Annotated in this window: 46 protein-coding genes and 1 pseudogene (1 of these 47 running past the window's edge); 37 read left to right on the forward strand and 10 right to left on the reverse strand. The window is 38.4% G+C overall.

What is annotated here, in order from left to right; translation table 11 throughout:
• Positions 1-142: 142 nt before the first annotated feature.
• On the forward strand, positions 143-607 hold the full coding sequence (gene tnpA, locus VRHSUH10_RS07400; RefSeq protein WP_105090337.1) for an IS200/IS605 family transposase: 465 nt from the start codon (positions 143-145) through the stop codon (positions 605-607).
• 155 nt (positions 608-762) lie between these two features.
• On the opposite strand, the gene VRHSUH10_RS07405 is transcribed toward tnpA, so the two are convergent.
• A complete protein-coding gene (locus tag VRHSUH10_RS07405; RefSeq protein ID WP_105090042.1) occupies positions 763-3,132 on the reverse strand; it encodes a tetratricopeptide repeat protein in 2,370 nt (789 codons plus the stop codon).
• A 182-nt stretch (positions 3,133-3,314) separates the two neighbouring features.
• Entirely contained in the window at positions 3,315-4,097 is a 783-nt protein-coding gene (locus VRHSUH10_RS07410; protein ID WP_105090043.1) for a basic amino acid ABC transporter substrate-binding protein, read from the reverse strand.
• 250 nt (positions 4,098-4,347) lie between these two features.
• On the opposite strand from VRHSUH10_RS07410, the gene VRHSUH10_RS07415 reads away from it, so the two are divergent.
• Positions 4,348-5,529 carry an amidohydrolase gene (locus tag VRHSUH10_RS07415; protein WP_105090044.1) on the forward strand — a complete coding sequence of 394 codons (1,182 nt, stop codon included), beginning with the start codon at positions 4,348-4,350 and terminating at the stop codon, positions 5,527-5,529.
• On the opposite strand, the gene VRHSUH10_RS07420 is transcribed toward VRHSUH10_RS07415, so the two are convergent.
• Positions 5,522-5,848: a hypothetical protein gene (locus VRHSUH10_RS07420; RefSeq protein WP_105090045.1), complete on the reverse strand. Its 327-nt coding sequence runs from the start codon at positions 5,846-5,848 to the stop codon at positions 5,522-5,524. The genes VRHSUH10_RS07415 and VRHSUH10_RS07420 overlap by 8 nt on opposite strands.
• Before the next feature lie 236 nt (positions 5,849-6,084).
• Between VRHSUH10_RS07420 and VRHSUH10_RS07425 the strand changes: the two genes are divergently transcribed.
• From VRHSUH10_RS07425 to VRHSUH10_RS09620, 7 genes and pseudogenes are all read left to right on the forward strand, one after another.
• On the forward strand, positions 6,085-7,254 hold the full coding sequence (locus VRHSUH10_RS07425; protein ID WP_105090046.1) for an HAD family hydrolase: 1,170 nt from the start codon (positions 6,085-6,087) through the stop codon (positions 7,252-7,254).
• 384 nt (positions 7,255-7,638) lie between these two features.
• Positions 7,639-7,836 carry a 4Fe-4S dicluster domain-containing protein gene (locus VRHSUH10_RS07430; protein ID WP_105090047.1) on the forward strand — a complete coding sequence of 66 codons (198 nt, stop codon included), beginning with the start codon at positions 7,639-7,641 and terminating at the stop codon, positions 7,834-7,836.
• Between the two features lie 257 nt (positions 7,837-8,093).
• The gene (guaA, locus tag VRHSUH10_RS07435; protein ID WP_105090048.1) at positions 8,094-9,629 is read left to right on the forward strand and encodes a glutamine-hydrolyzing GMP synthase; all 1,536 of its coding nucleotides are present in this window, start codon (positions 8,094-8,096) and stop codon (positions 9,627-9,629) included.
• 241 nt (positions 9,630-9,870) lie between these two features.
• Positions 9,871-11,841, forward strand: a complete 1,971-nt coding sequence (locus VRHSUH10_RS07440; protein WP_105090049.1) for a class I SAM-dependent DNA methyltransferase — start codon at positions 9,871-9,873, stop codon at positions 11,839-11,841.
• Between the two features lie 7 nt (positions 11,842-11,848).
• Positions 11,849-12,886 carry a restriction endonuclease subunit S gene (locus VRHSUH10_RS07445; RefSeq protein WP_158251053.1) on the forward strand — a complete coding sequence of 346 codons (1,038 nt, stop codon included), beginning with the start codon at positions 11,849-11,851 and terminating at the stop codon, positions 12,884-12,886.
• Positions 12,887-14,050: 1,164 nt separating this feature from the next.
• Positions 14,051-14,236, forward strand: a complete 186-nt coding sequence (locus tag VRHSUH10_RS09615; RefSeq protein WP_105090051.1) for a DDE-type integrase/transposase/recombinase — start codon at positions 14,051-14,053, stop codon at positions 14,234-14,236.
• A pseudogene (locus VRHSUH10_RS09620) lies at positions 14,230-14,394 on the forward strand (IS3 family transposase); the annotation flags it as partial. The gene VRHSUH10_RS09615 and the pseudogene VRHSUH10_RS09620, both read left to right, overlap by 7 nt.
• Positions 14,395-14,466: 72 nt before the next feature.
• On the opposite strand, the gene VRHSUH10_RS07465 reads toward VRHSUH10_RS09620, so the two are convergent.
• Positions 14,467-15,651 carry a HEPN/Toprim-associated domain-containing protein gene (locus VRHSUH10_RS07465; RefSeq protein ID WP_105090053.1) on the reverse strand — a complete coding sequence of 395 codons (1,185 nt, stop codon included), beginning with the start codon at positions 15,649-15,651 and terminating at the stop codon, positions 14,467-14,469.
• A gap of 337 nt (positions 15,652-15,988) precedes the next feature.
• Here VRHSUH10_RS07465 and VRHSUH10_RS07470 point away from each other — a divergent pair, with 337 nt between their 5' ends.
• The 5 genes from VRHSUH10_RS07470 (at position 15,989) to VRHSUH10_RS07490 (ending at position 19,776) form a co-directional block, all read left to right on the forward strand.
• Positions 15,989-17,689: a hypothetical protein gene (locus VRHSUH10_RS07470; protein WP_105090054.1), complete on the forward strand. Its 1,701-nt coding sequence runs from the start codon at positions 15,989-15,991 to the stop codon at positions 17,687-17,689.
• Between the two features lie 209 nt (positions 17,690-17,898).
• A complete protein-coding gene (locus VRHSUH10_RS07475) occupies positions 17,899-18,150 on the forward strand; it encodes a hypothetical protein (RefSeq protein WP_233187100.1) in 252 nt (83 codons plus the stop codon).
• A 30-nt stretch (positions 18,151-18,180) separates the two neighbouring features.
• A complete protein-coding gene (locus VRHSUH10_RS07480; protein ID WP_199176273.1) occupies positions 18,181-18,645 on the forward strand; it encodes a GNAT family N-acetyltransferase in 465 nt (154 codons plus the stop codon).
• Positions 18,646-18,732: 87 nt separating this feature from the next.
• Positions 18,733-19,152, forward strand: coding sequence for a GNAT family N-acetyltransferase (locus VRHSUH10_RS07485; protein WP_105090056.1), 420 nt, complete (start codon positions 18,733-18,735; stop codon positions 19,150-19,152).
• A 135-nt stretch (positions 19,153-19,287) separates the two neighbouring features.
• Positions 19,288-19,776: a GNAT family N-acetyltransferase gene (locus VRHSUH10_RS07490; RefSeq protein WP_105090057.1), complete on the forward strand. Its 489-nt coding sequence runs from the start codon at positions 19,288-19,290 to the stop codon at positions 19,774-19,776.
• Between the two features lie 92 nt (positions 19,777-19,868).
• Here VRHSUH10_RS07490 and VRHSUH10_RS07495 read toward each other — a convergent pair whose 3' ends face one another.
• Genes VRHSUH10_RS07495 through VRHSUH10_RS07510 form a run of 4 tightly spaced genes read right to left on the reverse strand, consistent with a single transcriptional unit; the run spans position 19,869 to position 23,612 of the window.
• Positions 19,869-20,969 (reverse strand): metal ABC transporter permease, encoded by a 1,101-nt coding sequence (locus tag VRHSUH10_RS07495; protein ID WP_105090058.1) that lies wholly within the window; start codon positions 20,967-20,969, stop codon positions 19,869-19,871.
• On the reverse strand, positions 20,966-21,931 hold the full coding sequence (locus VRHSUH10_RS07500; protein ID WP_105090059.1) for a metal ABC transporter permease: 966 nt from the start codon (positions 21,929-21,931) through the stop codon (positions 20,966-20,968). Before VRHSUH10_RS07500 ends, VRHSUH10_RS07495 begins: the two co-directional genes overlap by 4 nt.
• On the reverse strand, positions 21,928-22,659 hold the full coding sequence (locus VRHSUH10_RS07505) for a metal ABC transporter ATP-binding protein (protein WP_105090060.1): 732 nt from the start codon (positions 22,657-22,659) through the stop codon (positions 21,928-21,930). Before VRHSUH10_RS07505 ends, VRHSUH10_RS07500 begins: the two co-directional genes overlap by 4 nt.
• 11 nt (positions 22,660-22,670) lie before the next feature.
• Complete coding sequence (locus tag VRHSUH10_RS07510) at positions 22,671-23,612, reverse strand: metal ABC transporter solute-binding protein, Zn/Mn family (RefSeq protein ID WP_105090061.1); 942 nt, start codon at positions 23,610-23,612, stop codon at positions 22,671-22,673.
• A 377-nt stretch (positions 23,613-23,989) separates the two neighbouring features.
• Between VRHSUH10_RS07510 and VRHSUH10_RS07515 the strand changes: the two genes are divergently transcribed.
• From VRHSUH10_RS07515 to VRHSUH10_RS07545, 7 genes are all read left to right on the forward strand, one after another.
• Positions 23,990-24,367: an energy transducer TonB gene (locus VRHSUH10_RS07515; protein WP_105090062.1), complete on the forward strand. Its 378-nt coding sequence runs from the start codon at positions 23,990-23,992 to the stop codon at positions 24,365-24,367.
• Positions 24,368-24,377: 10 nt separating this feature from the next.
• On the forward strand, positions 24,378-24,725 hold the full coding sequence (locus tag VRHSUH10_RS07520) for an energy transducer TonB (RefSeq protein ID WP_105090063.1): 348 nt from the start codon (positions 24,378-24,380) through the stop codon (positions 24,723-24,725).
• Between the two features lie 174 nt (positions 24,726-24,899).
• Positions 24,900-26,540 carry a PAS domain-containing protein gene (locus VRHSUH10_RS07525; RefSeq protein WP_105090064.1) on the forward strand — a complete coding sequence of 547 codons (1,641 nt, stop codon included), beginning with the start codon at positions 24,900-24,902 and terminating at the stop codon, positions 26,538-26,540.
• 343 nt (positions 26,541-26,883) lie between these two features.
• Positions 26,884-28,512 (forward strand): phosphoenolpyruvate carboxykinase (ATP), encoded by a 1,629-nt coding sequence (locus tag VRHSUH10_RS07530; protein ID WP_105090065.1) that lies wholly within the window; start codon positions 26,884-26,886, stop codon positions 28,510-28,512.
• A gap of 190 nt (positions 28,513-28,702) precedes the next feature.
• A complete protein-coding gene (locus VRHSUH10_RS07535; RefSeq protein WP_105090066.1) occupies positions 28,703-29,608 on the forward strand; it encodes a LysR family transcriptional regulator in 906 nt (301 codons plus the stop codon).
• A gap of 357 nt (positions 29,609-29,965) precedes the next feature.
• Positions 29,966-32,128 (forward strand): anaerobic carbon-monoxide dehydrogenase catalytic subunit, encoded by a 2,163-nt coding sequence (gene cooS / locus VRHSUH10_RS07540; RefSeq protein WP_105090067.1) that lies wholly within the window; start codon positions 29,966-29,968, stop codon positions 32,126-32,128.
• Positions 32,129-32,762: 634 nt separating this feature from the next.
• On the forward strand, positions 32,763-33,125 hold the full coding sequence (locus VRHSUH10_RS07545) for a hypothetical protein (protein WP_105090068.1): 363 nt from the start codon (positions 32,763-32,765) through the stop codon (positions 33,123-33,125).
• Positions 33,126-33,243: 118 nt separating this feature from the next.
• Here VRHSUH10_RS07545 and bioB read toward each other — a convergent pair whose 3' ends face one another.
• The gene (gene bioB / locus VRHSUH10_RS07550; protein ID WP_105090069.1) at positions 33,244-34,272 is read right to left on the reverse strand and encodes a biotin synthase BioB; all 1,029 of its coding nucleotides are present in this window, start codon (positions 34,270-34,272) and stop codon (positions 33,244-33,246) included.
• A 329-nt stretch (positions 34,273-34,601) separates the two neighbouring features.
• Here bioB and VRHSUH10_RS07555 point away from each other — a divergent pair, with 329 nt between their 5' ends.
• The 6 genes from VRHSUH10_RS07555 to hemQ all read left to right on the forward strand — a co-directional run bounded on the left by VRHSUH10_RS07555 (position 34,602) and on the right by hemQ (position 43,329).
• Positions 34,602-35,873, forward strand: coding sequence for a DNA repair exonuclease (locus tag VRHSUH10_RS07555; RefSeq protein WP_105090070.1), 1,272 nt, complete (start codon positions 34,602-34,604; stop codon positions 35,871-35,873).
• Positions 35,863-38,745, forward strand: a complete 2,883-nt coding sequence (locus tag VRHSUH10_RS07560) for an AAA family ATPase (protein ID WP_105090071.1) — start codon at positions 35,863-35,865, stop codon at positions 38,743-38,745. The genes VRHSUH10_RS07555 and VRHSUH10_RS07560 overlap by 11 nt, the downstream gene beginning before the upstream one ends.
• 163 nt (positions 38,746-38,908) lie before the next feature.
• Positions 38,909-39,952 carry a uroporphyrinogen decarboxylase gene (gene hemE, locus VRHSUH10_RS07565; protein ID WP_105090072.1) on the forward strand — a complete coding sequence of 348 codons (1,044 nt, stop codon included), beginning with the start codon at positions 38,909-38,911 and terminating at the stop codon, positions 39,950-39,952.
• A 4-nt stretch (positions 39,953-39,956) separates the two neighbouring features.
• Entirely contained in the window at positions 39,957-40,856 is a 900-nt protein-coding gene (gene hemH, locus VRHSUH10_RS07570; RefSeq protein ID WP_105090073.1) for a ferrochelatase, read from the forward strand.
• Positions 40,853-42,475: a protoporphyrinogen oxidase gene (hemG, locus tag VRHSUH10_RS07575; RefSeq protein ID WP_105090074.1), complete on the forward strand. Its 1,623-nt coding sequence runs from the start codon at positions 40,853-40,855 to the stop codon at positions 42,473-42,475. Before hemH ends, hemG begins: the two co-directional genes overlap by 4 nt.
• Positions 42,476-42,597: 122 nt before the next feature.
• Positions 42,598-43,329, forward strand: coding sequence for a hydrogen peroxide-dependent heme synthase (gene hemQ, locus VRHSUH10_RS07580; protein WP_105090075.1), 732 nt, complete (start codon positions 42,598-42,600; stop codon positions 43,327-43,329).
• Positions 43,330-44,025: 696 nt separating this feature from the next.
• Here hemQ and VRHSUH10_RS07585 read toward each other — a convergent pair.
• Positions 44,026-45,363, reverse strand: a complete 1,338-nt coding sequence (locus tag VRHSUH10_RS07585) for an MFS transporter (RefSeq protein WP_105090076.1) — start codon at positions 45,361-45,363, stop codon at positions 44,026-44,028.
• 356 nt (positions 45,364-45,719) lie between these two features.
• Between VRHSUH10_RS07585 and VRHSUH10_RS07590 the strand changes: the two genes are divergently transcribed.
• From VRHSUH10_RS07590 to VRHSUH10_RS07635, 10 genes are all read left to right on the forward strand, one after another.
• Positions 45,720-46,406, forward strand: a complete 687-nt coding sequence (locus VRHSUH10_RS07590) for a Crp/Fnr family transcriptional regulator (protein ID WP_105090077.1) — start codon at positions 45,720-45,722, stop codon at positions 46,404-46,406.
• A 71-nt stretch (positions 46,407-46,477) separates the two neighbouring features.
• Positions 46,478-50,152: a nitrate reductase subunit alpha gene (locus tag VRHSUH10_RS07595; protein ID WP_105090078.1), complete on the forward strand. Its 3,675-nt coding sequence runs from the start codon at positions 46,478-46,480 to the stop codon at positions 50,150-50,152.
• Positions 50,142-51,569: a nitrate reductase subunit beta gene (narH, locus tag VRHSUH10_RS07600; protein WP_105090079.1), complete on the forward strand. Its 1,428-nt coding sequence runs from the start codon at positions 50,142-50,144 to the stop codon at positions 51,567-51,569. Before VRHSUH10_RS07595 ends, narH begins: the two co-directional genes overlap by 11 nt.
• Positions 51,569-52,093, forward strand: coding sequence for a nitrate reductase molybdenum cofactor assembly chaperone (gene narJ / locus VRHSUH10_RS07605; RefSeq protein ID WP_105090080.1), 525 nt, complete (start codon positions 51,569-51,571; stop codon positions 52,091-52,093). Before narH ends, narJ begins: the two co-directional genes overlap by 1 nt.
• The gene (gene narI, locus VRHSUH10_RS07610) at positions 52,090-52,761 is read left to right on the forward strand and encodes a respiratory nitrate reductase subunit gamma (RefSeq protein WP_101928706.1); all 672 of its coding nucleotides are present in this window, start codon (positions 52,090-52,092) and stop codon (positions 52,759-52,761) included. The genes narJ and narI overlap by 4 nt, the downstream gene beginning before the upstream one ends.
• A 320-nt stretch (positions 52,762-53,081) precedes the next feature.
• Positions 53,082-53,684, forward strand: coding sequence for a hypothetical protein (locus VRHSUH10_RS07615; protein WP_105090081.1), 603 nt, complete (start codon positions 53,082-53,084; stop codon positions 53,682-53,684).
• A gap of 248 nt (positions 53,685-53,932) precedes the next feature.
• Positions 53,933-55,204 carry a putative porin gene (locus VRHSUH10_RS07620; RefSeq protein WP_105090082.1) on the forward strand — a complete coding sequence of 424 codons (1,272 nt, stop codon included), beginning with the start codon at positions 53,933-53,935 and terminating at the stop codon, positions 55,202-55,204.
• 142 nt (positions 55,205-55,346) lie between these two features.
• Positions 55,347-55,952, forward strand: a complete 606-nt coding sequence (locus VRHSUH10_RS07625) for a hypothetical protein (RefSeq protein WP_105090083.1) — start codon at positions 55,347-55,349, stop codon at positions 55,950-55,952.
• 205 nt (positions 55,953-56,157) lie between these two features.
• Entirely contained in the window at positions 56,158-57,363 is a 1,206-nt protein-coding gene (locus VRHSUH10_RS07630) for an MFS transporter (protein WP_105090084.1), read from the forward strand.
• 251 nt (positions 57,364-57,614) lie between these two features.
• Positions 57,615-57,671 carry the 5' portion of a LysR family transcriptional regulator gene (locus VRHSUH10_RS07635; protein WP_105090085.1) on the forward strand. 828 nt of this gene lie beyond the right edge of the window, so the window shows 57 of its 885 coding nt (coding positions 1-57); its start codon is at positions 57,615-57,617; its stop codon lies off the right edge, out of view.

Here is a 57,671-nt window from a genome sequence, read left to right on the forward strand (position 1 = left end):
TTGTACGCCGAATAGGCATGACTAAACCCCCAGTTAAACTGGGGGTCGGTAAAAATTCTTAGAGAAAAGGAAAGAACCTCCTAGTGATAGAATGAAGTTGGTCTGGCAACCACAACATTTCAACATAGGAGGTTCAATGTCAATGAATGACGTAAAAAGCTTATCACATAGTAAATGTAGATGTAAATATCATATTGTTTTTGCTCCAAAGTATAGAAGACAAATAATTTATGGTCGGATAAAAGCTGATGTAGGTAAAATCTTACGAGATTTATGTAAGAGGAAAAATGTAGAGATTATAGAAGCGGAATGCTGTCCGGATCATATTCATATGCTAGTAACGATACCACCACATTTAAGCGTATCGAGTTTTATGGGATATTTAAAAAGTAAAAGTAGCCTCATGATATTCGATAAACACGCTAATTTAAAATATAAGTATGGAAATAGACATTTCTGGTGTAGAGGATATTATGTGGATACGGTAGGACGATATGAAGGAGCGATAAAAGAGTATATTCGCAATCAATTACAAGAAGATATAGCGCAAGATACATTAAACTTTAAAGAATACACCGACCCGTTTACGGGTGAGCCAGTAAAATAGGCAAAACAAAAGCCCCCGAGTAGGGGGCAGCCAGTGGTAATAGAGTGGTTGTCAGATCATTCAATGCCCTCTTTAGAGGGCCACCACTAGAGAAAGACCCTTATAGGGTCAGAGCAAACCACCCGTTCTACGGGTGGTTATGATTTCGGTTATTTCTATTGTAATGCCTTTGGGACACTGAGCTTTTTCCAGTTGTCTAGTTCAGGGATTTCTAAGGTATTAATCGTTTTTTGAATCCAGTAGTTTAATGATACTTCGTTACCTAGATGTTGCTCAAATAAATAGGTATTACCTGGCGTATCTAGAGGTTTTCCATCTTTGTCGATAGAGTGGCGTACGGATTCTTTCAAATAGAGTTGCACTCTAAATGGATTTGCGTGATTGCCTCTGAAAATGAAATAGGATGGGCCAATAAAGTCATGGGTACGAACATTAATTTGTTCGTACTTTTTATCTTTTAAGCCTTGTAATGCAGTTTGTATCATCGCATTAGCATCATCGTATTCTTCAAGTAGAAATGCTTGTTGATCTACATCGAGTACATAATGCCAAGTTGGTTTTTCCTCGTTCGTTTCGATGGACCAGTTATCTCCTAATGCAGGTAATTGGTGCGTATCGTAGAGGTCTTTTAATAGCTGAATGGTATTCTCTTTTTTGAATAGTGCTCGATAGATCATCTCTTGACCTTCTGTAGGGTCATAACCATGTATTCTGACTTGGTACGTATCACGTAGCATACGCTTTACATCTAGCTTAAAAATGTTGCGTAGCTTGTCTGGAACGGATAGGAAATGATTGTAAAAGCTAAGTTTCATTTCGTCTTGTGATGCTAAGGCGTGCTCGATGGTTTGCCAATCATATAAGGTAGTGTCCCATAAGAAGTCATCCATGTTTACAGATAAACGTGCTGCATTTTGAGGCCATTCAGTATGACCAGGACGTACTGTTGTAGTAGACTCTATAATACCTTCCTTGTAACGCCAATGACCATCGACCTCTTCGAAGGCCGCTAATCGTTCTTCTGCTTCATCATCGATAGGAATACCCTTTAACTCTTCATCTAGATTAGCTTTGTGAGACAGAATGTATTGATGGGATTCTTCGTAATAGGCTACAGCAGTATCCAAATCAGGTTTGCCTGAAACATAGCCTTTTTCATAGGCATACCCTAAGGCAACGCGCGTTAAAGCTCGTGTAATATCGTAGAAGAGAACGCGGTCTTCCTCTTCTAAGGCGCGTTTTTCTTCATCCAGTACACGTGTTAAGGACTGTACACCAAAGCGTATATTTTTCGTTACACCGAAGCCGTGGATGCGCATATAACCAATGTATGGCAAGGAGAACATAAAGCGCTCTTTTGTGGCTGCCATGTGGGTTAAGTCGGCAATGAGGCCCCAGTCTAGCGGTAGGTGACCAATGTGGAAGATATAGCCAAAGGCGGCTTGTAATGCGGCATAGCCGGCATCACTGAAATACTTAGTAGCTGCACGGCGGTAGAGTCCAATTGCTTTTACAGGATCATAGGGAATGACTCTGCGTAGCTCTTTGGCATCATAGAAATGATAGTAATAATCCGCTAATTCAGCGGTACTTTCAGCTTGACCTAAGGATGCACCTTTGGTAAACCATGTGAAAGCATCCTCGAATTTTCCATTTTCATGACAGTCTAGACCGGTGTAGAGCATCATGGTTGGATTACCAAGCTCAGCAGCGGTTAAAGCTACGCGGCGCGCATTATTAAAATCGCCTTCGTCGATATAGATGTTGCGTAAATTACCTTGGAACATGGCGAGCCCGTTATCGAGTGCCTTGTTAAACCATTCCTTGGCGAGTTTAGTGGCATTTTCCTGTAATGTTTCGTTGGAAATAGTACCTTGTAAGGCTATAAGGCGTTCCTGTATAGAACCTTTTTGCAAGCTCTGTTGGATGTGTTTCGCCAAACTTAGGCGAGGTGGTGTAATCATATCCCTTGCAAGGCTAATACGATCGTCATCACGCCAGAAAAAGACATTGCCTATAATATATTGGCAGAAAGCATCACCTTGCTCCGCGTAGTCGTAAACAATACGAAACGCATCGTCAAAGGATATTAACATATCCTTTTCAACAGTAGGTGTAATCGTTCCATTGATACGCAATGCTTGTAAGTTACCAATAGGACTACAACGGCGAATGCTATCGTGTAAACATTGATAAGTGCGCATGTTATTTTCTGGGAAGTTTGATTCCTCCCATGTAAAGCGTGGCCCTGCATAGATACGAGCCAACAAAGCATATGCATCAGCTATTTCGCGAGCCTCCGGATCATTGGCTATTTTTAATGCGTCCTCTTTAGTGTCGATTTCGTTTTCAAGCGACGTAGTCATGTCGTTTCTTAGCGCCCGATGATTCGGTTGCTCAGGACTATGCTGATTATTTACAATCAGTTCTAATTGGCGCAAACCTTCTTGGGCCATTTCTTGATTGTAGGATTTAAAAATCATGTGGAAGACCTTTTGTAGGCGTTCCGTAAAGTACTGTGCCATAAGGCCTCCTTTAATTAGTTACGTTTACTATAGAATACGTATTTATTATATAACGAACGCGAGGGACCGTGAAAGAGGGATTAGCATAAAAAATCCCCTCTAAAAGCACTTCGGTATCACTATATGTGAGCCTCGAAGCCTTTCAGAGGGGGCATATTTATCCTAGTTCATAGGGATAGATATTATTTTTTGTTGTAATCGCCGAACCATTTGTCGTAGATTTTTTGGTAAGTGCCGTCTTCTTTAAGTTCTTTAAGAGCTTTATTAACAGCTTCTTGTAAAGCTTTGTTGCCTTTTTTCATGCCAAGCACTGTACCTTCAGCTTTAGTAGGTTCGCCTACGAGTTTAAGGTCTTGATCAGCACCTTGTTTGAGGTAGTACATAGCCACTGCGTTATCGATGATAGCACCGTCGATTGTACCAGCTTTCAATTCCATGAAGATATTAGCATTGGAATCGATTTGTTTTACTGTTGTATTAGGGATCTTTTGAGCCATTTCAACAGGGATTGTACCGATTTGAGCACCTACAGTATGACCTGCTAATTCATCCATGTTGTGGATTGTTGTGTTGTCTTTACGAACAACTGTGATGAAACCGCCTTGGTCAAAGTATACATCGGAGAAGTCCAATGCTTTTTCACGTTCAGGTGTAGCATTGATACCTGCTGCGATCATGTCGATATCGCCAGATTGAACTGCTGGAATCAAAGCATCGAAGCCCATGGATTTGAATTCCATTTTTAAACCAAGTTTTTTAGCAATTGCTTCGGACAAATCAACGTCGAAACCAACGTATTTGTCGCCTTCAGTGAATTCGAATGGTGGGAATGTAGTTTCAGAACCTACACGCAATACACCTTCTTGTTGTGTCATTTTTGGTTTGTCATTGCCACAACCAGCCAATAAACCTATTGCTGCTACCGCTACGAGGGCGATGGCTGTCAATTTTTTGAACTTAAACATAGAAACCTCCTCAAACATCCATATACATGGTTTATCAAATTCTGTTTATATTGTACGGAATTTTACAATAATAGGCAATAACATTGTATAATTAAGAGTAAAAGAGTTTTATATTTATCATTATATTTAAAATTTTTATTTAAGATGGCTCTCTCTTAGGCCATATTTTATAGTAATATAACATTTCCCCTTTTAGGTTGTAGAGCATCTTCATTCTTTACAATCATTGACGTATATATATGGAGGCACTATGTCCCTTACAAATACCTTTTCTGATCTTTGTAAAAGCTTCGCACCGGATGCTTTTGCCATCAATTATACATTAGCTAAGAACCCTGAACTTTCCAGCCATGAATTTGAATCCGTCAAAACGATTGGCGCCGTTCTTGAAAAACATGGCATGGATGTAACCTATGAATTCTGTAATTTACCAACAGCGTTCAAGGCTTCTGCTGTGAAAGTAGATAATCCAAAAGGTCGTTTGGCTATTCTTTGTGAATATGATGCATTGCCAGAGGTCGGCCATGCATGCGGTCATTCTGCCAGTGGCTCTATGAGTGTTCTAGCAGCATTAACATTACATAAAATGCAACAAGACGGCGTTGCTTTCAACGTGGACATCGATATCATCGGTACACCTGATGAAGAAGCCACAGGTTGCAAGGTGGATATGTGTAACGCAGGGGTATTTAAAGACTATGATTTTGCTATCATGGTTCACCTTGATGGGGAAGAAACACGACCAAATTCACAATTCTTGGCGCTCGACTGTTTCCGCGCTCGCTATCACGGTAAACCAGCTCATGCAGCCGGTGAGCCTTGGAATGGTATCAACGCGGTAAACGGTGTGCAACTCGCTATTCATGCGATGGATATGATGCGTCAACAAGTACGTCCTGAAAGTCGTATTGGTACGTGGATCATTGCTGGTGGTACTGCATCCAATGTCATTCCTGAATTTGGCGAATTAGAGGTGACCGTACGTCATACTGAACGTGAATATTTGAATGGTCTATCTGAACAGATTAAGAACATCTTTGAAGGGGCCGCTCTCTGTACTAGCACTACTGTAGATGTAGAGTTCTATGGCAATCCTTATGATGATATGAACCAAAACCATAGAGGAACAGCTCTCATTGAAGACGTAATGACCGATATGGGCATTGATTTCAAGCCAGGCCCAGCAGATATTGGGGGCAGCTCAGACATTGGTAATGTTAGCTATCAATGTGCTGCATTCCACCCTAAATTGCGACTCGCTGGGGAAGACAAGGTGTGTCACTCTAAAGAATTCGCTGCGGCTATGCTAGAATCCACCATTGAACAAACAATTGTGGACGGAGCTAATATCATAGGCCGTACCTTGTTACGATTGGTAGAAAATCCAGCTGTATTAGAAGAAATCGTTGCTGAATTTAATGCAACTAAATAAAGCTTTTTCTATATCTATCAGGATGGCTGTAATAGTGTAGGTAGAATTCGTGGTCTTTTTCAGAGCTATTAATTATAGACGATAATGAGATGTTTCCATTTATGAAGCTCTGAATCTTGGTGAAATAGGCACCTAACTCACGTTCGTGATAATAGAGTACCCAGACCACGTTATTTCCCGCGATGACTGGAATGTACTTAAACTCAAGGAATTCAAATAAACCAGCGATAGTGATATCATCTGGAACGACAAATTCCTCCCGATGATGATTCATATCATCGCCTGCACAAACTGCATCTCGATCAATTATGATACGCATATTATCTCGCTTCCAATCTATGTTTTGATTTCAATCTAACTGTTCTTTTAGTTTATACTGTTCTTTTAGTTTATATTTTACACCTTATAAACTTTAATATCCCACTGAAATATCTTGCTGAGTAGAAATACATTTCTATCTGTTTAATTATTTATATATACAACTATTTATGTAGATATCTGTGTGTCTATTTAATTCTTTATCTATTTATATACTACTGTATTAAAGGAGGCTTCATGTCCTCAACTGAAACATTACAAATTAAAAATTATATAGGTCTCACCGGTGATAAACCCATCCGATTCATTGCATCCGATGTAGATGGCACCTTGGTTAACGATGCGAAAGCAATCCCTGATGAGGCTATCGAGGCTATTCGTGCTGCTCGTGAAAGTGGCATTCGCGTAGCCATCGCTTCTGGTCGCGCTTGGAATGAGATGAATGATGTTATCGAGAAACTACCATGTTTACGCTATTTCATGTGTACCAATGGGGCCTATGTAATGGACAAGGAAGAAAACCGTAGTTTGTTCCATGTAACCTTTGATAAAGAACAAGCACTCTATTTGTTGCGCAAACTTTTAACCTATGGTGTCTATGTAGAGGCTTATGTGAAAGATAAAATCTTTGGTATGTATCCACCGTCCAGATGCATTACGCCTGAACGATTAAGCATATGTGCTAGTGAGCGTAAATCGCCTAATACAGAAGTTTCGGTTGAACTCATGGATAATCATCTACCTAGCTTAATGAATCATCCTCAACTTGGTGTACCTGAGGAACATCTACCTGGTGAAACCCATGATCACTATGCCTTAGCTGAAGGTGATGAAGCAGCAAATGATAACTTATCTGAATGTGAAGTAGAACAGTCTAATTTCTTCTTTAGACCTAATATCCGTCCATTTATCTTGGCAACACGAACCATGGTGCCTGATTTACTAGCTCATATGGAAGCCTTAGATGAAGGTCCTGAGAAGATGCAAATCTTTTACGGCGATGAGCCTATGCGCCAAAGAATCTTACAAGATTTGCGTGATGAATATCAAGGTATGTCTCATGATGGTACAGGTCGTGAACGCTTTTATGATGTACTGCTCTCTAGTGAAGGTAATCTCGAATTCGTACTACCACATACCACAAAGGGGGCCGCTGTAGAAGCACTGGCAAATCACTGGAAATTTAGTCCCGATGAAGTCATGACCTTGGGGGATAGTGAAAACGACCTATCCATGCTACGTTTTGCAGGTGCTAGCGTAGCTATGGGCAATGGGAAGCCAAATATTAAAGAGGCAGCGCGTTATGTGACGACAGATAATAACCATCATGGCGTGGCCAAAGCAATCTATTCAGCTATTGCGTATAACAATGAATTACTAAAAAACAGTAATCATATCTCAAATTAGAGATACTACCAGTTAAAAGTAAATCTTTCTGATCTGGATTGTGCTAGATATGTTTAAATCTGAGATACTACCAGTTAAAAGTAAATCTTTCTAATTTGGATTGTGCTCGATATGTGTAAATTAGAGATACTACCAGTTAAAAGTAAATCTTTCTAATTTGGATTGTGTTCGATATGTGTAAATTTGAGATACCACCAGTTAAAAATAAATACTTTTAACTGGTAGTATCTGAAAAAACTATATATATTTGTTTGTCGGTTTGTATTCCAATCGGTTTTATAGTGAGGCATTGCTCGAAAGTGTATTACAGGTAATACATTGCTTTAGCTGATGTTAGAGCGAATGCTAAGTTAGTTTTATTAAACCCATAGGAGGTGATGTAGAATGGGAAATCTAAAGTTTAATATAGATGATACTTGTGTTAAGTGTGGTGCGTGTGCCGTAGATTGTCCTGTTCAATGCATCACCCAAGAAGAGACTCGGTTTAACATAGGTAAAGGCTGTATCGGATGTGGCGACTGTTATTCAATCTGTCCCGTAGGTGCCGTAAAAATGTCTAAACGTGAGCCTGAGAAAGAATAGTCTCTTGAAAGGGTAGAGCCTCTTATAGGTCATCTCATTGTATTGAGCTTTGTATAGAGTAAAACTAAAATCCGAACATTAAAATATTAATCATAAATTTCATACGGAATATATGGAGTCCATATACTTCGTATGGTATAATAAAATGTAATGAAATTTAGCGTTTTGTTCGAGAAAACGCACCGCCAGTACAGAAATGTAAGGGTATTAAAAAATAGTGAATATACTTTCACAAATAGATGCATATGGAGGAAGGCATGGAAAACAAGGAATTTGTTATTGTTGTTGACTTTGGTGGTCAATATAATCAATTGATCGCGCGCCGTGTTCGTGAAAATCACGTATACTGCGAAGTATATCCATACAACAAAGCGCTGGACAAAATTAAAGAATTAAAACCGCAAGGTATCATCTTCACAGGTGGCCCTAACAGCGTGTATGAAGAAAACTCTCCAAAAATCGAAAAAGAGATTTTTGAACTTGGTATTCCAGTTCTTGGCATGTGCTATGGTATGCAATTTATGGCGCATACATTGGGTGGCGAAGTTAAATCTGCTGACAACCGTGAGTTTGGTAAAACACCTACTAAAGTGGACCCTACATCTCCATTGTTCAAAGGCTTGGGCGAAGACCAAGTTGTGTGGATGTCTCACGTTGACTATGTAGCAAAAGTTCCTGAAGGGTTCGAAATCATTGCGCATACAAAAGATTGCCCTGTTGCATCTATGCAAAATAAAGAACGCAAATTATACGCTATGCAATATCATGCAGAAGTATTGCATACTGAACATGGTAAAGAAATGCTTCACAACTTCTTGTATGAAGTGTGTGGTTTCACAGGCACATGGACAATGGCAAACTATGCAAAAACTGCTATTGAAGAAATCCGTAACACTGTAGGCGATGGCAAAGTATTGTTGGCATTGTCTGGCGGTGTAGATAGCTCCGTTGCAGCAGCACTTATCTCTAAAGCTGTTGGCGACCAATTGACTTGTATCTTCGTTGACCATGGTTTAATGCGTAAAAACGAAGGCGACGAAGTTGAAGCAGCTTTCAAAGATTCCGGCATGCATTTCATCCGTGTGGATGCAGAAAAACGTTTCTTAGATAAATTGGCTGGTCTTGAAGATCCAGAAGCGAAACGTAAAGCTATCGGTGAAGAATTCATTCGCGTATTCGAAGACGAAGGCCGTAAAATCGGTTCCGTTGACTTCTTGGCACAAGGTACAATCTACCCTGACGTTATCGAGTCCGGTACTGGCGAAGCTGAAGTTATTAAATCTCACCACAACGTAGGTGGCTTGCCTGCAGTTGTAGACTTCAAAGGCCTTATCGAACCATTGCGCAACCTCTTCAAAGACGAAGTACGTGAACTTGGTTCTGAATTAGGTTTGGCTGACTACCTCGTATGGCGTCAACCATTCCCAGGTCCTGGTCTTGCAATCCGCGTAATGGGCGAAATCACGAAAGACAAACTCGACATTTTGCGTGATGCGGACTATATCTTCCGTGACGAAATTGCAAAAGCTGGCCTTGATCGCGACATCAACCAATACTTTGCAGTATTAACATCTACACGTACCGTAGGTGTTATGGGTGACTTCCGTACATACGATTACACATTGGCATTGCGTGGCGTAACAACAACAGACTTTATGACTGCTGACTGGGCACGCATCCCTTACGACGTATTGGACACAATCTCCCGACGTATCGTAAACGAAGTACAACACATCAACCGTATCGTGTACGATATTACATCTAAACCACCTGCTACAATTGAGTGGGAATAAAAGTTGAATAAGTAAGTTTTTTATGGTTTATTCTTTATAAGAATAAGCAAGTTGAATATAATAAAAAACAAATTAGATAACAACTTATATAAATTATAGATTGAACTGACCCCTTAATGTTAAATTTGTTTTTATTTAGCATTGAGGGGTTAATTTATAATTTTTATAGTTTAAAAGTGAATTGTATTAGAGTTTAATAATATTAAATTAGAATTTTGATATTATGGGGGGAACATTATTAATGGGAAAAAAAGAAGTGATGACAGATTTGTGGGTTTATGAAATGCTGAGAGAAATTGGTGTGCATAACCATTTTTCTGCACAAGGAAGTAATATAAAAGAATTAGATGAAGCACTATCAACTGCATCTAAGAAAGGAACTGGTAATGTAGGCTTTCCAGAATATGTTGGTGTAATAAATGATTTTCTTATCGTAATCGAAGATAAGGCTAGTTTAAATAAGCATGTGAATAGAACTGAGCAGGATTTAATTGCTGAAGATGTTAAGTCTATTACTGAATATGCCGTAAATGGTGCTTTGTTTTATGGAAAACATTTAGCCCAAAATACAACTTTTAATAAGATTATTGCAATTGGTGTTAGTGGAAATGAAAAGAATCATAGAATCACACCTATATTTGTTGATGAGCGAGGTGGATATAAAGAACTTGATGATGTAGAAACATTTATATCTTTTAGATCTGATAATATTAATGAATACTATCAAAGAGAAATCTTAGAAGTAAAGACTAATGATGAGCTTAAAACTGAAGAACTTTTAAAAATAGCACGTTCTCTACATGAAGATTTCAGAAATTATGGAAATCTAGAGGATAAAAGTAAACCTTTAATTGTTTCTGGAATTTTACTTGCATTATCTGAAATTGAATTTAAAAATTTTGATATTTCCGATTTAGTTGGCGATAAGATTAGAACTGACGGTTCAAAAATTTATAAAGCAATAGAAGATAATCTTAGAAGGGCAAATGTTAGTCCTGAGATAAAAAGAGATAAGCTTCTTAATCAGTTTAATATAATTAAGGATAATAATAAGATTAATGAGAAAAACTCTAATCTAGGAAAAACGCCTTTGAGATATTTCACAGAAATTTTATATAACAGTATTTTTACAAATATTAAATATAGTTCTTCTACAGAAGATTATATTGGTAGATTTTATGGTGAATTTATGTCTTATTCTGGTGGTGATGGACAGAGCTTAGGGATTATTTTAACACCGAGACATATAACAGAGTTATTTTGCGAATTGCTTGATATACAACCAACAGATAAAATTTTGGATCCTTGTTGTGGTACAGCAGGATTTCTTATAGCTGCAATGCATAAAATGTTATCAAATAGTAATGATGAGATGGAACAAATTGATATCAGGAAAAATAGACTTTTTGGTATTGAATTACAAGATTATATGTTTACCATAGCAACAACTAATATGATTCTACGTGGTGATGGTAAAAGCAATTTGGAAAATCAGGATTTTTTGGCACAGAATCCAAGTAAATTGCAGTTAAAAGGCTGTACTATAGGGCTGATGAATCCACCCTATTCTCAAGGATCTAAGCAAAATCCTGAGTTATATGAAATAAACTTTGTAAATCATTTATTAGAAAGCTTGGTATCAGGTGCAAAAGTTGCTGTAATTGTTCCTCAATCAACATTTACAGGAAAAACTAAAGATGAAAAAAATTTAAAAACTAAAATTTTAAAGAATCATACACTTGAAGGTGTTATAACTCTTAATAAGAATACTTTTTATGGTGTTGGCACAAATCCTTGTATTGGTATATTTACAGTTGGTATACCGCATAGCAATTTTAAAAAAGCAAAGTTTATTAATTTTGAGGAAGATGGTTATATTGTAAGTAAACATATAGGTTTAATTGATAATGGGAGTGCAAAGGATAAAAAACAACATTTATTAGCTGTATGGAATAATGAAATAAAAGCACCTACAAAATTTTGCGTAGAAACTACTGTTGAAGATACTGATGAATGGTTACATTCTTTTTACTATTTTAACGATGAAATTCCAAGTGATGCGGATTTTGAGAAAACTATTGCTGATTATTTGACTTTTGAAGTTAATATGATTACACATGGTCGAAAGTATTTATTTGACACAGATACGACCATTGACAGAATTAGAGAAAATACTTTGAAAGTAGCAGAGGATGGTGCTGAGTATGTATAAGTATCATTTGACTGACGTAGATTGGGGAAATTTTTTTGTAAAGGATATTTTTGAAATTGAAAAGTGCAAATGTTCAAAGGTTGCGACATTATCTGAAGGGAATATTCCGTATGTAGGAGCCACAAATCGTAATAATGGGGTTCTAGGCTTTGTCCATGGGGATGCCAAATTAATAACTAAGGGTAAGTGTATTGCATTTATTTGTGATGGCGAAGGATCTATTGGTTATTCAATATATAAAGAAGAAGATTTCATAGGGAGTACCACTATAAAAGTAGGACGAAATAGTAAATTGAATAAATATAATGCTAAATTTATAACTACAATAGCGGATACTGTTAGAAGTAAATATAATTTTGGATTTAAGCGAAATGAAGAACACTTAAAAAAAGAGATTTTACAACTACCAATAGATGATAATGGAAAATTAAATTGGCATTTTATGGAGGAATATATTAAGGAAAGAGTCCAAAAACAATGCACAGATATGAAAATATATTATAGACAAAGGTTGCTTGCTTTAAAAAATTGTCAACAGGTGGAAGAAAGTATTGAATGGGGAGAATTTTCATTAAAAGATTTATTTATATTTGAGCGTGGAAATCAAAATAATATGGCTTTATGCAAAAGTGGCGATATTCCCTTAATATCTGCTAAAAAGGTGGATAATGGTGTAAAGACCTTTATCTCCGATAATGGGAAAAAACTCTTTGATGGACATATTTTAACATTAAATAATGATGGGGATGGTGGTGTAGGCATTGCATATTATCAAGCTAATAAAATAGCTTTAGATACACACGTGACTGCTTTAATACCTAAAGTAAAAATAGATAGATCATCATTGCTGTTTATTAGTAGAAGTATTACGATTCAGAGAGCTAAGTTTAGTCATGGGTATTCATTAAATAATAATAGAATGAAAGCACAAAAAATAATATTACCTTTAGATGAAGAAAAAAGACCCAATTGGTCTTATATGAAGCATTTTATGATGAATATTGAGAGACAAAAAATAGAGTGCATTTTAAAATATTTGGATTGATATATAATTAGTCTATTAAAGTGAATAGATCAGGTTCTTTGATATTTATAATAATGATTTGAATTAGGCCTTATAAAGCTCTTAATTAATAAAACTATAATATTAATATAAACTGCACCCCAAAAATTGGACACAATTCTGAAGGTGCAGTTTTTTATGTAAAAATACTGAAAAGAATTTAAAGAAAATGTCATTAGCCTTTTTGAAAAAGGATTAAGTCCCTTTAGAATTGCTAAGGATTTTGAAATTCCAGAAAGTACTGTAAAAAACTGGCTATATAAGTTTAACCTTAGTCAAAATTTGACTCATTAAATTGGTAAACAAGTATTTTCAGCAGATTTTAAACGTAAAGTTATTGAAAGTAGATGGAAAAATAAGTTATCCTTTAAGACAGTGGCAGAACATTTTAATTTAGATAATCCTAGTTTAATTGCAGCATGGCAAAAAAAGATATTTAGATGAAGGAATCTCAGGATTACAATCTAGACCATCTATGAAACCTAAAGAACTAATACATCCCACAAAAGAGTAAAGTATTAAATCAGACAAAGAACAGATAAAAGAACTAGGAACTGAAACCGCTCGGTTGAAATATGAAATGGCTTTTACGATGACTTTATGAAAGAAATATGTGGAATTGCTAAGCCCCATAGAGCTGTAAAAAAAGCACAAACAATTGCCATCGAAAGATTAAGAAAAATATATCTCCTTTAGTTTATGCTCGAGTACTTTGGTATTAGCCGTAGTACATATTAGATAGGCTTAGCTAGCATAAAAATGGGAGACAAATATACAGAGAATCGAGAAGCTATTCGCACACTTGTGGCGTCGCTATGGGTATCGTTGAATTACAATAACATTGCATAAATTAGGCATTTATATAAATCATAAAGTTGTAATGTGTATTATGAAGGAAGAAAACTTAACATGTAAAGTTTGCCTAAAGCAGTATCGCTCATATAGAGGTTCTGAAGGAAAAATCGTGCCCAATATTATTAAGCTGAACTTTACTGCAACAAAGCCAGAACAAAATGGACTACAGATATTACAGAATTTCAGGTGTTTGGGCGTAAGGTTTACTTATCATCAATCTTAGATATGTATAATGGTGAAATTGTATCTTATGAAATATCAGAACGGCTTATATAAACACAGGTGTTATCTATGCTAGATAAAGCCTTTAAGAATAGGCTGCATAGCAAAGGTTGTATTTTACATTCCAATCAAGGATGGCAGTACCAGCATAGAGCTTATCAAGAAACATTAAAAAATCACGCTATAATCCAATGTATGTACCGAAAAGGAAAATGTTTGGATAATAGCGTGATGGAAACTTCTTTGGCTTATTAAAACTAGAGTTGTTATATTTTGAGAAATTTACTTCCTATGAAGATTTTATTAACAAATTAAAAGATTATATTGATTGTTACAATACAAAACGTATTAAGCTCAAATTAAAAGGAATGAGTCCGATAGAATACCGAACTCATTTCCCAAAAGCAGTTTAATTTTATCTGTCCAAGAAAATGGGAGCAGATTACTGTTACAATCTTTTTTGAGTTTTATTTATAAATCTAATATTATTGAGTCAACCACATTTTTAAAATATAATCAATAAGATATTTTATCTTAGAGAAATCATATTTGTTATAGAAGTTTTTATGGAATGATTTGATTAATAAATCTTTTGGTTCGATGTTTCCTTGATATTGTATTAATGTTTTATCAAACCCTGTCCATCTAACATAAATATCTTCTTTAACTGAGGTATAATCTAAGAAGCACTCTATAGAAACTGCTTTTCCATTGATGTTTTCGAAGGATTCTCCTTGAGGGCCTTTGCACTTAAAGTTGTTAAATTCTATATGGTTGGGAAGAGTGATGACTTTTAGATTTTGTGGTAAGATTATCTGTTTAATATCGTTGTATACAGAGTAACCAGCTGTATCGTTATCTAAAATAACTAATATATTATTTTGAATATTTATTTTAGATAATCCTTTAATAAAATTTTTTAAATTACCGGTGCCGGTAAAAGGATAATTTTTTTCCATATCTATATAATCGAAAAAATCAGAAATATCATTGTATAGTAAATCGATACATTTTTGAATAATATTGGTATCGGTACTTCCCTCTGTTACAATTAGAATTTTTTCTTTAGGTGTTAATCTAGATGTTATATCTTTTTCTAAATGACATCCAGTTTCCACAATATCTTCAGTTCTCCAAATTAAATCTAAATCTAGATTATTCTTATTTTCAGATAAAATTCTTAATGTAATATATGGTGAAAGATTTTCTAGAAATTCGCCAATCATGTAGATATCGTTATTAAATAAATTTTTTAATTCTGGAATTTCCTTTATAACACATTTTCTTACATACTCACCTAAATCATAATCTCTTTCATATTCAGCAGCTGTCATATCAATTTCTTTTATATTGATACTTTTTAGTACATCGTAATAATCAGTAAAATTAATGGAGAGAGATATATTATATAATTGATTAAAATATTCTATTTCTTCATCAAACATATTTTCAATTTTCTTTAAGGTATAGCCTAATAAATTCAACCTTCTTTTTATTGAATTCATATTTTTTAGAAAACCTTTTTTATATTTTACTTCATTGTGAGGGTAGTAATATGGAACTGTTTTAAAATCATCTTGTTGAAATAAAAATGAATGACTATCATCAATATTATTTTTTCTCCAATCAATTTCCATTTTATCAATTCCTAATCTAATCATAGATTCCATTGTTATTTACCTCATATGTTAGGATATGCTATTAAATTCTTTTAGGATCAGTTCTATTAGCAATAATTTTGGTGTTATATCTTAATAGTTATTATTTTAGTAAAATTTAAGTACTAGTATTAAAGTAGTACGATTTAAATACTAATATCAATTTAATAATGGTTTTAAGGAAATAAAAAAATATTTAAGGTTCATCTTAAGGAGGTTGATTGCAGAATTTATATCAAAAATTATAACATGAGGCCTGAGATCTAAAAAGTAGAATTAGAGGAAAATCTTGAAACTGCTGGGTATGCTGACTATGCTTAATGAATACTGTTAATGCAAAGGGGAAAATATGGAGCTGGTGAAATTTGTAGCCGTTGGAGATAAAGGTGGTAAATCAGATTATTATAAATATATACAATCAATATTGACAGGGCTTTACAAACAAGGATATATAGATTCCTATACTTTAGATGTAGATATTCATACATGTTGCCTTTTCGCTATTTGTAGTCATATATGTAAGGAGGACTTTAGTGTTGATGTAGCTTTTGAAATTAGTACATTCAATAATGTAAAGCAGATATTGATTGATATTAGATCCAATAGTTATGAAATTGATATTAATAGAACTTATTTAGAGAATTTGAAGTTATGTATAAAGAAGATAATTATTAAAGATTGGGAAAAAATAATATGGTTATATGATGAAGATGCTTACCTGTTGTCAAAAGAACTATATAGTTATCTTTATATTGTAGAAAATAAAATCCGTCGATTTATTAACGAGTTTATGGTTAAGACCTTTGGTACAAATTGGTGGGATCATTTATCCGATCAGACTATTAAGGATAAGTATAATGCCAGATATAGGATGTATAAGAAAGCTGTGACAGGGTTTAATAATGTTGATGATCATTTGTTTTCAATTGATGTTGGTGATTTGTATAAAATGCTAACAATGAAAATAATGTCGTGGAGTCCAGTTTACGATACAGATATTGAAGCTTTGTTAGTGGGGAAAACCGAGGGTAAAGAATACTTAATTGTTGAGAAAATAAAAAAACAGTTGATTGTAAAAGATGACTTTTGGGAAAAATATTTTAAGCTTTATTTTGATAGTGAGTTTTCAGAAAGTTTTAGGCAGTTTGAGTTAAATAGAAATCACATTGCGCATAATAAAATATTAGATAGAGCTGCATATAATGTTATTCGTAGATCTATAGAAAAAATTGATAAATATTTTGATAATGCATTGATAGAACTTTATAGGAATAAAAAATCATTTGTACCAATACAAGGAGCATTACTGAAATATAAAGATTTACTAATAGAAACAAAACAAAATGATTCAGGTATAGAGATTAGAGATAATAGTAGAATAAATACTTTGTTTAAGGATGTTCTTTTAGAAACAATTACTGATATAACAGATGCATTAAGATTTAGAGAAGATATCAGTATTAATACAACGGATTTTGATTATAATAATTTGGAGGGTAAATTATTTTCAGCAAGATCGAAAGTTACTAATCAGCAATTAGACTTTTTTTACTCTATGAAAATTAATGATGAGGAAGGAGCTAAGAGTACCTTAACAATAACAGGTACTCCGAATTTTAGTAGTCATAATGAATTTAGTGTTGATATTACTTATATTAATGGTGCAGTAGAGTATAATGATGAACAAGGTTATTATATGCCTATTGCTAATGATGGGATTCTTAAAGATGATTTAGATAATTATTTAGATAAAGTCGTGGATTTTATAAATGTGGAACTGGAGAGTCTTAAAGAATATGTGGATTCAATAAGTTATGAGCGGGTGAAAGAAGGAGGAACTTTACCTATTGCTGATGGAGTTTATTGTGATGAATGTGAAGAAGAATATATATGTATTGATGAAAGTCTAGCAGAAGTAGGAATATGCCTAAATTGTGGTACACATTATAAGATTTCTGAATGTGAAAGGTGTGGCCAATATTTTATTGATTATGAAGAAGCCGAGATTAAGATATGTGATCAATGTAAGCAGTATTATGATAGAGAGTAGTCTATGTGTTGATTTCTATTGTTTTCTAGAATCTTGAAATAAAGTAGATAAGAGTTTTAGATATTGGAAAGGAATAATAGTATTTCTAATATAACTCTTATTTAACAAATTATTATATGTAATCGATGAGGTCTAATATGAGCGATTTAGATTTTACTATTTGCTGTATAGTTACTTTTTTTAGTAAGAAGAGGAGAACTCCACCGAATTTGAATAATGGAAAGTACTGCCCTCATCTTGTTATAAAGGGCTCTGAAGAGATGTTAGGTGTAAACTTTATTGATGGTGAAGATGTCACCTTTGATAAACCAATACGCACCAATGCGTTGCCAGTAAATGAAGATACAGATTATTCTGCTTTACGAGCAGGTACTGAGTTCCTTATCATGGAAGGTAGCAATGTTGTTGGTGAGGGACTTGTAAAAGAAATCTTTCACCATAAGCCACATGGGAAACAATAATTGTAGAGTATTATATCCGTTGGAGTATATATGATTCATATAATTGATGGCAAACCGTATTTAGATCAAGTAAAAGAGCTAATTCAAGAGTATACGAAGTGGCTTGGTCGCGATTTGTCTTTTCAGAATTTAGATAAGGAATTAGCCGATATAGCAGAGAAATATACGGCGCCAAATGGTGAATTATTGGTGGCTATCGATGATAATAAGGTGGTGCTCGGCATGGTGGCGTATTATCAGCATAGCGATACTCGTTGTGAAATGAAACGCCTCTATGTGCGTCCCGAAGGTCGTGGTCATGCTCTCGGTGATCGTCTGATTGAAAGTATCATGGACCACGCTAAGGCCTCTGGATATAAAGAAATGGTGCTAGATACAATTGAACCATTGCAAGCAGCAATCCATTTGTATAAGAAACATGGCTTTGTTGAATGCGAGCCGTATTATCATAACCCTATGGACGATGTTATCTATATGAGCAAGGAACTCGATTGATAGAGACTATTTGGTCTTATAGTCTATTTAAATAGTAGATACCATTTATTTGATAGCGCTATCTTGGGATTCATTGGAGGAGCTTTTATGGCGATTACATATACTGAAGAAAAGAGTTTTACATCTCAACAGGTAGCGGATTTATTCTTATCTGTACGTTGGGTAGTGGGTAAATATCCAGACCGTCTACATAAGGCTCTTATGAATTCGTCTCGTGTGATTAGTGCTTGGGATGGCGATCGTTTAGTCGGTCTTATTCGTGTCATGGATGATAGCGAGCTAGTATGCTTCATCAATTATGTGCTAGTTCATCCTGATTATCATGGCTGCGGTATTGCTGGTCATTTGCTAGAAATGGTGAAAGACGTTTACAAGTCTTACTTGTACATTAATGTTATGATTGGTGAAAGCAAGAATGCACCATTTTACGAGAAGCATGGCTTTAACATTAAAGACGATTCCTTGCCAATGCAGTATCGGAATGTGCCGAAATATACGAAAAGATGATAGGTCGAATAACCTGTATAGCAAGTAACGGGTCAAATTGTTAATAAAAGGCTACACGTACATAGAGTTACGTGTAGCCTTTGTGTTATAAACGGTATATACTAAAACCGATATGTAGATATGATGGAGAAAGATATGGATATATTAATACGAAAAGCGACAACCGCTGATTTAGAGTTAGTGACACGTATAGAAGCAACTTGTTTTCCTCCTGCTGAAGCGGCGCCTCGTGAGGCTTTTAAGGAGCGATTAGATTATTATGCAGGCCAGTTTTTGATTGCCTTTGACGGCGATACACCAATTGGATTTATCGATGGTTTCGTATCTGATGATGAAATCTTAACGGACGAGATGTTCGGCGATGCTTCATTACATAATCCTAACGGCGCATGGCAGATGATTTTTGGCCTAAATACAATGCCAGAGTATCGCAATTGCGGTGTAGGTGGTAAGTTAATTGAGGCGTTTATCGACCTTGCGAGAGAGGAAAAACGAAAGGGCGTAATTCTAACCTGTAAGGAAGAAAAGATTCCTTATTATGCCAAGTTTGGTTTTGTAAATGAAGGCGAATCAGAGTCTGATCACGGTGGCGCTAAATGGTATCAAATGCGCGTTGTGTTCTAGCCATATAATTAAATATAAAAGAAGAAGCTGAAATCTTGCAGATTAGCATTGATTTCAGTTTCTTTTTGTTGGGAAAAGTATTGGTATTGTATTTAAATAATTTCTTTTACTTGTGCCACGCCTTTATCGGTCAGCATATAGTACCCATTTGTTACATACAGCAAGCCTTGTTTCTTAAGATGTGATGCGGCTTGGTGTGTATAGTCTGGTTTCCAGTTCAGGTGTTCGTGAATGGTACCGATACCATTTTCAATGGCCGCCACAGGTGTATTCATATGGGTGTAGATGTGGCAGAGCATCATCGTTTCTCGATAGTGACGACGCAAGTGGCGTTGGCGAAGATAGGTTGCGATATAGCCCGTCTTTGGCGTGCCAATAACGGCAATTAATAAAGCGAGACCAATCGTCGTTGCGATAGCGCCTGCAATGGATACGTCTATGGTAAAAGCGACTTCCGTACCGATGACGGCACAGATAATGCCGATAATGATACTGCTAGTGAGCATGGCTTTCACAGAGTCCGTCCATAAATAAGCGATAACTGCAGGTCCGATCATGAGTCCGATAACGAGGATGGCGCCTACTGCTTGGAAGGAGGCCACTACGGTGAGGGACACCATGGTCATGAGCACGTAGTGGATGAGGGCAGGCATGAAGCCGAAAAGCCCTGCTAATAGTGGATCGAAGGTAGATAGCTGCAATTCCTTGTAGAAGAGCATAACTAATACGAGGTTGATGACCGCTACTCCAAGGGAAATCCATAGTGATACAGGACCTAAGTCGGTACCGTTTAGAATCCATCTGTCGAACGGGGCGAACGCGATTTCCCCGAGAAGTGCCGTATCTACGTCAAGGTGTGCGTTGCCGCTATAGAGACTGACGAGGATGATGGCAATGGAGAAGAGGAGCGGGAAGATGATACCGATGGACGCGTCTTCGTTGACGAGGCCTGTGTTATGAATCATCTCTGTAAGCCATACCGTTCCTACGCCGACTAAGGTGGCCCCTACTAGAAGTAAGGGTGAGTTTAAGTCTTCGGTCACGAAGAAAGCGAGCACGATGCCGAGGAAGACGGTGTGCGTAATGGCGTCGGCCATCATGGACATGCGGCGCAGCACGAGGAATACACCAGGGATAGCGCACGCGATGGAGACTGCAATGGCGATGAGTAAAATCTCTGTCTGTACTGTCATGGGGCACCTCCTATGCGAGGCTGTGCACCCTCTGCTCTATATATCTTTTGTTGTAAATCTGCAGGACTTATCTTTGCGGTTTCTGATAGTAAAGCTTGTTTTGATTGTTTGTTTCTACGATATTGCCACAAGATGCCTCTATTAGGTGCAAATATGAGGCTTAACAGTACGATAACCGACAGAATGACGATGATCGCAGGCCCTGTAGGTAGTTTTTGTACTGTTGTACTCCAAATGGTACCGCCTATAGCGGATACCATCCCGAATAGACCGGCTAAGGTGCACATAGTTCCAAGCTTGTTAGTCCACTGCCTTGCCCCTACGGCAGGGGCGATGAGAAGGGAGCTTATCAAGATGGCGCCTACCGATTGGATACCGATGATGATGGTCATAATTAATAATGACCGATATAAAATGAGTGTAAAGGTGACGGGAATTTGCAATGTTTTAGCGTATTCTACGTCAAAGGAAATGAGCTTTAGCTCTTTCCAAAATAAGGCTGTTAAAACGATAATGATGAGCGCTGCTGCCGATGTAATGTACACATCGCGGGCTAATATGGTGGCGGCCTGTCCAAATATAAATTTTGAAAGTCCCGCCTGACCTGCATTGTTTAGGCTTTGAAGGTAGGTGAGCAGCACCATACCAAGACCAAAGAAAGCAGATAGTATAGTAGCTAAAGCGCCATCGAATTTGATTTTACTGTTTTCTACGGTGATGGTAATGAGCCATGCCGCAGTGATAGAGGACAGGGCGGCACCTATAATCAGTACTTCAATGTCTTTTATGCCGGTCAGCAAGAACGCGATGACTACACCAGGTAGTGCCGCGTGGGAGAGGCCATCACCAATGAGGCTTTCCTTGCGCAGTACTGCAAAGGTGCCTGCAATACCACTGGCAAGGCCTAAGAGCGCTGTGCCGAGCAATACCATCTGCGTCGTGTAGGATTGGAGTATAGTCATACAATCCTCCCCTTGCCGTAGGTGCGCTCGATGGCTTCGTCTGTAAAGGTCTCTGCCACAGGCCCGTAAGCAACGGTTTGCTTATTGACCATCGTTACCCAGTCGAAATACTGAGGCACCGTATTTAAATCATGGTGAACGACGATGACCGTTTTGCCCCGCGCTTTCATTTCTTGTAAAAGGGAGATAATAGCATGCTCCGTCGTTTTATCGACGCCCTTGAAGGGCTCGTCCATGAGGTAAATATCTGCCTCTTGTACAAGGGCTCTCGCGAGGAATACACGCTGTTGTTGGCCCCCTGAAAGTTGACGGATTTGCCTGTTTACATAGTCGCTCATGCCCATTTTTTCAATCATGGAGAGGGCGAGCTCCTTATCCTTTTTACTTGGTCGTTTGAACCAACCTAGATGACCATAACGGCCCATAAGTACAACGTCTAATACGGTAGTAGGAAAGTCCCAGTCTACGCTGCCGCTTTGCGGGACATAGGCAATTTTCTTGTAATCCTTTTTGTCCATCGCTAAGTGGTGGTCGATATAAAACTTAACACTACCTGAGATAACTGTTAATAGGCCTAATATGGCCTTTAATAATGTAGATTTACCGGCCCCATTAGGACCGACGATGGCCGCTAAGGAACCGATGGGTACCTTCATATCTACGTCCCATAATACGGGTTTTGTCGTATAGGCTACGGTCATATCTTCAACTTCAACGGCCCATTCCATGGAGACCTCCTTTATTTAAGTGCTTTAACAATTGTATCGATATTGGCTTTTACCATGCCGATATATGTGCCGCCTTCAGTGCCTTCAGAGCCGAGGGAGTCAGAGTATAATTCGCCGCCGATGGCAACATTCCAGCCTTTAGCCTTCGCTGCTTCTTGAACGGCTTCAATTGTTTTATGTGGTACGGAAGATTCTACGAAAATAGCTTTAATCTTGTGATCCACGATGAATTGAACAAGTTCATTCACATCTTGTGTGCCTGCTTCTGTAGCAGTACTAACACCTTGCAAACCTTTTACTTCAAAGCCATAAGCGCGAGCAAAGTATTGGAAGGCGTCGTGAGCTGTTACAAGTACGCGGGATTCTTTAGGAATTGATTCTGCTTGTGCTTTGATATACGCATCAGTTTCATCTAATTTTGTAAGATATGCATCATATCGTTTTTTGAAATCTTCTTTATGAGCTGGATCTGCTTTCGCAAGACCTTCATATACAGCTTTGGCAGCTAGTTTCCAGTTAGCTACATCGAACCAAATGTGAGGATCTTTTGTTTTTACCCCATCTTCTTCGTCAAAGTCGAGTAGAGTGGCTGGATCAATGGCATCAGATACGCGGATGGTAGCTTTATTTTGTTTTGTTAAATTGTCGAAAATGGAACCCATTTTACCTTCTAAGTGAATGCCGTTGTACACTACAACATCTGCCTTAGACATAGTTGTTACATCGCCAGCGCTCGCTTGATAAAGGTGAGGGTCTACGCCAGGGCCCATGAGTCCTTGGACGGATACATGGTCACCGCCAATTTCTTTTACTAAATCCGTTAACATTGTAGTAGTAGCTACAACATTTAATTTTTTTTGATTGTCTTGGACGGCATCTTTTCCACAGCCTGCTAATGCGAACAACATAAGTGCTAATGATACGACGACTAATACGATTCGGTTGAACTTCATAATAAACCTCCTTTTATAGATATTAAATTTAAACAGAAAAATAGCCGCTACTAACGTAGCGGCTATTGGCAGTTATACGGTCTTCTGCTAAGGTCACGATCATTTAGTGGATGAGAGCTTGTAAATGGTTCGGTCCAACGAGGGCAACGATACCAAGTACCATCATGACCTTCATTTGAATACGCTTTCTACGTCTCATGATGAACCTCCTTTGTGTTATTTTTGTCATATCTACCTGATATGTAAGTCCGAACAGTTATCTTGAACTTAATATATCATAAATGAGAAAATTTATCAATAAGAAAATGTTCTTTAAATATTCATCTTTATTTAGTATGATATTATTCATAGACTTACAATAAATAAGGAGGCATATTATGAATAAATTATTCCGATTCACTGCGGCGGCTTTACTTGTTGCATCCTTTGGCGTATTAGGTAACTATACAGCTGATGCGGCTAAGTTCTTAGAATCTCCGCGCGAAGTGGAAATTGTAAAACCTGAGTTGCCTGAGATTCCTCAAACAGCTACAGTAGCGCCTAATATGCGCGTACGCTTCTTAATTGATAAAAAAGGTAACGTTAAAAACGTATTCGTAGAACGTTCCTCTGGCTATGCTCCAATTGATGAAGCAGTGAAGAAAGCCATTCTACAATGGAAATTTACACCTGCTATCGGCGTAGACCAAAAGGCTCATGAATCTATTATTGGGATGACAATTACTCTACCTAAACAAGCTGTAACAGCTAAATAAGGAGAATGTGATGAATAAAGTGTTGCGTTGTACTGTATTAAGCGCATTGTTTGCAACGAGTATGGCAGCCACTGTGTTGGCGGCTCCATTTCAATTGCCTGTAGCGATATCTACACCATCTGTAGATCAAATTAATATTGCTGGTTATGGCGATTCGATTCAAAGTGCAGATGTGCGTTTTACCATCAATGAAGATGGCTCTGTAGGGGACGTAGAGGTTGTAAAATCTAGTGGGGTTACTGCTCTTGATGAGGCTCTTGTTGAGAAAATCTCCACATGGCGTTTCAACCCGGCTACAGACTCCAATGGTAATCCTGTAGCATCTTCTAAAACTGAATATATTGATTTTAGAAACTAATCAAAGGCGCTCATACTTAGTATGGGCGCTTTTTTTAGAATCTTTCAAATATATCTAAATATGTATCTATGGCAACTGAAAATTACTTTCAAAATGGTATAATAAAAATAAATTATCCATAGCAATAATATATTGCATATAGTAATAGGATGTGACCCATGGAGGTATAAGCATATGAATCCATTAAAGCAAAAGCTAGACATTAATAACGAACGGTACAGAATTATTGTATCTATTAAAGAGGATTATTTAGACGGCAAATTATCCTTAGAAGAGGGTAACCGTATTCTAAAAGAGAAGTTAGGCACTTGCACGCCTGATGAGTTTGCTTATGCAGAGCAAAGTTTGAAAGGTGTATATAAGGATGAGGAAATCCTAGATAAGATGGATGATCTATTGAACTTATTTGATGGCGTATTAGTGCGTGCTGAGAATGAGTACCCTGAAAATCATCCATTATGGGCCTATTTGGAAGAAATCAATGCCGTTGAAAAGGTAGCTCTTGAAGTTGATGAATTGTTGAAACAAGAGAAGTTCATCAAGAATCCTTGGCTCGGTGTATTTGATTCCTTAGCGCAATGGCGTATTCATCTATCCCGCAAGCAAAATCAATTATATCCAATGCTTGAAGAACATGGATTTGATCGCCCTACACGTATCATGTGGACCTTTGATGATGGCGTGCGTGATGCCATCTCTGCGTCGTATGCATTGCTTCGAGAAGATAAATACGAAGAATTTTTAGCATCCGTTCCTGAAACGTTGGCGAAATTGCGCGATTTGAATTCTAAAGAGTTAGAGGTTTTATTGCCAACATCCTTTAAATTACTAAGCGATGAAGAATTTGTGCGCATGAGCAAAAACGATCATGAAATTGGTTATGCAATCATCAATCCGCCAGGTTTGTATGTGGTGGCAGGCATCAACGATTCAGCAGCTCAATTAAATGGAAATACTGCTAGTCAAAATGGTGCTGTATCTAATGAGTTCCTAAATGATTTAGCTGGATTATTGTCTAAATATGTAGGTCCTGTAGGTGGAGGGCAAGTTGGCAAGGATACAGTCCTCGACGTAGCCACAGGCAAATTGACTCTAGAACAAATCAATCTATTATTCCGTCATCTTCCTGTAGATTTGTCTTATGTAGATGAAAACGAACTTGTTAAGTTCTACAGCGATACACCACATCGTATATTCCCTCGCAGTGCCAATGTTATTGGCCGTGAGGTAAAGAACTGTCACCCTGCGAAGTCTGTTCACGTTGTAGAAGAAATCGTTGAGAAGTTCCGTTCAGGTGAGCAAAGTCAAGCTGAATTCTGGATCAATAAACCGGGATTGTTTATCTATGTTATTTACACTGCAGTACGTGATGAACATGGTAAATTCCGCGGTGTCTTAGAAATGATGCAAGACTGCACTCATATACGCGAACTGGAAGGTTCTCGCACACTATTGACGTGGGATAAGAGAGATTTTGTAGGGAATGCAGGAGATAGTACTAGTAAAGGTAACGATACTGATAAATCTTTAGCTCAAGAGGCTGCAGAAGAAGTAGATGAAGAACCACTCACTACCGATGCAGATGGTCGTTTCCATATCGATGCAAAGACTACATTGTCTAATTTAATTAAACAAAGTCCTGAGGTTGTAGATTATTTGATTTCCTTAAATCCTAAATTTGAGAAATTGAAAACACCGATGGTGAAAGTGATGGCAAAAGTGGCAACGATCAAGATGATTGCCGAACGTGGTGATTTTAATGTAGATGATCTTGTTGGTAAAATTGATGCCTTCATTAATAAAGCTAGAAAATAAATATTTGCTTTTTTAGAATAAATGGCTAGGTCCTATGACCTAGCCTCATTTTATTTTTTGATTAGCTGTTATATATTCAGCATACTTTTTTACACTGATTTTTACTGGGGTAAAATCAATAAAATAGATATAGATATCAAAACTATTTATATAAAATGTGTTGCACTAATTCATAATAAGCATACATTAATTTCTTATATTTCATCTGCTTTGTGTATACAAATTTATCTGAAAAGGGTAAAATAGATAATAATGAAAGTATTTGCGGATGCAGTATTTTCTTATCTAAAACTACTTTTACAAGAGAAATTACGTATATATTAAAGGTGAGGATCTGGATACTATGTCGACAAGACGCGTTTGGAAGCAAAGTGAAATTAAAACAAACCCATTATTTTCTAAGATGCGCAGTACTATTGAAACTGCATTTTATGGAAACAATGTAACTCCTGTAACATCTGTGGCACAAGCGTATCAATTTGCCACTGAAGAACCTGGTGTTATCGTCCTCGATATGCCTGTGTATAAACCGGTGGAACAAGGTTTACCTGTAGATGCAAAGGTACTTGTTACAAACGACGGCAAAACTACAGGTCGTTATGCAAAAGCTCGTCGTATCATTGGCGATGAAGGTATCGACGAAGTAGAACTCGCTAACATTGCCCGTGATGCCGTATATGATAGCCGTGGTAAAGAGTGGATTTCTGCTGAAACTATCGTAGGCCTTGATAAAAAATTCACAGCTCGTGCGCATTTGATGATTCCAAAAGATCACGCATCTATCTTGTATTCTTGGATTATGAACTTCAAGTTCTTTGATGCAGCTGTAAAAGAGTTCTACAATGACAGTGTAGAAATTCCAGAAGGCGACATCTATATTTATTCTGATCCTGACTATGTGGTACCAGGTCATCCGGGTGGTCTTGCTATCTTTGATCCAGCTCATAACTGTGCTATGATTCTTGGCATGCGCTACTTCGGCGAGCATAAAAAAGGTACCCTAACATTGGCATGGTCCTTGGCAAATCGCCTCGGCTATGTGGCATGTCACGGTGGTATGAAACGTTACAACCTTGAAAATGGTAAAAGCTACACAATCGGTGTATTTGGCTTGTCCGGATCCGGTAAGTCTACATTGACTCATGAAAAACATGATGGTCGTTATGATATTTCTATCTTGCATGACGATGCGTATATTATCAATACAAACGACTTGAGCTCCATTGCACTAGAACCTACATACTTCGATAAAATGCAAGATTACCCTGTAGAACATCCTGCTAACGAATTCTTGTTAACACTACAAAACGTAGGTGTAACAATGGATGAAGAGGGCCGCAAGGTTGTATTAGCTGAAGATATACGTAACAATAACGGTCGTGCTATCAAGTCTCAATTCTGGACAGATAACCGTGTAAACTATGTAGATCAACCAGTTAATGCAATTGTATGGCTAATGAAAGATAAAACATTGCCACCAATCCTCAAAATTAACGATCCTGTATTGGCATCTACAATGGGCGCAACACTTGCAACACGCCGTTCTACAGCAGAAAAGCTCGATGCTCATGTTGATCCAAACGCCCTTGTTATTGAACCATATGCGAACCCATTCCGTACATATCCATTGGTTCGTGACTATGAAAGCTACAAAAAGTTGTTCTCTGAATGTGGCGTACAATGTTACATCATGAACACAGGCTTCTTCTTGGAAAATAAAATTCCTAAAGAAGTGACTCTTGATTTGTTAGAACGTTTGGTAGAAGGCACTTTGGATTTCAAACCATTCTACAAATACGAAAATCTCTCCTATGTAGAGGTTCCTGGTTTTGAACCTCCATTCCAAGTGCGTGAATACCATCACCAACTACACAAAGCGTTCGAATTCCGCTATGACTATGTAGAAAAACTCATCGGTCATAAAAACGAATTGCCACAAGAAGTATTGGATGTACTTAAAACATTAATGTAAGGTGAGCTAAACACCCAAACAAAAGTGAATTAAATGCTCAAATTAAAGGCCCTCCGTATGGAGGGCTTTTTATATAATTCTTATAATTCTAGAACCGATGTATTATCTTGTAATTAATGGACATTATATCTTGTATTTTGGTAATAAATAGTTATAATTAAATAATAATGTTTTGTTATAAGGTGTTTCTATGGATATAAAGGATATTAAATATATAAGTACCATCGTCGAGATGGCATCGTTTTCAAAGGCATCTAAAAAACTATATATTTCTCAGCCTGCATTGAGTCAAAGTATTCGTCGTATCGAAGCTGAGTTAGGGGTGCCTTTATTTGCTCGAGATCGTACAAAGGTTGTACCAACGGCGGCAGCATTACAGATTGCTAAAGAGGGAATGCCCTTAGTAGGAAAGGTAGAGGCTTTAACGCAGTCTATCATTAATCAAGGATCTGATGCAGCTTATCATGTGCGGATTGGGTTGTCTCAATTTTATGGCCATCATATGCTAGGAAAAACATTGAAGAGTTTTCAACAAATTGAACCTTCTTGGGAATTCCATGTAGTAGAAGGGGAATCACATTTTTTGGAACAACAAATTTGCGATGGTTTAGTAGATGTAGGACTATTTCCGACGCCGATTTATTCTCAAGCTCTTGAAAGCTATCCTGTATTAGACGAGCAAATTCTATTAGCCATTAGTGTGGAGAATAAAAAGGCCATAGCCATTGCAGATTCGCTTATGTCACCGAATGGAATACATGAAATAGCACCGTTTGGAGCCTTTCCGTTTATTTTGCTACGTGAAGGTCTTAAGTTGCGGACCTTGGTAAATCGTTTGTGTCAGGCTGAGTCCTTTGTACCTAAAGCGGTTATTGGTTCTGAAAACCTGGATACTTGTAGATCCTTGGTAGAGGATGATTATGGTATTACATTCTTGCCAAGCACATTAAATAGTAAGGGCGATGATGATAAGGTTAAGTTTTATCCCCTTGCATCGAAATTGTGTTTCCGTCAGTTAGTGTTGGTTGCACGATCGGATAGAGCTAAGCGATTCCATCTAGCTGAAGTAGCACAGATTATGCAACAATTTTTATAATTTATGCATGATAAAATATACATTAATATAAGTGGTTTAAACATATATATAATCAAATTTATAGATAAAAGAGGTTAATTCCTTGATTATAAGGGAATTAACCTCTTTTGGTTTTATGAAAAGAATCTGAAAGTATCGAATAATATAAATATATTATTTACCGTGGTTTGTAGGTGTTTATGGGGCAAAAAAATCACAAAATTTGATTGACAAATGTCCTTTCAGAAAATATACTAAAAGTAGTTTAAAACATATTTAGAAGATAGGATTTAAAACCCATCGTTGAGGTGGAATTAAGAAAGAATATGTTTTCTTATTAGTATTGGTTGGCCTACGTAGGCCCCTAGGAGGATTATTATGAGTAAAGATGCGGAAAACAAAAACACCCATGACCATAGCCATGGCGAACATCATCATGATCATGAACATCATCATGACCATGACCATTGCCATTGTGGCGGTCACCATCACGATCACGACCATGATCACCATCATGACCATGACCATAGTCATGGCAAAGCGTTGCCTACGGATAAATGGGTGCCACACACTCACGAACCAGGGGTACCTCATGAACATGGCGTAAACGATTACATGAAAGCCGTTGCAGAGTACCGTAAAACATGGCCTACAAAACAAGATGTTATCGAACAAACACCAGATCCTGCTGTACGCGAAATGATTCTTCGCATGGAGCAAATTGGTTGCGATACAGTATTTGACCGTTTTGATAAACAACAACCACAATGTACATTCGGTATTGCCGGTGTATGTTGCCGTATTTGTTTCATGGGTCCATGTAAAATTACACCTAAGAGCCCTCGCGGTGTCTGCGGTGCCGATGCTGACCTTATCGTAGCTCGTAATATGACACGTGCTGCAGCAGGTGGTTTGACTCAACATGGTGCGCATGCTCGTGAAATTTTGATTTCTTTGAAAGCTGCTGCTAATGACCAATTGGATATTCCAATTATGGGCGAAGAAAAAATTCGTACTGTATGTAAAGCTTTCAACATCCCTGAAGAAGGCCGTTCCTTAAAAGAAGTGGCAAATGACTTGGCAGATGTTCTATTAGAAGATTTGAGCCGTGCATTGCCTGGCGAATATAAAACTATTACAGCGTTGGCTCCAGCTGAACGTCGCGAAGTTTGGAAAAACTTGGATATCTTGCCTATTTCCGCGTACAATGAGGCTTTTGATGCATATCATCGTACATGCGTAGGTACAGATGGCGATTGGGAAAGCAATATGAAACAATTCTTGCGTTGTGGTCTTGCTTTCACATTCACTGGCGTAGTAGCAGCAGACATCGCAACAGACGCATTGTTCGGTCTTGGTGGTCGTCGTACATCCAAAGTTAACATCGGTGCTTTGAAAAAAGGTTATGTTAACATCGCTGTTCATGGTCACTTGCCAACATTAGTATCCCAAATTTGTAAAATTGGTGCTTCTGAAGAGTACTTAGAAAAAGCAAAAGCTATCGGTGCTAAAGGTATCCAATTCTACGGCATCTGCTGCTCTGGTTTGTCCAGCATGTACCGTTATGAAAATGTTATTCCATTGTGTAATGCTATCGGTGCTGAACTTGTACTTGGTACAGGCGCTCTTGACTGCTGGGTAGCTGACGTTCAAGACGTATACCCTGCTATCATGGACGTAGCACGTTGCTTCAACACAAAAGTTATCACTACATCTGATGCAGCTCGTTTACCAGGTGCAGAACACATCGGTTACGACCATCACCACACTAACTTGTCTGAAACAAAAGAATTGGCGCGCAAAATCTTGGATCGCGCTCTTGAAGCTCATGAATTGCGCAAAGGTATGCCTGTATTCATTCCGCCATATGAAATCACTGCAGAAGTTGGTTTCTCTCCAGAATCCACTGTTAAACATTATGGTTCCTTTAAACCATTGGCAGAGGCTTTAAAATCTGGTAAAGTTCGTGGTATCGTTAACGTAGTAGGTTGTTCCAACCCACGCGTTATCTACGAAAAAGCAACTGTAGATATCGTTGATACACTTATCAAAAATGGCTGTATCATCTTAACAAATGGTTGTGCATCCTTCCCATTGATGAAACTTGGTTACTGTAATACAGATGCTATTAAAAAATGTAGCCCTGCATTGCAAGAATTCTTGGGCGATGATCAACCACCAGTATGGCATGTTGGCGAATGTGTAGATAATGCACGTTCCTCCGGTATCTTTGCTGGTATTGCTGGTGAATTAGGTCTTAACTTACCGCAAATGCCATTTGCAATGTCTAGCCCTGAATGGTCCAACGAAAAAGGTATTGATGCATCCCTTGGCTTCCGTTTGATGGGTATCAACTCTTACCACTGTGTTGAGCCACCTACACAAGGCTCTGATGCTGTTACAAAATGGCTTAAAGAAGACACTAAAGACATCTTAGGTTCTGTTATGTATGTAAATACAGATCCTGCTAAAGTAGCTGAAAAAATCTTAGCAGATATTGATGCTAAACGTGCTGCTTTAGGTTGGGCTGAAGTAAAATAAACTACAGTCGAATTAAATAGTACATTTTGTACATAATAATACCCTCAAAGGCTTAATTACTAATGTAGCTAAGTCTTTGAGGGTTTTCTTTTTGTCGATTTAAAACTGGTGGTTTCTATTGTATTTGAAAGCTGATTTATACTAGTAATATTAATATTCTATGGATTATGAAATGGGACATAGTAAATAAAATTAGAAACTATATGCAGGTGTTGAATATAGGAATGTTTTGACAACGAAAAAAGGACTCCAACTGGAGTCCTTTTTTCATGTAAGGGGAGTGTTAGTATTAATATCAAATGAACCATGTATTTAAACAAGTAGTAGGTTTGGGGTTAGTAATACTTGTCGGGAGATAAATACACGTATGGTAACCAGGGAATTGTTACCTCTATTTATCATTTGACATTGTCATTATAAGAACAATAAATGAGTCAAAAATGAAGTTTTTTAAGAAATTTCTTTTAATTTCTTGAAATTCTAAAAAAGATAATAATTAAGTTTAATTATTGTTGATAAATACGGGGTAATTTTGGTATTATATATAAAGGAGAAGTTGTATATTTTATAAAGGTTTAATGGCTATTAGAGTTTTATAAAGTATACAGCTCTATAGCATGAGAGGAGCAGTCATATGAGGAAAATATTTACCATATTGTCCCTTTTGTGGCTACTCAGTATAGGGGGGACTGCTAACGCAACGGACTGGTACTATGTTGGACCAGATGCATCAGGAAACCAATTATTTATTGACAACGACAGTGTTCAAAAAAGTGATTATGATGCGCTTTTGTGGCTGCGGGTCAATGAACTGGGTGGCGACGAATTGCGATATAAAGTGTATATAAGTAGATATAACCGTACCATGGAAACATTAAAGGTAGATGCATACATGGCTGACGGTACACCCTATGAAAATGTAGAGTTCAATGAAAACCCTGAACCTATTGAAGGCAATACAAATGGTCAAGCCATTTATAATTTATTATGGCAATAAAAGAACCATCTAGCACAGCAAACTAGATGGTTCTTTTTTATATGTGTAAAAAATTTATAAATCTTAGGAATATTTTTTATATACAACATTCTCAATGGAGAATGGTATATACGGCAATTTAAACTTGGGCTGAGTTGCGACTTAATTCCAAGTCTTGAATCATTTGGAGATCGTCTTGTGGAGAACGACCGCCAGTTGTTAAGTAGCCACCAACCATGATGCCGTTAAGGCCGCCTTTTAAAGCATAGGCTTGTAAGTCACGAAGATTGACTTCACGACCGCCAGCTGTACGAATCAATGCGTTTGGCAAGATGAAACGGAATACAGCGAAGGTACGTAAAATATCTAATGGACGTAACGCTTTATTGCTTTCGAATGGAGTACCTTTAACAGGGTTTAAAATGTTGAGTGGTACAGAGTCAATATGCAAGCGTTTAAGCTCGAATGCCATTTCTACGCGTTGTTCTAATGTTTCGTTAAGACCAAGGATGCCGCCGGAGCAAACGCGAATGCCTGCTTTTTGAGCGTTGTCGATGGTAGACATTTTATCATCGTAGGAATGGGTTGTACAAATATCTGGGAAGTGACTAGGTGCTGTTTCGATATTGGAGTGGTATCGAGTTACACCTACTTCTTTCAATTTGAGAGCTTGTTCATAAGTTAACAAACCAAGAGAACAGCAAATTTCGAGGCCTACTTCATCTTTAATGCGGCCTAATACGCGAATGATTTGATTGAATTCGTTTGGGTTATTAGTATTACGACCACTTGTTACGATGGAGAAGCGAATAGCGCCTGCCTCTTTAGCTTTGCGAGCCGCATCGAGGATGCTTTCATCATCCATGAACGGATATACTTGAACGCCTGTTTCGTGATGTGCAGATTGAGCACAGAATTTACAGTTTTCAGGACATTTGCCAGATCGTGCATTTACAATGGCGCATACATCTACGGAGTTGTCATTGAAATGCTGACGAATTTTATCTGCCATAGCGAGTAGAATCATCGTATCATCATCAGATGTATGAATTAACTCAATTGCTTCTTCTTTTGTAATTTCACCACCATGCATAATACGATTTGCTATGGTAAGGATTTTTTCGTATGTTCCCACCTGGGATGGTTGTTGATCTGTAGGCAAAGCCATAATAGCCTCCTAATTGTTAACTTAATAAAAATATAAAATATTGACAATTTGATTGTAAACGTTAGTGCATAAATTGTCAACTTAATGTATTTTTGAGTTAACAAAAATATTTATGTAGTTTTTAGAGCGCTTTTAATACAGAGGAATTATATGACTTACAACTAATTTTAGAGGCTATATTTTACTATCTATATTAAGGTGTTAAATCTATGTTAAGGTTTTAATTGATAGTTATTTTTAAGTAATCTTTAGGGTTTTGTAGTATAATAGAGTATTGTAATTACTATATATAACTATAATAAAAGTACTAATATAAGGAGTGGATATAGATGCAGCCATTTCGATTTATACACTGTGGTGACCTGCATTTAGGGGCACCCTTCCAATATGCTACAGGTATTAGCCGCGCCGTTGATCGTGCCGTGAGCGAATCTACCTATGTAGCCTTTGATACAATTATTGACACTGCTATTGATGAGCATGTTCATGCGGTTGTCATAGCTGGTGATATTTATAATAGCGAAGATCATAATTTAGAGGCACAGGTGCGATTTGTGCGCGCTATGTATCGCTTGGCGGAACATCGCATTGCAGTATATATGGTGCAAGGTAATCATGACCCTGCTGAAAGCTGGAAGGCGCAACTGCAAATGCCAGATAATGTGCATGTATTCTCTAGTGAACAAGTACAACGTTTCCCATTAATTGTTAACAATATAGAAATTGGTGGCGTTTACGGTATTAGCTGTGGCCATGGTAATGAAAGCGACAATTATGCGCGCCAATACCGCGCCTTTGAACGAGATGAGTTTTCTTTGGCTGTCATGCACGGCACAGTCGGTTCTAGTGTAGGCTCTGAAAACCATAATGTGACCGGCCCGTGCAGTTTAACTGATCTAGCAGAGGCGGCTATGGACTATTGGGCGTTAGGACATATTCACAAATCTCAAGTTCTTAGCGAGGAACCTCTTGTTGTTTATTCCGGTAATCCTCAAGGTTTACACCGCAAGGAAATAGGCCCTAAGGGGTGCTATCTCGTCTCTGTATCTCATAATGGTCATTGTGAACCTCGTTTCATTGAAACAAGTGCAATCCGTTTTGAAGAAATCAAAATTGATATTGCAGGCATGAAAACGGAAGCAGAATTCTTAGAAATTTTACGCCATAAAAAAGAGAATCTGCGTAAGCAACATAAGAAAAATATCTTGCTTTCCATTGTTCTCGTAGGTACAGGTCCATTGCATCGTTTATGTACACAAGAAGGTGTGCGCAAATTATGGTTGCAAGAGTCCCAAAGTGAAGAGAAAAGTAAGTCTATATTTGTTATGCCGTATCGCATGATGTGCAATACGCGACCTAGCATTAATTTGGCTGAACGTAGATTGTTATCCGATGTGGTAGGGGATTATTTGCGCGCCTATGATGATATGGTTGATGGCAATGCGGTACAGACGGTACGTCAAATTTTGGCAGAACGACCTGAGTTTAAACGCTTAGGTGTATATGCTGATTTATTGAGTGATGAATTATTGCTTCGCGCCTTGAAGCGCTGTGAAATTGAAGGTGTTACTGTATTGATGGGGGCTAACGATGAACATTAAACGCATACGATTTGATGAATTTGGCCCGTATCGCGACTGGTCTTTCACTACGGGAAATCATGGTGTTCAGCTCATGTATGGACCTAATGAAAGTGGCAAAACCTCCTTGCTTGAAGGGATGCGCACACTTCTATTTGGCGGTACTCATAAGGCTTATGGGCCTATGACGGGTGCCCTCGATGTAGAGCGTAATGGTGAAAGCTACTACATTGGTCGTAAGGGTAAACAACTAGACTTTTACAGTCCTGGAAATCCAGCCATTCATGAGGAGCCAGCTCAACACTGGTGGCATGGTATTGATAAAAAAACATATAATCGAATTTTTGCATTGACCCTTGATGATTTGCAAGGCCTCGATGTTCTACAAGAGGTAGAGGTTCGGTCTCGTTTCTTCGGCGCTGAAGGGGGCGAGCATTTAGGTTCGGTCGTAAAAGATGTGGAAAAAGGCGCTACTGATCTATTAGTAGCTTCCTCCAATGGTAAACGGCGCATCAATGTGTTGATGGATGAGCTCAAAGAAAATCGTCAAAAGTTAAGCCATTTAGCCGAACATGAAACGCAATATGTAGAATTGCAAAAAGCCTTTCACAGTACAGAACAGACTGAGGTAGAATTACAAGGTCAGTTGCAAGAGTGGAAGGAATACCGCGATGGTATAGACGTTGTATTGCGCGCATGGGATACGTATCGCCGTAGCGAAGAAGCGCGTATGCATATGCAACAGTACAATAGTGAGCTTGCCTTGAGTCGTGATGAGTTCCTTCGCATCGATGAGGAAATCAAACGAGCTCGAGACAATATGCAGTTGTGGCAGGAAAAGGAAGCGGCCTTGATGCCAGCTAACTTTAGCCCGGATAGTCCATTTGGTACGTATGGTCAAGATATTGAAGACCTTATTCAACAAGGTGCCAAGTGGGAACAATTGCGCCGGGAGTGTGAAGAAGGGGATGCGTATATCTTTAAGGTACGAGAACAATTAGAGTTTTCTCGTTCTATGCATTCTGCATGGCGTGATGATGAGCCGATGGCTGACGATGTGAATTGGTTTGAAGGTGAGCGCTTAGCAAGTCGCTTGCGCACTGCTAAAGACCAATTATTGCATTGGCAAGATCGTAAGCCTGCTGAGGCATCTGATGATTTGCCAGCAGCTAACCTTGACGGAGCATCCTTGCCAAATTACAGTGAAGCGGATTTGGCAAAAAAAGAGCATCTTGAACGTGAATTAGAACTTATCTTGATGGATATAGATCGAGTTACGGAAAAACGAGATAGCTATGGTCCCGATGCACAACCGAGTAATTTGCCGAAATGGTTACAACGCATTAGCGGCGTAGCGGCCGTGATCGGCGTATTACTTGTATTGGCAGGCCTCTTAGTATTAGAGTCCGTCCTATATACAATCGGTGGCTTTATATTGTTAATCCTATCGATGGCATTGTTCTGGTATGCAACATGGAAACGCCATAATGGTAATTCTGATGTATCTAAACTGAACTATGAGTTACAAATCTTGTCCTCTCGTAAATCTGATGTAGAACATCAGCTAGAGGCGTTGGTTAAGGCCGCAACACCTGTAGTGAGCCCAATTCCATCCATAGAAGGGGCGGCACATCTTGATCGTTGGATTCAAGAAGGTCATACATTACAAGCTATTTATGATGAAGCCCTTGCAGCTTGGCAGAATTGGTTACCTCAAGGGGCGGCGAAGAGTCTTAACGAAGATGATTTCTTTGGCCTCAAACAAGAGTATGATCAATATCATGAACAATTGCGCACCATTGAAGGCTATGAAAAGCGATTAGCTGAGCATAAAGAAGGGTTGCGCGTTATCGAAGATCAAGCGATGACCTTGTGGTATAACCTTGGTGTTGAAGCGCCAGTATCTCCAACAGAGTTAAAACGTATTTATAATCAATATAAAAACTTCCAACAAAATAAAATTGTATGGGAACAAAAGGAAGCACAACGTAAAAGCTTCCGCAATGAATACGATAATTGGCACCGCAAAGAAAAAGAATTGCTACTTCGTCAACAAGAGCTATTGCATAAGGCTGGCATGGATAGCTCTAACGAGTATCGTCAACATCTTATCGATGAAGACCAATATAAGCAATGGCAAACCATTTACAAGCAAAGTCAGGTACAGTTAGATTTATTAGCTCCTGATGCGGAGAATAAAGATTTATTCTATCGCCGCTTGCGTGAAGGCAATAAGGATAATTGGCTTGATGAGTTAGCTCATTCTGAACGAGAAATAGCATCCATTGAAGATAAGCTGGCAGTTTTATATGAGCGCCGTGGTCAAATTGTAGAGTCTATGCGTGCCCTTGGTTCTGACCAAGAGCAACACCAAATGCTTCAAGAGCGTGAAGCGTTACAAAATGAACTAGAATCTGCTCTTGAAGATTGGGCTACACAAGTGTTGATGAGCCACTGTATGGATAAGGCTCAACAATCTTACGAGCAAGAGAAACAGCCTCATATGTTAGAACTTGCATCTTCTTATATAGAACGGTTAACTGGTGGTATGTATACCTTTGATGTTCTCGGTATCAACGAAGGTGTAGCATTGGTTAATGGCAATGGAGAGCGATTAGAACTTAAATTCTGGTCTAGCGGCTTGGCTGACCAAGTATACTTGGCATTGCGCCTTGCATTAGCTAAGGTATTCTCTTACCAAGTTGAGTCCTTGCCAATCATATTAGACGATATTCTCGTGCGTTTTGATGAAAACCGTCAACGTAGTGCATTAGAATTATTAGCAGAAATCGGAAAGAACCAACAAATCTGGTTATTCACGTGCCAACGTTCTGTATTTGATATGGCTCAATCTATTACAGGCATTGATTGCCATAAATTGAGTCGCAATTAAACATTGATTACCACTGATTAAGTCGTAACTAAATTGAACCCCTGTGAAAGTGTTTAGCTTTCACAGGGAATATTCATAGTGATGATATATGTGATGTAACTAAAGTAACTGTTTTAGTTATCATAGTGTGTTAGTATAAATTAGAAAGAAAGGGGTTGAGTACTTGAATACAGCATATTTAGATATGATCCAAGGGAAGAACCCTGGTGTAACACCTGTATGGTATATGCGCCAAGCTGGTCGTAGCCAAGCGGAGTACCGTAAAATTAAGGAAAAATATACGCTCTTTGAAATTACAAAAGAGCCTGAATTGTGTGCTCGTGTTACGGAACTGCCTGTAAAAGAATACGGCGTTGATGCGGCAATTCTTTACAAGGATATTATGAGTCCTATGGTGGGGATGAATGTAAAGGTAGAACTCAAGGCTGGTGTGGGCCCTGTGTTTAATACACCGATTCGCTCCATGGCTGATGTAGATAAATTAGATGCCTTTGATCCTACAAAGGTAGATTATATTGGAAAAACCATTACACTGTTAACGTCTGGCATGCTCGACGTACCTCTCATTGGGTTCTGTGGCGCACCATTTACAATTGCGTCATACCTCATCGAAGGGGGACCAACAAAGAATTATAATAAGACTCGTGGCATGCTCATCGGTGCGCCTGATGTATGGAATGCATTGATGACAAAGTTAGCAGATATGTCCATTGAGTACTTGTCCATGCAAGCCGAAGCGGGTGCGAACGCTCTACAAATTTTCGACTCTTGGGTAGGTGCTGTGAATGCGGACCAATACAAACAAGGGATTTATCCTCATATGGAACGCATTATCAAGACTGTAAAAGAACGATACCCGCATTTACCTATGGCTATGAATGGTGTTGGTACCGATCATCTCGTATCTATTTGGTCTCACTTGCCATTGGATGTAATCGCTCTTGATTGGCGTAGCTCCATCGTTATGGCTAATGAGCGTGGTGTAACACAAACGGTACAAGGTAATCTAGATCCAGCGTATCTATTCGCCGATGAAAAAATATTAGCTCATGAAGTAGATCGTATTTTGCTTGATGGTGTTCGTTACGGTCGCCATATCTTTAACTTAGGTCATGGCGTATTCCCAGAAGCGGATCCTAAGAAGCTTCATTGGCTTACAGACTATGTACATGAACGCAGTCGTGAACTATGGGCTCAAGAGGGGTAATCTAGTGAACATTGAGAAAAAAGGATTATTATTTTTATCCTATGGTAGCCCTTCAAGTAAGGATGATTTAGTGCCATATATGACGAGCATTCGTCATGGTCGTGTGCCTACAGAGGCGGAAGTGGTTAATCTTACACGTCGCTATGATGCAATTGGACAATGGTCTAATGTAGAATTACAAACAATGGCAGAGCGTCAATATAAAACACTTCTTTCGTTGATGCCATCAATGCCATCAGCTATTGGTTACCTTCATATGAAACCATCTATTGCTGAGGCAGTAGATGGTTTGGTTCAACAAGGTGTAGAACACATCGTTGCTATCGTAACGGCTCCATTCTTTACGTCTCTTGGTACAGGGGCTTATGAGAAGCAAGTACAAGCTGCCATTGGTAACCATCAAGGTGTAACCTTTGATGTGATTCGCTCTTGGTGGGATCAACCATCGTTTATGGAATATTGGGTAAAAGCCGTTTCGGATTGTATCGATGATACTAACGATGTATTTGTAATTTTTAGTGCTCATAGTATACCTCTTATTAATAGTCATAATGGAGATTCTTATGCGTTAGCCTTAGAGGAAAGCGCCCGAGAAATTGCAGAACGTTGTGGTTTATCTAATTGGTCTGTGGCATGGCAGAGCGCGGCTCCACATGGTCAATGGTTAGGTCCTACCGTAGAAGAGGCTATCAATCAAGCTCTACGTAATGGTGCGATACATATCGCCTTTGTACCATTTGGCTTTGTCAGCAATCATGTAGAGGTGTTGTACGATAATGATGTGGAGTGTAAAGAACTCGTTGATGCGGGCGGCGCTGTATATATGCGTGCACAGATGCCGAATTGTAATGAAACATTCTTACAAGCTATGGCAAGTGCAATATTAGAAAGGATTCATTCGTGAATGTAACAATTGTGGGCGGTGGCCTAACAGGATTGACAGCGGCTTATTATTTAGGTCATGCTAAGCCGGACTGGAATATTACTCTTTACGAACAAGCACCACGATTTGGTGGGAAAATACAAACACAACGAGTTGATGATTTCGTAGTGGAACTAGGGCCCGACTCGTATTTAGGCCGTAAAACAGAAATGACGGACCTAATCTATGATCTCGGCTTAGGTGATACCCTTGTATCGAATGAAACAGGGCAAGCCTTTGTATATGACAAGGGTTCCATACATCCTATTCCAGGTGGCTCCATTATGGGGATTCCAACGGAAATGATGCCCTTTGTGAAAGCAACGCTCATTTCGTGGCCTGGGAAATTACGCGCTGGATTAGATTATTTTAAAAAGCCTTATCAGCTCGATAAAAATGGTGACGTATCCATTGGTCATTTCTTTAAATACCATTTGGGACAAGAAATGATGGATAAGCTCATCGAACCACTATTAGCTGGTATCTATGGTGGCGATATCTATAAAATCAGTTTATTGTCTACATTCCCTCATTTTATTCAAGTAGAACAAAAATATGGGAATATGGTAAAAGGTATGATGGCTGCTAAGATGGGCCACTCCAAAGCGGGGGTTACCAAAGCGGCTAAAGGTGCTGTTGCTGAAGGTGACGTACCGCGTGCTGGTAAAGGGACTATGACAGACCGTCAATTTGAAAGTCATGAAGCGAAGTCCGCTAAGGCACAAGCGGATATGGCAAGCCGCAAGGGCACTGCTGCTCAATCTGGCATGTTCCGTCAATTGACAGGTGGCCTTGAAAGCGTTATTACGGCCATCGTTAAAGCCATGCCTAGCAATGTAACACTACATACCAGTGCATTAGTCTCTGATATTCGTTATACTGATGGTCAATATGCATTAGACATCGTAAAACAAGATTTTGAGGATTGTAACTGTAATGGTCAGTTAATTAGTCATGAGTGTTCTGATGTAGAATCTAGTCTCGTTAAGGAAACCACTGGTAATAGTGTTACTGCCCATACAGATCAGGTCATTATCTGTACACCACCGGCAACATATAATCAATGGTTTAAGGATGACGAAGGTTTTGATTTCTTGCGTTCTATGGAACAATCGAGTTGCGCTATTGCTATCATGGCCTTTGATAAAGCTACATTTAATGGTGATTTAAAAGGTTCTGGCCTTTTGATTACACGTAATACAGATACACCTCTTACAGCGTGTACTATTCTTAATCAAAAATGGCCTCAAACAACGCCTGACGATAAAATCGTATTGCGCGTCTTTATTGGTAAACCTGGCAATGATGTAGTAGAGCATCTCAATGATGAGGAACTTTCAGAATTAGCGGTAAAGGAAATACAACGTATTATGAGTTTCTCTACGCAACCTGAATGGGTTCGTATTAACCGTCTCATTCATTGTATGCCGCAATATAATGTGGGCCATCGTGCAGGTATCAAGGCTGTACGTGAACATGTGGCGAAACACTATCCAAATTTACATCTCATTGGTACACCATTTGATGGCATCGGTATTCCTGATGGTGTAAAACAGGCGAAAGAATTAGTACAGTCTATTGTGGATAGTAATGAAAATTGATATTAATAAATAATTATAAGAAAAGACTCCATATGCTATAATAATATATGGAGTCTTTTCGATTCTTATAGTAATAGAAATATATCATTTTTATATAATCACCATAGTTAGGAGTGATCACAATGGGAAAAGCAATCCCTACAGTAGAGGGTTGGCATAGCCAACACATGGTATTTGCCATGGATTTCAGTGCATGGAACTGCTTTACAGCTGAAGAAAAAGCAGAAGCACGCAACGAATTACAAGCATTTTTGGCAGACCTTGAAGCTAAACATCAAGCTGAAGAAGGTAGCTATGCATTCTATGATTGTAATGGCGCTAAAGGGGACTTAATCCTATGGATCCTTGGTCCATCCCTTGAATACTTGGCACAAGTAGAACGCAAATTCCGTCGCCTTGCTATTGCAAGTGTATTAGTTCAAACATATTCCTATACATCTGTAACAGAAGTAAGTGCTTACGTTAAAGCTAAACTCGATACAGAAGAAGTTAATCAAAAACTGTACCCTCATGTACCTCGCGATAAATACATCTGCTTCTATAACATGAGCAAAAAACGTGAAGGCGATGATAACTGGTTCATGCTACCACCTCAAGAACGTGGTATGTTAATGAAATCTCACGGCGAACTTGGTAAAACATACTTAGACGTTTTATCTGAATTCACTACAGGTGGCTGTGGACTAGACGACTGGGAATGGGGTATTACCATCTTCAGTAACGACGACATTCAATTCAAAAAAATCGTTTACGATATGCGCTTTGAAGTAGCCAGTGCAAAATACGGCATCTTCAGCGACTTCTACGTTGGTACCATCATCGACGATGCACTACTAGAAGAAATCTTTGGATAATAAAAGGGACTGCCTAGCAGTCCCTTTATTCGAATTTGACGATATATGTCTTAAACTCTATAATATAAATAGATAGTCAGACGAGTAGGAACGTCAGGCGCATCTCAAAAACTAATTATCTAGGAAATGGCCTTTCTGTTTATCTAATTACGCATGGTAACGGAGGGCTATTTGCTTTTTGTGAGGCAAATAAGCGCTATAAGTGCACCAAAGGAAATGACTAACGTCATTATTCCAATGATAACTGTAATAAGTTCAAAGTCACTCATAAGCTCACCCCCTTCTATAACGAAGAGAGGCCCAACCTCGCTGACTACCTTAAGAATATTATAAGCTGAACAAATATACGATACAATAAGTAACTATTTATTGATATATATGAATTAAATGATAAAAAAGGGACTGCCTAGCAGTCCCTTTTCTTCCCTCGAAATGAAGGCTATAATTTTGAACAGAAAATTTGTTAACGTCTTGTACTGCGTAAAATATAATTCACTATGTTTGAGTAGCTTATCCATAACTATATTTTCATAAAAGAAAACCCCGCATCAATCCGACTTACGAGGTCAAGGCCCTAGGCCGCAGACCTGATAAGTATGGAGGAGAGATACGGGGTTTCTTTTATCACTTAGTTAAGAAAAGTGAATTATATTTTGTTGTACGGTCCAGTGAACGTAAATTTTCTGTTCCAGAAAATTATACGTTCATATTTGCTGCCTTACGTACGTAGAACCAGTAGCATACTGCTACAGTTACGATGTTGAAGGCTAACAATACTGCGAAGGCTGGATAGATATTACCGAATGTGGAATATGTAAAGCCGAAGATTTTAGGTGTAATGAATGCACCGTATGCAGCTACGGCAGCTACGAAGCCTGTGATTAAAGAGGAAAGCAATGGATTGCCAAATACGTGAGGAATCATACGGAATGTAGCACCAGTTGCGAAGCCACAGCATACGAATGTCAATACGGACATAGCAAAGAAGAATGGGAAGTTGTGCATATCTACGCCAACAGCAATCAATGCAGTTGTAGCACATAAACCGAGAAGGCTCACAAAGGTAACTTTTGTACCGCTGTTGATTTTATCGGCTAACCAACCACCTACAGGACGAAGCGCACCTGCTACAAGTGGGCCTACGAATGCGATAGAAGCAAATGGAATTTCAGGGAATTCTTTACCTACTAATAGGCCAAGTGCTGCTGCATAACCAGAGAAGGCACCGAAGGAACAAGTATATAACAATGTAAGCGCCCAAGTGTGTTTGTTACCAAAGATTTGTACAAGGTTTTTAGGATTTGGTTTTTCTAATGGTAAGTTATCCATGAAACGTGTCATCAATGCAAGGATAACAACGAGTGGTACGATCCACATGAAAGCAGCATTGGCAAGGTACACTGCATTGCCTTTGATGATAGCTGGTGTTACACCAAATACACTACCTAATGCAGCGGAACCCATAGCGAATGGAGCTAAGAAGTAGATTACGGAAATACCAAGGTTACCAACGCCACCGTTGATACCAAGAGCTGTACCTTTTTCGGATTTAGGGAAGAAGTTGCCAATGTACGCCATGGAGGACGAGAAGTTGGCGCCTGCCAAACCGATGAGGGCCGTTAAGATCATGAATGTCATATAAGAAGTTGTTGTATCTTGAACGGCAAATCCAAGCCATACAACAGGAACTAATAAAATAAGTGTGGAGATAAATGTCCAGTTTTTACCACCAATCAATGCTGGCATATAGGTATATACAAAACGTAATGTAGCACCTACAAGACCTGGCAAGGCAGCTAATGTAAATAATTGATCTGTTGTGAAATTAAAGCCTGCGCCGTTAAGTTGTGCTGCAATGGTTGCCCACAAGTACCATACGCAGAATGAAAGTGTTAGTGCGATTGTGGAGATAACCAAGTTTTGTTTAGCAATTTTTTTACCAAACTTTTCCCAAAATTCTGGATTTTCTGGTTGCCAATTAGCCACAATTTCGCTACGGCTTGCCCCTACTTGAGGCATTTTTAGTTCGCTCATTTTGAACTTCTCCTTACTGAAAAACTATACATGCAATGAAGACAAGGAAGATACAAATAGGGTCCTTTGTATATAAATATTGCAATCTATAATAAAAGCTATAGAAAATATTCGATTAACTGAAAGAACTGCGTTATAATTATTGTATCACATAAATTTTCAATGTCTTATATCACAAATATATTATATATTGGAAAATTTTTTGTGAATGTGATGAAAAACACACATATTCTGAAATTAATAAGTTATAATAATCTTATATATACAAAAAAGTATATAATACATGTACTTTTACTATAAATAGATTAGTATAACTAATGGATTTTATTTTAAAAGTACAATGGAGTAGTGAAGGTATGGATGAAAATTTAATTAACCAATTACTAGCTTTGCCGGGCGAGGAACTCCATCTTAAAAAAGGTGATTTTCTCTTCCACGAGGGGGACAAGGCAGAACACTTTTACGTAGTGTTAAAAGGTAGAATGAGCATTAAGAAGTTCGAATCTAGTGGGCACATTTTTGCGTTGCGTCTCGTAGGTCCGAATAATGTAATTGGTGAGGTTCCGTTGTATGAGGAGAACACAAGAACGTATGTGTTCAACGCCATCGCTCGGGAGGATTGCTCTGTTTATTCCATTCGCTATGATGTATTAGAGAACGCTATTGCAAAAGACCATTCATTGGCTATTGCAATGATGAAGATCTATACATTACATATGCGACGTCAACAGGCAAAATACCGAGACTTGCTACTATATGGCAAGAAGGGAGCATTTTATTCTACCTTGTTGCGCTTAGCCAATAGTTATGGTGTAGAGCGCGAGGATGGTATCTTTATCGATATCGCCCTAACAAATCAAGAGTTGGCTGAATTTGCTGCCACATCAAGAGAAAGTTTAAATCGCATGCTAAGTGAGTTGCGTAAGTTGGGCTATGTAGCCTATGATAAACACCATCTAGTAATCTGTGATTTTGACGCTTTAATCGGGTTGCTTGATTTAGAGGTTGATAATATAGACCCTAATATTAGTAATATCGAATAACAGGATTCTCTCCCTTGTGTTAGCTCAGCTAGCACAAGGGATTTTTTTGTAGTTTTGAAGGAGGACACGAGATGAGCTTGTTGTCTCAAAAGTTTAAGTTTCTTCGCAAGAAGAACGTATCTCCAAGCGGCCATCAAATAACTGAAGATGGCGGTCGCGAGTGGGAAAATTTTTATCGTGACCGTTGGTCTTACGATAAAGTTGTCCGCACAACGCATGGCGTAAACTGTACTGGTTCTTGTAGCTGGAATATTTACGTAAAAAATGGTGTTGTTGCATGGGAAAATCAGGCTATTGACTACCCTGAAACACCAGATGATATGCCGGATTACGAACCACGTGGGTGCCCTCGTGGTGCGACATTCTCTTGGTATCTCTATAGCCCATTGCGCGTAAAATATCCGTATGTACGCGGTGAATTGGCTGAGCTTTGGAGAGAAGCGAAAAAGAATGCTAAGAACCCAATTGAAGCTTGGAAATCTATCGTAGAAGATCCTGAAAAAGCGAAAAAATACAAATCTGCCCGTGGTATGGGTGGCTTTGTGCGCTCCACATGGGATGAAGCAACAGAAATTACTGCTGCATCCTTATTATATACAGCAAAAACATACGGCCCTGACCGCAACGCAGGCTTCTCTGTAATTCCAGCGATGTCCATGTTGTCTTATGCAGCAGGTGCACGTTTCCTTAACTTAATGGGTGGTACACCATTGTCCTTCTATGACTGGTATGCCGATTTGCCACCTTCTAGCCCTCAAGTTTGGGGTGAGCAAACAGATACTCCTGAATCTGGTGACTGGTACAATGCTGGTTACATCATGACTTGGGGTTCCAATGTACCATTGACTCGTACGCCAGATGCTCACTTCTTGACAGAAGTTCGTTACAAAGGTACTAAGGTTGTATCCGTGTCCCCTGACTATGCGGAATCTACAACTTCTTCCGACGCATGGCTTAATGTAAAAGCCGGCACTGATGCGGCTCTTGCTATGGCAATGGGTCACGTAATCTTAAAAGAATATTACATCGATAAAGAAACTCCATACTTCAAAGAGTATGCTAAAGAATTCACAGATATGCCATTCCTTGTACGCGTTGAAGACATCAATGGCACTGTACAACCAGGCCGTTTCTTGAATGCTAAGGACTTAGGTCGCCAAGAGGAAGGCGCTGACTTCCAAATGGTAGTGATCGATGAAACAACAAATGAAATCGTCATCCCAAATGGTACGATGGGCGAACGTCATACACATCCTGAAAAATGGAACTTGCGCCTTGAAAACCGCGATACAGGTGCTAAAATCGACCCTCGTTTATCCGTATTTGATCAACGCGAAGATGTGACTGTTGTTAAGTTGCCATACTTTGGCGATGAAGAGCACGAAGGCGTTATTGAACGTGCTATTCCAACGATTACAGTACAAACTGTTGATGGTCCTGTAAAAGTAACTACAGTATATGACCTCATTCTTGCTAACTACGGTATCGACCGTGGTATCGGTGGTGAAGTGGCTAAAGCGTACACTGATGACACTCCATATACACCTACATGGCAAGAAAAAATCACTGGCGTAAAAGCAGATATCGCTATTGCTACAGCTCGTGAATTTGCAGATAATGCAGAAAAAACTAAAGGTCGCTCCATGATTATCATGGGCGGTGGTATCAACCACTGGTACCATGCGGATATCATTTACCGTACAATCTTGAACCTTATCATGTTCTGTGGTACAGAAGGTGTTAACGGTGGTGGCTGGGCTCACTACGTTGGTCAAGAAAAACTTCGTCCTGTTGAAGGCTGGGGCGGCATCATGACAGCTAACGACTGGAGTAAAGCGCCTCGTTTACAAAATGGTACATCTTGGTTCTACTTTGCTACAGAACAATATCGTTCTGATTGCATCGATTTGGCAGACCGCGTATCTAAATTAGCTAAACCTCGTTACCGTCACCCTGGTGACTACAACGTATTGGCTGCACGTTTAGGCTGGTTGCCATCTTATCCTACTTTCAATAAAGGCAGCCAAGAATTGATTAATGATGCTCGTGCAGCGGGTGCTGGTACAGAAGCAGAAATTAACCAATATGTGGCGCAAGCATTGAAAAATAAAGAATTACAATTCTGCGTAGAAGATCCAGCGGCTAAAGAAAACCACCCACGCAACTTATTTGTATGGCGTGCAAACCTTATCGGTTCTTCCTCTAAAGGTCATGAATATTTCTTGAAACATTTACTTGGTACAAAACATGGTGTTCTTGAAGATGATGATGCACCAGTAAAACCAGAAGAAATCAAATGGCGCGAAGCAGATGAAGCAGGTAAGCTTGATCTTTTGATCGATATCGACTTCCGTATGGCTTCTACAGGTTTATACTCCGATATCGTATTCCCAGCGGCTACATGGTATGAAAAAGAAGACTTGTCTTCTACAGACATGCATCCATATGTACACGTATTCCAAGCAGCTGTTGATTGCGCATGGGAAACTAAATCTGACTGGGATACATTCCGTACCCTTGCTGAAACAGTATCTCGCGTAGCGAAAGAGTCTGGATTCACAGAATACGAAGATATCGTAGCAGTACCTCTTGGTCATGACAGCCCAGGTGAAGTGGCACAACCAGAAGGTAAAGTTCTCGACTGGAGCAAAGGCGAATGTGAACCAATTCCTGGTAAAACAATGCCGAACCTCGTTCATGTAAAACGCGATTACAGTCAAATCTTTGAAAAATATATTGCATTGGGACCTAATATTGAAAACAAAATGGGTGCTCATGGTATGGCATGGGACGTATCTGATGAATACCAAACATTGTATGCACAAAATGGTACAATTGATAACCCAGAATTCATTTCTCATGGCCGTCCAAGCATCTATGAATGTAAGGAAGCTTGTAATGCAGTATTGACATTATCCTCTTGTACAAACGGTAAATTGGCTGTTCGTTCTTGGAAAGCTATGGAAGAAAAAACTGGTCTTTCTGGTCTTGAAAAGAATGCCAAAGGTCGTGAACAAGAAAAAATTACCTTCGATGACATGGTTCGCCAACCACGCTTCATCATTAGCTCTGTAACAAGTACTGGTAAAAACGATAAAAACCGTCGTTACTCTCCATTTACAACATCTACAGAAGATAAGGTACCATTCCGTACCGTAACAGGTCGTCAATCCTTCTATTGCGATCATGAAATGATGCGCGATTACGGTGAAGCTATGGCGTTGTACAAACCTGTATTGTCCTACAAACCAGTACAAGGTGACTACAAACAAGAAGGCGTTCCTGAAATCACATTGAAATACTTAACACCACATCATAAGTGGTCTACACATAGTATGTATTTCGATAGTCAACAAATGTTGACGTTGTTCCGCGGTGGTCAAACAATTTGGCTTAACGAAGACGATGCAGCAGAAATCGACGTTAAAGATAATGATTGGGTAGAAGCTTTCAATAAAAATGGTATCGTTGCAGCTCGTGCTGTAGTTTCCCCACGTATTCCTCGCGGTATTTCCTATATGCACCATTCCCAAGACCGTCACATCAACGTTCCTGGCGCACAAGTTAAGAAACAACGTGGTGGTACGCATAATGCACCAACTCATATTCACATGAAACCGACACACATGATCGGCGGTTATGGCCAATTGAGCTATGGCTTTAACTACTATGGCCCAACTGGTAACCAACGTGATATGACAATTGTGGCTCGTAAAATGAAGGAGGTAGATTGGCTTGAAGATTAAGGCTCAAGTATCTATGGTCCTAAATTTGGATAAGTGTTTGGGTTGTCATACATGCTCTATCACTTGTAAAAATACATGGACGAACCGCGAAGGCGCGGAATATATGTACTTCAATAACGTGGAAACTCGCCCAGGTGTAGGTTATCCACGTCATTGGGAAGACCAAGAAAAATGGAAAGGCGGCTGGACATTAGATAACTCCGGTAAATTGGCTCTTTCTACAGGTTCTAAAACAAACCGTTTGATGAAATTATTCTTCCATCCTGAACAACCAGAATTGAAGGATTATTTCGAACCTTGGACATATGACTATGAAACATTAATTCATGGTGGTCGTAAAAACAACCAACCAGTTGCTCGTCCTCGTTCCCTTGTAACTAAACAAAAAATGGAAGTTACTTGGGGCCCTAACTGGGATGACGATTTAGCAGGTGGTCAACATGCTCGTTCCGACGTGAACTTGACTAAGATGGGTGACGATATCGTATTTGACTACGAAGAAGTATTCATGCGTTACTTGCCTCGTCTTTGCAACCACTGCTTGAACCCAGCATGCGTAGCTGCATGTCCATCCGGTGCGATTTATAAACGCGATGAGGATGGTGTAGTTCTTGTATCTCAAGATGTATGCCGCGGTTGGAGACACTGTGTTCCATCTTGCCCATACAAAAAAATCTTCTACAACTGGGAAACAAATAAAGCTGAAAAATGCGTATTCTGTTATCCACGTTTAGAAAATGGCTTGCCTCAAATCTGTGCTGAAACATGCGTAGGTCGTATGCGCTATGTAGGCGTTGTATTCTACGACATGGATAAAGTTCAAGAAATGGCAGCTACAAAAAATGAACAAGACATTTACGAAAATACAGTTGAATTAATCTTGGATCCTCATGATCCTGAGGTTATCAAAGCGGCTCGTGCTGAAGGTATTTCCGAAGCATGGATTAAAGCAGCTCAAAAATCTCCTGTATACAAACTTGTAAAAGAGTGGGGCGTGGCATTGCCATTGCATCCTGAGTACCGTACATTGCCAATGGTTTGGTATGTGCCACCACTCAGCCCAATCTTGCAACGTGTAACATCTGATGTATACTTGCCAGATGCACACGAAATGCGCGTGCCTGTACAATACTTGGCTAATTTATTTACAGCAGGTAACACAGAAATCTTAGCACGTACATTGCAACGTGTTCTCGATATGCGTGAATACATGCGCCGTCGTGAAACAGGTGACGGTCCTATCGAACACAAGGTAGATTTAACAGAAGATCAAATGTATGCTATGTACAAATTGTTAGCATTGTCCAAATACAATGATCGCTTTGTTATCCCATCTGATGTGAAAGTATCTCGCGAAGGTCGCCTAGAAATGCAACATAACCGCGGATTTGCTTGCCCTACAGGGGGATGTCAATAATGAAGGATGCTCAGAAAATCGCTCTTATTGCGTCATTTCTTCTACGCTATCCTGATGAACAATGGTATAACGAATTACCAGAATGGAGAGAGGACGCCCAATCCGTTGGGCATCCTCAACTTCGCCAAGGTTTATTAGAATTCTTCGACTATGTAGAGGAATCTAATAAAAAAGAATTTGAAGACCAATATGTTCGTACCTTTGATTTTAGTCAAAATACAACGATGTATTTGTCGACCTATGAGTTACAAGGTACAGGGGAACAAGCGGAAGAACTCGTAAAATTTAAAGCTTTCTTCCTCGAAAACGACTATGATTTACCAAAAGAAATGCCAGACTATATTCCTGCACTTCTCGAACTTTGTGCCGTTGTCGATGAAGATAAATCAAAAGAAATTTACGACTATTGTAAGCCAAAATTGGAATACATTAGAGAACGCTTAATCGAGGCTAAACTGCCTTATGCATTCTTGTTTGATATTATCTTGTCTGTTGCAAATGGATTGGAGGACGGTGCACGATGAATCTATTCCTTTGGGGCGCTTTGCCTTACATCGCATTCACCTTCTTAATCGTAGGTACCTTGGTTCGTTTCTTCTATTTTGAAAGAAATTGGACTACAAAATCGAGTGAATTTTTAGAGAAAAAACAATTACGCATTGCTAATCCTTTGTTCCACTTTGGCTTGCTATGCGTTATCGGCGGTCACGTAGTAGGTGTATTAGTACCTAAAGCTTGGACTGCTGCTATTGGTATTAATGACCATATGTACCATGAAGGTGCGTTATATATGGGTGCTGTAGCTGGTATCATTTTCATCGTTGGCTTCTTGCTCTTGATGAAACGCCGCTTCACTGTACCTGCTATGAAAGTTAACACATCTGGCCTTGATAAATGGTTATACTTGTTCTTAACATTAGCTATCTTCAGTGGTATGGCTGGTACTTTGCTTAATGCATCCGGCTTCTTTGACTACCGCGTATCCATCGGCCCTTGGTTCCGTAGCCTATTATCCTTTATGCCTGATCCATCCTTGATGGAAGGGGTACCATTCATGTTTAAATTCCACATGTTGGCTTGGATGGTAGTGGCTATTATCTTCCCATTCAGCCGTTTGGTACACTGCTTGAGTGTTCCGCTCAACTACCTAACACGTCCGTTCATCGTATATCGTAAACGTGATCAAAAATAATTAGGATGATGATTAATCTGTATACCTTTACATAGTGTGTGATACATTAATCGCTAGCCCCTTGTATTGTTGAAAGCTTATGCTGACGACTACAAGGGGCTTTTTATTTACTATTCTGTATTAGATTGTATTTTACTCTCCTATAGAATATATCTGTTTATTGTAATACAGTTAGAATTACTGTAATAGGTATTTAATTTAGAATTATTCTTATAATAAATACTATCTATCTAATATAAGTAATCTACAAAATTCGATTTAAATGATAAACTATATCGTATAGATTGAATTTTTTAGGTATTATTTTAGAGAGGTATATGATGGATCAATTGAAAACAAAACAGCAAAAAAGTATTTACCATATCTTTATATGGATTGTTGTATTCTCCTTAATTATGATCGGTTTATTGGAATGGGGCTATATGGCCGGTGGTCGTGCATTTGGTAACTACAAAGTTTATACAGGCCTTGTGCCTTGGTGTGTATGGATTGTTATGACCTATTTAGCGACTCGCCCTAAATGGTTTACAAGCCGTTATAATTTAGGTGATATGTATAAGGTGCACCGTGCATTGGGTATTGCTACTGTGGCTGTTATTGCGTTCCATTTATACCTCTATTTCGGTAAAGCTGCTAAATCTATCCTTGGTTGGTGGGGTGGTTATGTAGCCCTTACTTCCTTCGGCATAGGTACTATCTCTGGTCTTGCCTTTTTAACTCCAAAACTTAGAAAGGTTACAGCATCTGGTCGTAATGTGGGGATTTGGCTTCATCGTTTAAATCTTGTAGCACTCGTTGCAGCAGATATCCATATTCATGGCTTTAACCGTATTTCTAAAATGGTACCATTCTTACAAGTCTTTGATATCATTACATACGGTCTTGTTCTTTACTGCATCTATTTGATGTTTAAAAAGAAATAATAAGATACCTACAAATCCCTTCTGTATTATACAGAAGGGATTTTTTCGTTAGATTTTCTAAGGAATTCAATATTCTATATTATCAGTTTGATGTATAAATGATTGTGAGATTGATATACATTATCTATTTACTTGCATAATGAAAGTTGATATTATTTGTATGTTAAATATGATAATGATAATTATATCTATATAATTCATTGTCTTTTCATTTTTTATTAATCATTATTTATTGTGTGAGGTTTATTATGATTAAACGTAAAATGACTAGTGCTTTTGCAGTAGCAGCCATGATGGGTGTGGCTACAGCTTTTGCTGTTAACCCATTTTCCGATGTTCCGTCCAATAGCTGGGCATACCAAGCCGTAGATCAATTGGCTACAGCTGGTATTATCAATGGTTATCCTGATGGTACTTTCAAAGGTCAAAATAACATTACTCGTTATGAAATGGCTCAAATGATTGCAAAAGGCATGGCTAATCAAGATCGTGCCAATGCAGAACAACAAGCTATGTTGAATCGCTTAGCCGATGAGTTTTCCAACGAATTAAATACATTGGGCGTTCGTGTAGCTAAATTGGAAGACCGTGTTGGTAATGTTAAAGTAACTGGTGATGCTCGTATCAATTACATCGGTAAAGAGGGAATCGATGGTTATGATTACGAGGATAAAATCACAGCCCGCGTACGTTTAGGTCTTGATGCAAAGGTTAACAAAAATACATCTGTAAAAGCTCGTATTACAACAGGTTCTATCGAGTTAGGCGATAGTTCTAAAGATGCTCAAGCTAACTGGGATTTGGCATATGTAGAGCACAAGTTCGGTAAAAATGTTGTAGTTGATGCAGGTCGTTACACTCAAAAATTTGGCGGCGGCTTGATTTATAGCTCTAACTTTGATGGTGTAGGTGCTACATCTAAGGTAGGTAAAAAAGTTACATTAAACGGTGCGTATGGTTATATGACAGCAGGCCGTTTTGCTAAGACTAGTAAAGCTGATAATGGTGATGTAGGTCTTATCAATGCCAATGTAGCTGTTAATGATCGCTTTAGCTTTGGCGGTATGTTTGCTCATGTTGGTACAACGAATGTACGTATGGGTAATGGCAAGAAAAATAACGAATTCGATAATATATATGGCTTTAATGCTAAATACAATGTTGGTAAATTCGGTATTGATGGCGAGTGGGTAAAAGCATCTGGCTTAAGTGATTCTGACGTTTGGAACGTAGGCGTTAAATGGGGCGATTATAAAATTAACAAGAAGAACTCTTGGATTATCCGCTTAGATTACTTTGATCAATCTAAAAATGCACCTGTATTTAAAACGCAAAAATATGAATCTAATGATTTATTAAAGAAAACACGGTATGAAGGTTATAAAGCATGGCAATTAGGTGCATCTTATGCACCAGAGAAAAATATTGGTATTAATGCATACTATGGCTTTAATGCTAAAACACAAGACGGCAATCGTGTAAATGATTACTACCGTGCTGACCTTAACTTCAAATTCTAATTTCAAATTTTATAATTAGTCCGAATGTTAATATGTAATTAGCTCTAAGTAGAATGCTATGTGGATTGAATTTGTTTAGCATGCTACATTAGACCGACTAGATGTATACTGATAGTTTGTATAAGAAATAGTGAGGTTTATTATGGCAGAAGTAGTAAAAAAGCAGTTTAAGAGTAAATATTATATTTTGATTTGGATTGCAGTTTTATCATTAATTTTTATGGGCATGGTTGAATATGGTTATGTAACAGGTGGCCGACCATTCGGCAACTGGAAGGTTCATTTAGGCCTTGTTCCTTATGTTGCATGGCTTGTATTGACATACATTGCGACAAAACCAAAATGGTTTATCAAACGATATAATCCAAAGGAAATGTTTGAAGTTCATCGCATCGTAGGTATTGTTAGTGTCATTCTCGTATGTGCACACTGGTATGTATACTTCCTAAAAGCATTGAAATCCTTCTTGGGTTTCTGGGGCGGCTATATCTCCCTTGTAGCGATGTTTATTGCTCTTATCTTTGCAGTGTTGTATTTATCACCTTGGGTTGGCAACATGGCAAAGTCCGTATCCCGTAAAAAAGCAATCTGGATCCATCGTTTGAACCTTATTGCTATCATTGCAGCAAATATTCACGTGCATGGCTTTGGCCGTTTATCTAAAATGGTGCCATTCTTACCAGTATTTGATGTAGTAACATATGCACTTGTTATCTATTACATCTACTGGATGTTCAAACAAAAATAGTATGATTGTCATACCTTTTGGATGAGGTTGAAAGTCATATAGTATAAAGACCATCTCTATCCTTTATGTGATAAGAGATGGTCTTTTTTTTCTGTTTAGGATACAATAATATTATGGGTTTATATTCTATAAATCCTTAAAAATATACAGTCTATTAATAAAATAGAGTATATAATAACTTTAAAAGTTAAGAAAGAAGGTCATTATGGATTCTTCTTGGAAACGAATTATCTATCTGATTTGTATTATACAGATCGGTGGGGGAATAACGATTATAGGGGTGCTATCATTCCTACCGTTATTTCTTATAGAGCTAGGTTTACATAATCCAGGTGAAGCTGCTATGTGGGCTGGTATCGTATCAGGTGTAACGCCTTGTATGGTAGCGCTCAGTGCACCGTATTGGTCGCGTAAGGCAAATCAACTGGGACCACGTAAGGTAATGATGTTTATCTTATTTACCTTAATGGTTACGGTGGGGGCCTGTGCTTTCACACAAACCCCATCTCAGCTATTGGTTCTAAGAATTTTGCAAGGTGTAGTGGGCGGCTATGTACCGATAGGACTGGCCATTATTGTACTCATAACACCTGAGGAAAAGGTACCATGGGCGATGGGGCTATATCAAGCCTCTATGGTGATGGGACTCGTATTCGGACCTCTTATGGGGGGATTAGCGGCCGATCTGTTAGGTTATAGAGCACCATTCTTTGTATTTTCTGGATTGACTGGAATTTGCTTATTAGGTATTTATTTCTTAATGCCTAATCTACAGTTTAAGCACAAGGTTGATGCTCAAGAATCACAAATTTCTTTGATTAAATCATTTCTAATGATACCCCGAGTTCGCCTATTAGTAGCGATGCAGTTTTTGTGTAATTTTGGTATTACTGGCATTGGTCCAATCTTACCGCTTTATATCAAACATTATATGTCTGTGAATGATGAATTTGTTGCTACTATTGTGGGCATCATTATCTTTGGAGCTGGTTTGTTTAGTGCATTGGCATCCATTTCAATCAGTAAGGTTACACAACGATTGACGATGCCACGGATTATCTTTACCGCAACATGGGCTGTGGGCTCCCTATTTATCTTGCAATACTTGATGCCTAGCATATGGGGACTTGGTATATTCCGTGCTATTGCAGGATTCTTTATGGGCTTTATTACACCAATTGCAAATACACTAATATCTAAGGCTGTTCCTATTGAACGACGCGGTATTGTCTTTGGGGCTGTATCTAGCGTAGCTATGATGGGTAATGTGTTGGGGCCTATTATTAGTGGTGTGATTGCACGTGCCTTTGGGTATGGTGCTGTATTCTGGTCTACAGCGGCTATATTCTTTGTAGCTTCCTGGTTTGTATACCGTAATTTAGTTGTGTCTCGTGAAAGTAGTTCATCATAGTGAATTTGCTTTCAATGAAATATAATCATTGTAATTGTAATTGTAATTGTAATTGTAATTGTAATTGTAATTGTAATTGTAATTGTAATTGTAATTGTAATTGAAGTTGTAGTAGTTGTAAAAGTTTTAGTTGTATATATAAATATAAACGTTATGTGTGTAGCAAATACCAATAAGAGGGGTTGGTAGTTGTTGTGAAGTATGTTAGTTGTGTAGGACACTAACTATAAGAGAGATGAGAGTGTATCGTTATGTTATTAAAACAATTAGAGTATTTTGTGTGTGTAGTTGATAATAATAGTTTTACC

The sequence above is a fragment of the Veillonella sp. T11011-6 genome, assembly GCF_002959755.1.
GTDB lineage: Bacteria > Bacillota > Negativicutes > Veillonellales > Veillonellaceae > Veillonella.

Bases quoted from the DNA above. Each gene is read 5' to 3' on its own strand.
- tnpA (WP_105090337.1), top strand. From the start codon at position 143: ATGAATGACGTAAAAAGCTTATCACATAGTAAATGTAGATGTAAATAT.
- VRHSUH10_RS07405 (WP_105090042.1), bottom strand. From the start codon at position 3,132: ATGGCACAGTACTTTACGGAACGCCTACAAAAGGTCTTCCACATGATT.
- VRHSUH10_RS07410 (WP_105090043.1), bottom strand. From the start codon at position 4,097: ATGTTTAAGTTCAAAAAATTGACAGCCATCGCCCTCGTAGCGGTAGCA.
- VRHSUH10_RS07415 (WP_105090044.1), top strand. From the start codon at position 4,348: ATGTCCCTTACAAATACCTTTTCTGATCTTTGTAAAAGCTTCGCACCG.
- VRHSUH10_RS07420 (WP_105090045.1), bottom strand. From the start codon at position 5,848: ATGCGTATCATAATTGATCGAGATGCAGTTTGTGCAGGCGATGATATG.
- VRHSUH10_RS07425 (WP_105090046.1), top strand. From the start codon at position 6,085: ATGTCCTCAACTGAAACATTACAAATTAAAAATTATATAGGTCTCACC.
- VRHSUH10_RS07430 (WP_105090047.1), top strand. From the start codon at position 7,639: ATGGGAAATCTAAAGTTTAATATAGATGATACTTGTGTTAAGTGTGGT.
- guaA (WP_105090048.1), top strand. From the start codon at position 8,094: ATGGAAAACAAGGAATTTGTTATTGTTGTTGACTTTGGTGGTCAATAT.
- VRHSUH10_RS07440 (WP_105090049.1), top strand. From the start codon at position 9,871: ATGGGAAAAAAAGAAGTGATGACAGATTTGTGGGTTTATGAAATGCTG.
- VRHSUH10_RS09615 (WP_105090051.1), top strand. From the start codon at position 14,051: ATGCTAGATAAAGCCTTTAAGAATAGGCTGCATAGCAAAGGTTGTATT.
- VRHSUH10_RS07465 (WP_105090053.1), bottom strand. From the start codon at position 15,651: ATGGAATCTATGATTAGATTAGGAATTGATAAAATGGAAATTGATTGG.
- VRHSUH10_RS07470 (WP_105090054.1), top strand. From the start codon at position 15,989: ATGGAGCTGGTGAAATTTGTAGCCGTTGGAGATAAAGGTGGTAAATCA.
- VRHSUH10_RS07480 (WP_199176273.1), top strand. From the start codon at position 18,181: ATGATTCATATAATTGATGGCAAACCGTATTTAGATCAAGTAAAAGAG.
- VRHSUH10_RS07485 (WP_105090056.1), top strand. From the start codon at position 18,733: ATGGCGATTACATATACTGAAGAAAAGAGTTTTACATCTCAACAGGTA.
- VRHSUH10_RS07490 (WP_105090057.1), top strand. From the start codon at position 19,288: ATGGATATATTAATACGAAAAGCGACAACCGCTGATTTAGAGTTAGTG.
- VRHSUH10_RS07495 (WP_105090058.1), bottom strand. From the start codon at position 20,969: ATGACAGTACAGACAGAGATTTTACTCATCGCCATTGCAGTCTCCATC.
- VRHSUH10_RS07500 (WP_105090059.1), bottom strand. From the start codon at position 21,931: ATGACTATACTCCAATCCTACACGACGCAGATGGTATTGCTCGGCACA.
- VRHSUH10_RS07505 (WP_105090060.1), bottom strand. From the start codon at position 22,659: ATGGAATGGGCCGTTGAAGTTGAAGATATGACCGTAGCCTATACGACA.
- VRHSUH10_RS07510 (WP_105090061.1), bottom strand. From the start codon at position 23,612: ATGAAGTTCAACCGAATCGTATTAGTCGTCGTATCATTAGCACTTATG.
- VRHSUH10_RS07515 (WP_105090062.1), top strand. From the start codon at position 23,990: ATGAATAAATTATTCCGATTCACTGCGGCGGCTTTACTTGTTGCATCC.
- VRHSUH10_RS07520 (WP_105090063.1), top strand. From the start codon at position 24,378: ATGAATAAAGTGTTGCGTTGTACTGTATTAAGCGCATTGTTTGCAACG.
- VRHSUH10_RS07525 (WP_105090064.1), top strand. From the start codon at position 24,900: ATGAATCCATTAAAGCAAAAGCTAGACATTAATAACGAACGGTACAGA.
- VRHSUH10_RS07530 (WP_105090065.1), top strand. From the start codon at position 26,884: ATGTCGACAAGACGCGTTTGGAAGCAAAGTGAAATTAAAACAAACCCA.
- VRHSUH10_RS07535 (WP_105090066.1), top strand. From the start codon at position 28,703: ATGGATATAAAGGATATTAAATATATAAGTACCATCGTCGAGATGGCA.
- cooS (WP_105090067.1), top strand. From the start codon at position 29,966: ATGAGTAAAGATGCGGAAAACAAAAACACCCATGACCATAGCCATGGC.
- VRHSUH10_RS07545 (WP_105090068.1), top strand. From the start codon at position 32,763: ATGAGGAAAATATTTACCATATTGTCCCTTTTGTGGCTACTCAGTATA.
- bioB (WP_105090069.1), bottom strand. From the start codon at position 34,272: ATGGCTTTGCCTACAGATCAACAACCATCCCAGGTGGGAACATACGAA.
- VRHSUH10_RS07555 (WP_105090070.1), top strand. From the start codon at position 34,602: ATGCAGCCATTTCGATTTATACACTGTGGTGACCTGCATTTAGGGGCA.
- VRHSUH10_RS07560 (WP_105090071.1), top strand. From the start codon at position 35,863: ATGAACATTAAACGCATACGATTTGATGAATTTGGCCCGTATCGCGAC.
- hemQ (WP_105090075.1), top strand. From the start codon at position 42,598: ATGGGAAAAGCAATCCCTACAGTAGAGGGTTGGCATAGCCAACACATG.
- VRHSUH10_RS07585 (WP_105090076.1), bottom strand. From the start codon at position 45,363: ATGAGCGAACTAAAAATGCCTCAAGTAGGGGCAAGCCGTAGCGAAATT.
- VRHSUH10_RS07590 (WP_105090077.1), top strand. From the start codon at position 45,720: ATGGATGAAAATTTAATTAACCAATTACTAGCTTTGCCGGGCGAGGAA.
- VRHSUH10_RS07595 (WP_105090078.1), top strand. From the start codon at position 46,478: ATGAGCTTGTTGTCTCAAAAGTTTAAGTTTCTTCGCAAGAAGAACGTA.
- narJ (WP_105090080.1), top strand. From the start codon at position 51,569: ATGAAGGATGCTCAGAAAATCGCTCTTATTGCGTCATTTCTTCTACGC.
- narI (WP_101928706.1), top strand. From the start codon at position 52,090: ATGAATCTATTCCTTTGGGGCGCTTTGCCTTACATCGCATTCACCTTC.
- VRHSUH10_RS07615 (WP_105090081.1), top strand. From the start codon at position 53,082: ATGGATCAATTGAAAACAAAACAGCAAAAAAGTATTTACCATATCTTT.
- VRHSUH10_RS07620 (WP_105090082.1), top strand. From the start codon at position 53,933: ATGATTAAACGTAAAATGACTAGTGCTTTTGCAGTAGCAGCCATGATG.
- VRHSUH10_RS07625 (WP_105090083.1), top strand. From the start codon at position 55,347: ATGGCAGAAGTAGTAAAAAAGCAGTTTAAGAGTAAATATTATATTTTG.
- VRHSUH10_RS07630 (WP_105090084.1), top strand. From the start codon at position 56,158: ATGGATTCTTCTTGGAAACGAATTATCTATCTGATTTGTATTATACAG.